At 42.1% G+C, this 57,671-nt stretch carries 44 protein-coding genes and 1 pseudogene (1 of these 45 running past the window's edge); 13 read left to right on the plus strand and 32 right to left on the minus strand.

What is annotated here, in order from left to right:
* Window positions 1–150 precede the first annotated feature (150 nt).
* From H6G32_RS17120 to H6G32_RS17130, 3 genes are all read right to left on the minus strand, one after another.
* Entirely contained in the window at window positions 151–1,938 is a 1,788-nt protein-coding gene (locus tag H6G32_RS17120) for an alpha/beta hydrolase (protein ID WP_190460435.1), read from the minus strand.
* Between the two features lie 337 nt (window positions 1,939–2,275).
* Window positions 2,276–3,196 (minus strand): DMT family transporter, encoded by a 921-nt coding sequence (locus H6G32_RS17125; protein ID WP_242046628.1) that lies wholly within the window; start codon window positions 3,194–3,196, stop codon window positions 2,276–2,278.
* 266 nt (window positions 3,197–3,462) lie between these two features.
* Window positions 3,463–4,032: a fasciclin domain-containing protein gene (locus tag H6G32_RS17130; RefSeq protein ID WP_190460437.1), complete on the minus strand. Its 570-nt coding sequence runs from the start codon at window positions 4,030–4,032 to the stop codon at window positions 3,463–3,465.
* A 482-nt stretch (window positions 4,033–4,514) separates the two neighbouring features.
* Between H6G32_RS17130 and H6G32_RS17135 the strand changes: the two genes are divergently transcribed.
* The 3 genes from H6G32_RS17135 (at window position 4,515) to H6G32_RS17145 (ending at window position 9,234) form a co-directional block, all read left to right on the plus strand.
* On the plus strand, window positions 4,515–7,550 hold the full coding sequence (locus tag H6G32_RS17135) for a PAS domain-containing hybrid sensor histidine kinase/response regulator (protein WP_206757972.1): 3,036 nt from the start codon (window positions 4,515–4,517) through the stop codon (window positions 7,548–7,550).
* Complete coding sequence (locus H6G32_RS17140; protein ID WP_190460441.1) at window positions 7,547–8,917, plus strand: sensor histidine kinase; 1,371 nt, start codon at window positions 7,547–7,549, stop codon at window positions 8,915–8,917. Before H6G32_RS17135 ends, H6G32_RS17140 begins: the two co-directional genes overlap by 4 nt.
* Window positions 8,918–9,039: 122 nt before the next feature.
* Window positions 9,040–9,234, plus strand: a complete 195-nt coding sequence (locus tag H6G32_RS17145) for a patatin-like phospholipase family protein (protein WP_190460443.1) — start codon at window positions 9,040–9,042, stop codon at window positions 9,232–9,234.
* Window positions 9,235–9,277: 43 nt separating this feature from the next.
* Here the strand turns inward: H6G32_RS17145 and H6G32_RS17150 are convergent, their stop codons facing one another.
* From H6G32_RS17150 to H6G32_RS27130, 7 genes are all read right to left on the minus strand, one after another.
* The gene (locus tag H6G32_RS17150) at window positions 9,278–10,525 is read right to left on the minus strand and encodes a nucleotidyltransferase domain-containing protein (RefSeq protein ID WP_190460444.1); all 1,248 of its coding nucleotides are present in this window, start codon (window positions 10,523–10,525) and stop codon (window positions 9,278–9,280) included.
* Between the two features lie 111 nt (window positions 10,526–10,636).
* A complete protein-coding gene (locus H6G32_RS17155) occupies window positions 10,637–12,454 on the minus strand; it encodes an ABC transporter ATP-binding protein (RefSeq protein WP_190460446.1) in 1,818 nt (605 codons plus the stop codon).
* Window positions 12,455–12,457: 3 nt separating this feature from the next.
* Window positions 12,458–12,991 (minus strand): lasso peptide biosynthesis B2 protein, encoded by a 534-nt coding sequence (locus H6G32_RS17160; protein ID WP_255502439.1) that lies wholly within the window; start codon window positions 12,989–12,991, stop codon window positions 12,458–12,460.
* Window positions 12,992–12,995: 4 nt separating this feature from the next.
* Window positions 12,996–13,886 (minus strand): glycosyltransferase family 2 protein, encoded by an 891-nt coding sequence (locus H6G32_RS17170; RefSeq protein WP_190460448.1) that lies wholly within the window; start codon window positions 13,884–13,886, stop codon window positions 12,996–12,998.
* 55 nt (window positions 13,887–13,941) lie between these two features.
* Window positions 13,942–14,955 carry a serine/threonine protein kinase gene (locus H6G32_RS17175; protein ID WP_190460450.1) on the minus strand — a complete coding sequence of 338 codons (1,014 nt, stop codon included), beginning with the start codon at window positions 14,953–14,955 and terminating at the stop codon, window positions 13,942–13,944.
* Between the two features lie 258 nt (window positions 14,956–15,213).
* Window positions 15,214–15,354 carry a hypothetical protein gene (locus H6G32_RS17180; protein ID WP_190460452.1) on the minus strand — a complete coding sequence of 47 codons (141 nt, stop codon included), beginning with the start codon at window positions 15,352–15,354 and terminating at the stop codon, window positions 15,214–15,216.
* Between the two features lie 186 nt (window positions 15,355–15,540).
* Window positions 15,541–15,672 carry a hypothetical protein gene (locus H6G32_RS27130; RefSeq protein WP_255502440.1) on the minus strand — a complete coding sequence of 44 codons (132 nt, stop codon included), beginning with the start codon at window positions 15,670–15,672 and terminating at the stop codon, window positions 15,541–15,543.
* 418 nt (window positions 15,673–16,090) lie between these two features.
* On the opposite strand from H6G32_RS27130, the gene H6G32_RS17185 reads away from it, so the two are divergent.
* Window positions 16,091–17,320 (plus strand): glycosyltransferase family 4 protein, encoded by a 1,230-nt coding sequence (locus H6G32_RS17185; protein ID WP_190460455.1) that lies wholly within the window; start codon window positions 16,091–16,093, stop codon window positions 17,318–17,320.
* 108 nt (window positions 17,321–17,428) lie between these two features.
* On the opposite strand, the gene H6G32_RS17190 is transcribed toward H6G32_RS17185, so the two are convergent.
* From H6G32_RS17190 to H6G32_RS17205, 4 genes are all read right to left on the minus strand, one after another.
* Complete coding sequence (locus H6G32_RS17190; protein ID WP_190460457.1) at window positions 17,429–18,610, minus strand: glycosyltransferase family 4 protein; 1,182 nt, start codon at window positions 18,608–18,610, stop codon at window positions 17,429–17,431.
* A gap of 27 nt (window positions 18,611–18,637) precedes the next feature.
* Window positions 18,638–18,928, minus strand: a complete 291-nt coding sequence (locus H6G32_RS17195; RefSeq protein WP_190460460.1) for a PqqD family protein — start codon at window positions 18,926–18,928, stop codon at window positions 18,638–18,640.
* Window positions 18,929–19,401: 473 nt separating this feature from the next.
* Window positions 19,402–21,438, minus strand: a complete 2,037-nt coding sequence (ligA, locus tag H6G32_RS17200) for an NAD-dependent DNA ligase LigA (protein ID WP_190460462.1) — start codon at window positions 21,436–21,438, stop codon at window positions 19,402–19,404.
* Between the two features lie 107 nt (window positions 21,439–21,545).
* Complete coding sequence (locus tag H6G32_RS17205) at window positions 21,546–22,610, minus strand: vWA domain-containing protein (RefSeq protein WP_190460464.1); 1,065 nt, start codon at window positions 22,608–22,610, stop codon at window positions 21,546–21,548.
* 438 nt (window positions 22,611–23,048) lie between these two features.
* Here H6G32_RS17205 and H6G32_RS17210 point away from each other — a divergent pair, with 438 nt between their 5' ends.
* Window positions 23,049–24,044 (plus strand): glycerophosphodiester phosphodiesterase, encoded by a 996-nt coding sequence (locus H6G32_RS17210; RefSeq protein WP_190460466.1) that lies wholly within the window; start codon window positions 23,049–23,051, stop codon window positions 24,042–24,044.
* 70 nt (window positions 24,045–24,114) lie between these two features.
* Here the strand turns inward: H6G32_RS17210 and H6G32_RS17215 are convergent, their stop codons facing one another.
* Window positions 24,115–24,876 carry a class II aldolase/adducin family protein gene (locus H6G32_RS17215; protein WP_190460468.1) on the minus strand — a complete coding sequence of 254 codons (762 nt, stop codon included), beginning with the start codon at window positions 24,874–24,876 and terminating at the stop codon, window positions 24,115–24,117.
* A 352-nt stretch (window positions 24,877–25,228) separates the two neighbouring features.
* On the opposite strand from H6G32_RS17215, the gene chrA reads away from it, so the two are divergent.
* Complete coding sequence (gene chrA / locus H6G32_RS17220) at window positions 25,229–26,428, plus strand: chromate efflux transporter (RefSeq protein ID WP_190460470.1); 1,200 nt, start codon at window positions 25,229–25,231, stop codon at window positions 26,426–26,428.
* Window positions 26,429–26,451: 23 nt separating this feature from the next.
* On the opposite strand, the gene H6G32_RS17225 is transcribed toward chrA, so the two are convergent.
* Together H6G32_RS17225 and H6G32_RS17230 are read right to left on the minus strand one after the other, a co-directional pair.
* Window positions 26,452–26,733 carry a hypothetical protein gene (locus tag H6G32_RS17225; protein WP_242046629.1) on the minus strand — a complete coding sequence of 94 codons (282 nt, stop codon included), beginning with the start codon at window positions 26,731–26,733 and terminating at the stop codon, window positions 26,452–26,454.
* A gap of 321 nt (window positions 26,734–27,054) precedes the next feature.
* Window positions 27,055–28,509, minus strand: coding sequence for an MFS transporter (locus tag H6G32_RS17230; RefSeq protein ID WP_190460474.1), 1,455 nt, complete (start codon window positions 28,507–28,509; stop codon window positions 27,055–27,057).
* Window positions 28,510–28,568: 59 nt separating this feature from the next.
* On the opposite strand from H6G32_RS17230, the gene H6G32_RS17235 reads away from it, so the two are divergent.
* Window positions 28,569–29,102 carry a phosphoribosyltransferase gene (locus tag H6G32_RS17235; RefSeq protein WP_190460476.1) on the plus strand — a complete coding sequence of 178 codons (534 nt, stop codon included), beginning with the start codon at window positions 28,569–28,571 and terminating at the stop codon, window positions 29,100–29,102.
* Between the two features lie 355 nt (window positions 29,103–29,457).
* Here H6G32_RS17235 and H6G32_RS17240 read toward each other — a convergent pair whose 3' ends face one another.
* Entirely contained in the window at window positions 29,458–30,375 is a 918-nt protein-coding gene (locus H6G32_RS17240; RefSeq protein ID WP_190460478.1) for an AEC family transporter, read from the minus strand.
* 101 nt (window positions 30,376–30,476) lie between these two features.
* Here H6G32_RS17240 and H6G32_RS17245 point away from each other — a divergent pair, with 101 nt between their 5' ends.
* Window positions 30,477–31,298, plus strand: a complete 822-nt coding sequence (locus tag H6G32_RS17245; protein ID WP_190460480.1) for a M15 family metallopeptidase — start codon at window positions 30,477–30,479, stop codon at window positions 31,296–31,298.
* A 463-nt stretch (window positions 31,299–31,761) separates the two neighbouring features.
* Here the strand turns inward: H6G32_RS17245 and mrdA are convergent, their stop codons facing one another.
* Window positions 31,762–33,564, minus strand: a complete 1,803-nt coding sequence (gene mrdA / locus H6G32_RS17250) for a penicillin-binding protein 2 (protein WP_190460482.1) — start codon at window positions 33,562–33,564, stop codon at window positions 31,762–31,764.
* Window positions 33,565–33,759: 195 nt separating this feature from the next.
* Window positions 33,760–34,476: pseudogene (locus tag H6G32_RS17255) on the minus strand (hypothetical protein); the annotation flags it as partial.
* 207 nt (window positions 34,477–34,683) lie between these two features.
* On the opposite strand from H6G32_RS17255, the gene H6G32_RS17260 reads away from it, so the two are divergent.
* The 3 genes from H6G32_RS17260 to H6G32_RS17270 all read left to right on the plus strand — a co-directional run bounded on the left by H6G32_RS17260 (window position 34,684) and on the right by H6G32_RS17270 (window position 37,941).
* A complete protein-coding gene (locus H6G32_RS17260; RefSeq protein WP_190460483.1) occupies window positions 34,684–35,832 on the plus strand; it encodes an ABC transporter ATP-binding protein in 1,149 nt (382 codons plus the stop codon).
* Between the two features lie 79 nt (window positions 35,833–35,911).
* Window positions 35,912–36,997, plus strand: coding sequence for an ABC transporter substrate-binding protein (locus H6G32_RS17265; protein ID WP_190460485.1), 1,086 nt, complete (start codon window positions 35,912–35,914; stop codon window positions 36,995–36,997).
* A 29-nt stretch (window positions 36,998–37,026) separates the two neighbouring features.
* Window positions 37,027–37,941, plus strand: a complete 915-nt coding sequence (locus H6G32_RS17270) for an ABC transporter permease (protein WP_190460486.1) — start codon at window positions 37,027–37,029, stop codon at window positions 37,939–37,941.
* Window positions 37,942–37,982: 41 nt separating this feature from the next.
* On the opposite strand, the gene H6G32_RS17275 is transcribed toward H6G32_RS17270, so the two are convergent.
* From H6G32_RS17275 to tnpA, 12 genes are all read right to left on the minus strand, one after another.
* Window positions 37,983–38,360 carry a response regulator transcription factor gene (locus H6G32_RS17275; RefSeq protein WP_190460488.1) on the minus strand — a complete coding sequence of 126 codons (378 nt, stop codon included), beginning with the start codon at window positions 38,358–38,360 and terminating at the stop codon, window positions 37,983–37,985.
* 285 nt (window positions 38,361–38,645) lie between these two features.
* Window positions 38,646–41,660, minus strand: coding sequence for a PAS domain S-box protein (locus tag H6G32_RS17280; RefSeq protein WP_190460490.1), 3,015 nt, complete (start codon window positions 41,658–41,660; stop codon window positions 38,646–38,648).
* Window positions 41,653–43,629 carry a sensor histidine kinase gene (locus H6G32_RS17285; RefSeq protein ID WP_190460492.1) on the minus strand — a complete coding sequence of 659 codons (1,977 nt, stop codon included), beginning with the start codon at window positions 43,627–43,629 and terminating at the stop codon, window positions 41,653–41,655. The genes H6G32_RS17280 and H6G32_RS17285 overlap by 8 nt, the downstream gene beginning before the upstream one ends.
* Complete coding sequence (locus tag H6G32_RS27135) at window positions 43,616–43,744, minus strand: hypothetical protein (RefSeq protein WP_255502444.1); 129 nt, start codon at window positions 43,742–43,744, stop codon at window positions 43,616–43,618. The genes H6G32_RS17285 and H6G32_RS27135 overlap by 14 nt, the downstream gene beginning before the upstream one ends.
* Before the next feature lie 208 nt (window positions 43,745–43,952).
* Window positions 43,953–47,582: a hybrid sensor histidine kinase/response regulator gene (locus H6G32_RS17290; RefSeq protein ID WP_190460494.1), complete on the minus strand. Its 3,630-nt coding sequence runs from the start codon at window positions 47,580–47,582 to the stop codon at window positions 43,953–43,955.
* Between the two features lie 164 nt (window positions 47,583–47,746).
* Complete coding sequence (locus H6G32_RS17295) at window positions 47,747–51,064, minus strand: GAF domain-containing protein (protein ID WP_190460497.1); 3,318 nt, start codon at window positions 51,062–51,064, stop codon at window positions 47,747–47,749.
* A 105-nt stretch (window positions 51,065–51,169) separates the two neighbouring features.
* Window positions 51,170–51,643: a chemotaxis protein CheW gene (locus H6G32_RS17300; protein WP_190460498.1), complete on the minus strand. Its 474-nt coding sequence runs from the start codon at window positions 51,641–51,643 to the stop codon at window positions 51,170–51,172.
* Window positions 51,644–51,744: 101 nt separating this feature from the next.
* Entirely contained in the window at window positions 51,745–52,107 is a 363-nt protein-coding gene (locus H6G32_RS17305) for a response regulator transcription factor (RefSeq protein ID WP_190460501.1), read from the minus strand.
* A 286-nt stretch (window positions 52,108–52,393) separates the two neighbouring features.
* Window positions 52,394–53,602, minus strand: coding sequence for a response regulator (locus H6G32_RS17310; RefSeq protein ID WP_190460503.1), 1,209 nt, complete (start codon window positions 53,600–53,602; stop codon window positions 52,394–52,396).
* Between the two features lie 928 nt (window positions 53,603–54,530).
* The gene (murQ, locus tag H6G32_RS17315) at window positions 54,531–55,457 is read right to left on the minus strand and encodes an N-acetylmuramic acid 6-phosphate etherase (RefSeq protein ID WP_190460505.1); all 927 of its coding nucleotides are present in this window, start codon (window positions 55,455–55,457) and stop codon (window positions 54,531–54,533) included.
* Between the two features lie 58 nt (window positions 55,458–55,515).
* The gene (locus tag H6G32_RS17320; RefSeq protein ID WP_190460532.1) at window positions 55,516–55,941 is read right to left on the minus strand and encodes a DUF3110 domain-containing protein; all 426 of its coding nucleotides are present in this window, start codon (window positions 55,939–55,941) and stop codon (window positions 55,516–55,518) included.
* Window positions 55,942–56,095: 154 nt separating this feature from the next.
* The gene (gene tnpA, locus H6G32_RS17325; RefSeq protein WP_190460507.1) at window positions 56,096–56,494 is read right to left on the minus strand and encodes an IS200/IS605 family transposase; all 399 of its coding nucleotides are present in this window, start codon (window positions 56,492–56,494) and stop codon (window positions 56,096–56,098) included.
* A gap of 51 nt (window positions 56,495–56,545) precedes the next feature.
* Between tnpA and H6G32_RS17330 the strand changes: the two genes are divergently transcribed.
* Window positions 56,546–57,481: an RNA-guided endonuclease InsQ/TnpB family protein gene (locus tag H6G32_RS17330; protein WP_242046630.1), complete on the plus strand. Its 936-nt coding sequence runs from the start codon at window positions 56,546–56,548 to the stop codon at window positions 57,479–57,481.
* On the plus strand, window positions 57,456–57,671 hold the 5' portion of the coding sequence (locus H6G32_RS26810) for a transposase (RefSeq protein ID WP_242046631.1). It continues 63 nt past the right edge of the window; 216 of the gene's 279 nt are visible here — the first part of the coding sequence; it begins with the start codon at window positions 57,456–57,458; its stop codon lies beyond the right edge, outside the window. The genes H6G32_RS17330 and H6G32_RS26810 overlap by 26 nt, the downstream gene beginning before the upstream one ends.

A 57,671-nucleotide genomic window follows, 5' to 3' on the forward strand; every position in this document is an offset into this window, starting at 1 on the left:
CGTGGGTATCCCGGAGGCTCTAAACGCCTGTGGAGAACTTGTAAGTCCTGAATTACTTCAGGCAGAGATCGTTGAAGCAGGAATCACGCGACTTTGAGTCGTGTGAGGTTCAATGATACTTTCCCGGTGAGAAAGCGGGAGATTCTACATTTACAAAAAAATTGTGCCTTGCAGCAGAGAAAGGCCGATATCTAATATCCAAAATCCGAATCTAACTATAGTGTCGGGGGATTTTGGCTTGACGGTGTTTGTTCCGTTAATATTATCACCCATTACTGCTGCTAATTCTTTGGTACTCAAGGACTGGACAAGACTCAAACCGAGAGATTTACTAGAAATGCTTTTGGCATAGGCGGCGTTAAGGTATGAAGTGTATTGTGATTTTCCCGCTACATAGGTTTGGAAAAAAGGCAAACTCAAAACTTTCATGTAACGACGTGCAAGAGATGCATCACCAACCATCTCCGCGGGTAAGGCTACTTGCTCACTTCCAGGGTTACTATTGCCAATGGTGGAGAAATGGGTTGCACCAATGAGGATGAGGAGATATTTGTGTGCATTAGCGAACCAGGAGAAGGGAAGGATTTGTTCAGATAATGCTGGGGCGACAGTATCTTCACTACTACCGACAAGTAACACAGGGGTTTTTATTTGGCTTAAGCCCAGTTTGCCAAAAATAGAGCTGGTCATGGGATTAACTGCGATCGCCGCTTTAACTCTCTCATCCCCCAAGTCATACTCTTTGCCAGACTGGTCTACACTCAATTCTAAAGCGCGACATTGCAGTAGTAAAGACATATTCCAGGTATCTTGTAGTGAATCTGGCTGACAGTCTTCCCTTAATTGCTCAAAGTTAATTTTTGCCCCTGCTAAAGCTAAAGCGGTGTAACCACCAAAAGATTGACCAAATACGCCCACTTGTTGCAGATTTAACCGACCCTGAAACCTGGAATCAGCTTGGTTACTCTTTTCCAGTTGGTCTAGGATGTATTTTACATCCCTTGGTCGGTCTTTAAATTCATCTGGTGCTGCTACTTCACCGGCGCTACCATTCAGCAGCGATTGTAATTGTTTAGCATCACTACCCGGATGATTGGGAACAACGACAGCAAAGCCGTGGGAAGCTAGGTGAGTGGCTAAATAGCGAAAGTTGCTGCTGTCTAAACCCAAACCATGAGAAATCACAATTACGGGTGCGGGACTGTGGACATTAGGAACATAAACATCTGTTAACAACAGCCGATTGCGCGTTAAGTCGAAAAACCTCAGCGGATACTTTTGCAGTTTAAACTGTCCCTCTGTCTGTAAATCTGGCAATGAGGATAAATTTGCAGCTGGGATGGTAGCAGCTTCTATGTTTGACTGTTTTGTAACTAAAGCGATCGCCCGGCTGGTTTCGCTGATCAGTTTTTCCAGTTCTCCAGCTATTCCCAGACTATGGACTAAATCAATATGAATGCTGTTGGTGGGATACTTACGCAACAGATTCAACAGCGTCAACCCTCCTGGTTCCGCAGTTGCTAAAATCAACGCTGATCGCAAAGTCTGAAGTTTCGATTCTGCTTGACGAGATGGGGTTTTAATTAATTTTGCCAATCGGCGCAGTAGAAATTCCCCTTGGGCTGTGTAGAGAAATTGCGAAACCACTGCTGGACTAACTTTTACAGGCTGAAGTAATACCTGCCGCAATTCCTGGAGTTGTGGCGCTTGCAGATACTGTTGATATTTTCTCAACTCGTCATTAATGGCACCAGTTTTTGCGTAGTTCTCTAAAATACTGACGCTCAAAGTTAGTTTTAGGGGTGAATAAGATGCATATATTCGCTCTGCTGCCATGACAGAATTACTGAAACCAAATATAGGCAACAGTATCGCAAGAGCCAGCGATAGCAAACTTTTTCTCAGGGTGCTGGCCCAATTACCAAACAGACTATTCATCGCTCAACTTTTTTCGGTGATGTTGTTTAGCGAGGCGTTAGTTTTGGTAGTTATTCAAGCACCCTGATTCGTTTACTTAATATTAAACGCCTCAGTTTTATGGAATTTTTTTCGAGCTTTGTTTCTGTAGAACAAAACTTCAAAACTTAAATGCTATAGAGCTACTCATGTAGGCAAAATATCCACCAGACAAGAGTTTGAGTCTACTTAGCTGCATTTACTTTAAAAGTATAACAAACAAAAAAATACGTCACCTCAGTATTTATAATGTAGCTTTAGATGTAAAATAAATTTTCCCCAGAGAATAATCACAGTACCATGGTGAAAATAATTTTTATTAATGAGATTTTCCTAAAGCAATTGTCCCTGAACCAGCAACAACTAGCAATGCTCCCAAAATTCCTATTGATTTCAGGTGTTCTGGGGGTATTAAAGTAGGTGCAATTCCTGACACTAGCCAAACTGAAATTAAGGTAATAATGGGGGTTAAAGCTAAGACAGCACTCACTCGTGACGCTTGCCAGTGTTCTAATGATTCGGCAAAAGCACCATAGGCAATCAGAGTATTTAAGGCGCAAAAAATTAACATTCCTAAATCTAAAGGGTCAAGGGTGAGCAGTGATTTTAATTTGGCGAAAGGAGTGAATAATAAAGCACATCCGCCGTAAATAATCAGCATGATGCTTGAGGAAGATAAAGATTGCAATAGCTGCTTTTGGGCCAAAGCATATATAGCCCATGCTGCGGCTGATAGTATAACCAAGCCACTACCAAGAAGATATTTACTAGGTGCTGTGATTAAATTCGTTAGCTGTGAGTGAAAAAATAAAGCCAACCCCAGAGTGCTCACAGTGACCCCTAGCCATTGACTCAGGGTGTAACGTTCTTTGAAAATCGCCAAACCGCCGAAACCCAATAAAACAGGTGCTAACTGAATCAAGACCTGGGCGTTAGCGGGGGCTGTGAGGGCTAAACCTTGGGTAAATAAAACGTAATTACTTGCCAAGAATATAGTAGTGATCGCTATTAATTTTCCAGAAGCAGAACCCAGCTGTTGTAAAGTGGGTAACTTTCCTGTCACCCCTAAATATGTAGCCAGCAAGGTAAACGCCACTAAAAAGCGAAACCAAACGACTGTGTAGACATCTAGCACTTGTAGCGTCACCGTCAGGGCAATAGGTAGAATTCCCCACAAAAAAACCGTTACCAGGGATAAAGCCAGCCCTAAACGCCAGCGACCGGAACTTTGATGCATCATTGAGTTAAGAGTTAAGGGTTAATGGTTAATAATACTTAATATTTCTGACTTTGGACTATAGCAGTTTGCACTGGAGTCTAAATATAGAACCTAACCGTTAATTAACCCCTAACCCTCCCTGCAAGGTGAGGGAAGCAGAAAAAATGGGTGTTAGTTGCAATGAAAATACTTTTCAAAGCCTCTCTCCACATTTTAAATTGGGGGATTTATTAGGGCTGAACATTACATAGTTTTTATGTGCAGCCCTGAATATTCTGGACGCAATATTACAGCAGTAAACCAGGTGGTATCAGCACTGTGTCAATAACGTGAATATAGCCATTCCTGGCTTTAACATTTAGCTTTTTAAATTTGGCCTTACCGATTTCTAAATGACCTTTCTTACTCTTAAATTCCACCAGTCCACCTGCATAAGTCTTAATTTTTCCAGGCTTGATTTTTTTATAATCAATTGAGCCATAAAGAACGTGATAAGTCAAAATCTGCTGTAACACCAGTTTGTTTTCTGGTCTGAGGAGTTTTGCTAAAGTAGCCGGTGGTAAAGCCGCGAATGCAGCATCAGAGGGGATAAAAACAGTTAATAATCTATTGCTAGAGAGGGTTTCTACTAGTCCAGCCCTTTCGATAGCCTTAACAAAGGTATTGCAGCCGCAGAGAGAGTTACTACTAGCAACTTCGACAATTGAACCTACCTGAATCACTGAAGTAACTGGTGCCGGGTGTACGGCTTCTTGATGATGTTTCTTTTTAGCCCAAGAAGGAGAACCGGCTAAAAGACTAGTTGCAGCGATCGCTATACCAGCTGTTGTAATAAGTAAGCGGTGAGATGCTTTCATGAATGTAAACCTGGTAAAATTTGCACTGGAGAATGGAGATTTTCGCTAATAAAAATCTCCTGTGATGGCTGAAAATGCCTGACAGGTAATTGCTTTTGAGAAAGCTAATATAGTATTCTAAGACACTGAGAGCTTACCGTGAGTATTGACCGAGTTTACAGATTGTAGGTTCCCCAACAAATTGACACCGGAGATTATTTATACCACTTAAATTTATTCAAACCCCCTCACGATGGGATTAAACAGAACTATTGGTTAACCTCTGTTACTTTTTCGTGTATACAGGGAATTATGTATTTATGTGTCTTAAATGCCCAAATATGGTTGATTCCCATAAACAACAAAGCCCAGATGTCAAGGGAATCTAACCATTGAGCGAGTAAAAGCCCTGAAATCCCCGCCCGAATTCAGGATTGATCATCAGCAAAAAATTCCCATTCGATAACCCCCAAGCAAATGAGCCACAGTCGAGTATGAGCGAAATGCCAGAGAGAGCAAACCCCCAGGAAGCTGTAGAGCAAAAGGAAGAACAGTCTAGCGGTGGAGTGAGTGAGTGGATGGGAGCAAACACTGACAAAGGAGAAATGGATCTGCATGAGAGTAAAGCATACTTACAGCAGGCAATTGAATATGCTCCTGTGGCGATCGCCATGTTTGATCGAGAAATGCGCTATCTGGCTGTAAGTAGCAAATGGCTGTCGGAGTATAATCTCACCGATGAGGTGATCGGACGCTCTCACTACGAGGTATTTCCTGACATTCCTCCAAAATGGAAGCAGATGCATCAGCGGTGTTTAGCAGGAGCTATCGAACAACGTGATGAAGATCCTTTTCCACGGGCAGACGGGTCTGTAGAGTGGGTGCGCTGGTCAATCCGCCCTTGGCATCAGGCCAGCGGTGAAATCGGCGGCATTATTTTGTTCAGCGAGAACATCACTCAGCGCAAAAAAGCGGAAGAAGCACTACGGGAAAATAACTTGCTGTTGCGCTCCATTTTGGAAAGTATACCAGAGTCAATTGTTGTTAAAGATTGTCAAGGGCGTCATGTCGCCCTCAATACCAATTTGGCAAATTTTTTTGGCAAGCCAATTGAGGAGATCATCGGCAAAGACGATACTGAACTTCTACCACCTGACGTTGCCTGTAAAATCATGGCAAAAGACCGCCAGATTCTCACAACAGGCATTAGCGAGACTTACGAAGAAGAGGTCTCTAATGAGGACTATAGGGGCACCTTTCTCACCACAAAGGCTCCTTGGCGGGATACTCATGGCAACATTCTCGGCATCATTGCCACAACACGAAATATTACCGAACAGCAAGCTGCGCTGCGCGAACGCAAACAAGCTGAAGCAGCCCTGCGGGAAAACAACTTGCTGTTACGCTCCATTTTGGAAAGTACACCAGACTTAATTGTTGTTAAAGATTGTGAGGGTCATTATGTCGCCCTCAATTCCAATGCGGCGAAATTTATTGGCAAGTCAGTAGAAGATTTCATTAACAAAGACGATTTTGAAATGTTCCCGGCTGACGTTGCCCGTGAAATGATCACAAAAGATTCCCAGATTCTCGCAACAGGCATTACCGAAAGTTATGAGGAATATCTTTCTAATGGTAATGAGAGCGGAATCTTTCTAACTACTAAGGGGCCTTGGCGGGATGCAGAGGGTAATAATCTTGGCATCATCGCCACCACCAGAAATATTACTGAACGCAAACAAGCCGAGATAGCACTTCAATATAGCGAAGGGCGATTTCGCTCACTGATTGAAGCAACTACCAATATTGTCTGGGTTGCTAATGCAGAAGGTGAGTTTGTCACTGAACAAATTCAATGGAGTACATTTACCGGACAGTCCTTTGAAGAATCTAGAGGATTTGGCTGGCTGAATCAGATTCATCCCGAAGATCGAGCTTACACCCTAGATGTTTGGTCAAAAGCCCTGAATAATCAGGCACTTTATGAAATTGAGTATCGCGTGCGCCGTGAAAATGGCGAGTACTGCTACATGAATGCACGAGCTGTGCCGATTTTCTACGATGATGGCAATATCCGAGAGTGGATTGGCATCAATACCGACATTACTGAGCGCAAGCAAGCAGAAATCGCCCTTGCCCAAGCCAAGGAGGCAGCGGAAGCAGCGAGTTACGCAAAAAGCGAATTTCTGGCTAACATGAGCCATGAATTGCGTACACCCCTCAATGGCATCTTGGGCTATGCTCAAGTTCTTCAGCGTTCCAAACACTTGCACGAAGAAGAGCGATCGCGCATTGATATAATTTACCAATGCGGTTCGCATTTATTGACCTTAATCAATGACATCCTGGATCTGTCTAAAATTGAAGCGCAAAAAGTGGAACTCATGGTAACAGATTTTCACTTCCCGGCGTTTCTGCAAGGTGTAGCTGAGATGTGCCGCATCAGAGCCGAACTCAAGAACATTCAGTTTTACTATCAATTAGCTTCAGAAGTACCCATTGGCATCCGTGCCGATGAAAAACGCCTGCGGCAAGTATTGATCAACCTTTTAAGCAATGCCATCAAATTTACCGATGCAGGCGGCGTCAACTTTACAATTAGTTATGCCGCTGAAGGCAAAATTCGCTTTGAAGTCCGCGACACGGGAATGGGCATCCCCCAGGGAAAACTCCAAGCTATTTTTCTACCCTTTGAGCAAGTGGGAGACAGCCGCAGACAGACTGAGGGCACCGGCTTGGGATTGGCAATTAGTCAAAAAATTGTTGAATTAATGGGCAGCACCATTCAGGTTCAGAGTGAGTTGGGCATTGGCAGTATTTTCTGGTTTGATGTCAACCTGCCCACAGCTGATGAGTGGGTCAAAACATCTCAAGCCGATGATTATGGACAAATTATCGGCATCAAAGGTTGTAGACCAAAGGTTCTCATCGTTGATGACAAATGGGAAAATCGCTCAGTCATCGATAATTTGCTCAGTCCCATCGGCTTTGATGTGACTGAAGCTAGCGATGGAGTAGAAGGCTGGCAGAAAGTTTCCGAAATTCAGCCAGATATTGTCATCACTGACATACTGATGCCAGAACTTGATGGATTCGCGCTCATCAAACGCATTCGCTCCTCAGAAGCCGTCAAAAACATCGCCATCATTGTTTCGTCAGCAAGTGTGTTTGAAACTGATCAACATCGCAGCTTAGAAGTAGGAGGAGATGATTTTCTGTCTAAGCCTGTAGAGGCAGTAGTTCTGTTCCAGAAATTGCGGAAACTTCTTCATCTGGAATGGATGTATGAAGAACAGAAGACTGTAAGCCACCTAGGGAGAGATAATGCTGGACTAGTCGCTCCACCTACACCAGAACTAGAAATCCTGTACAACTTAGTCAGGAAAGGCAACTTCAAAGGAATTATTAAACAAGCAGCATTGCTTGAACAAATGGATGAACAATATATCCCCTTTGCCAAAAAATTGCATAAACTAGCAAAAGGTTTTCAAGACCAAGAAATTCTAGCACTCATTCAATCTTATCAATCAGCATTATGAATCTAACACCTGATCAAATAGCAACAGTTCTCATTGTTGATGATAATCCTGCAAATTTAAGTGTTTTATCTGATGCCCTGGATCTAGCTGGGTTAGAAGTATGGGTAGCAAAATCTGGAAAAGTAGCTCTGGAACGGGTCGAATATGCGCTACCAAATTTAATTTTGTTGGATGTGATGATGCCAGAGATGGATGGATTTGAAACCTGTCGTCAATTAAAGATAAATCCAGCAACTAAAGATATTCCTGTTATCTTTATGACGGCACTTTCCGACACTGCTAATAAGGTCAAAGGATTTCAGACGGGCGCGGTGGACTATATTACTAAGCCCTTCCAGCAAGAGGAAGTGCTATCACGGGTTAAATTGCACTTAAAGCTGCATGATTTATCTGAAAAATTAGAGCAGAAAAATCTACTTTTAGCGCAAAAAATTGCAGAGGTAAGCCTTGCATATCATGACTTGAAACTGACGCAAATCAAACTAATTCAAAGTGAAAAACTTTCTAGTTTAGGACAAATAGTTACTGGAATTGCCCATGAGATTAATAATCCTGTAAATTTCATTTATGGGAATCTAATTCATGCTAGTCTACATAACCAAGAAGTGTTGAAACTCCTGCAAGTCTATCAGGAAGAATACCCAAATCCTACCCCACGAATTCAAGCAGAACTTGAAAATATTGATTTAGATTTTATCCAAGGTGACTTGTTAAAGCTGTTGAACTCAATGGATGTTGGTGTACAACGCATTCGCGAAATCCTCAAATCTATGCGGATTTTCTCCCGTGTCTACGAAGCTGAAATGAAAGCAGTTAACATCCATGAAGCTATTAATAGCACACTCACTCTTTTGAATTACCGCCTCAAACCAAAACCAGAGCATCCGGGAATCGAAGTGATTAAAGAGTATTGTCAGATGCCATTAGTTGAATGCTATGCAGGACAACTAAATCAAGTGTTTATGAATATTCTTTCTAATGCCATTGATGCACTGGATAAATATAACCTACAGCGTTCATTTGCCGATATTCAGAAGCAACCAAGTCGAATTCACATTCGCACTAAAATGATAGGAGATGAATGGGTTGCCATCCACATCGCTGATAATGGTTCCGGTATCAGTGAAGAAGTAAAAGAAAAGTTGTTTAATCCCTTCTTTACAACTAAAGCTATCGGCAAAGGAGCCGGATTGGGTTTGTCTATCAGTCACCAGATTGTTGTAGAAAAGCATGGTGGCAGTCTCTACTACCAATCAACACCAGAAAAAGAAACAGAATTTGTGATTAAAATTCCCATTCGTCAGCAAGTTTCCCAAGTTTCTTCTACTGCTGCACCTAGGGATTATCATTTAACTCCTGGTGCTTGAGTTATCTGCATAGAGGGTGTTAGGGAAATGCAGTAATGCACCGCCATTATGGGAATAAAGATGGTGCGCTACACTTCGTTAATGCCCGCATAAATATTTAATAGTATTGTATATGTTGTTGATTGTCTGAAGTTTATAAAAATTACTTAAAATCTATCCTAAATATTGAGCTTTGGAAAATATGCACCGCCTCAGCCTCAGCACCAACATTTTTCCCTCCTGACGAACTCCCCTACAACTCTGAGGAATATCTTCCCCAGATTGATGGTGGGGTAGTGGCTAATAACCCAGATTTGGCTGCGATCGCCATTGACTAATGAAGCGATCGCCCCCATCAAAAGAGTTGACAAATTATTAATACTATGATTTGGTTTGTCCTAACAATCTTTTCCCATACTTGCTAACTAACCGGATTGGTCGAATAAGATAGTAGAGGAAAGACAGAGAACGGGGCAGCTGCAGAAAACTCCAATCTCTAGCGTTGGGGACTGTTGATAAAAGAAAGTATTTGACTCTATCTTGAATGCGTTCTCTGGCCTGGATATAGAAAAAAGAGTTACCCGATATACTGGATGAATTAACAGTTTCGCAAAACAGTCCTTCGCGCACCTGCTTTGCAAGCGATGTTACCATTGGATCTGCCAGCACTCTTTGCGAAATGGCACTTGGTAGCGCTGTTCCCAAAAGATCATGTGCCAGGAAAAGACCTAGAAGCAGTATTCGCTCACTACCAAGTGTCCTAGACTTGGACAGCACAGAGTTCCAATCACTCTCTTGATAAAGGGTTACAAGTTGAGCAATATCACAAATCCATCCTAGTCTTTCCCAGCCGTGATGAGTTCCATGCACACAGAGAAAAAGAAGCAAATCTTCAAAATTAAGATTGGGTACTACAATGCCTGTCAAGGATAATGGCTCAAGACGCTCCCATAAGCTCTGTGAATCGAGGGGAAAACACAGGTGTCTTCGTGTCAATCTCCAGTGTAGGTCAACAGCGACCATGCAATCTTTGCGATTAAAGAGATGCTCACCCTCAGTTTGAAGATGTCGTATTTCGTCAGCCTCTTTGACAGACCATGAACTGTATCCCCTAGAAACGAGCAGGTTCTTGACTTTTAAAACATCATGCTCGTGAACTAAAATATCTAGATCGCCAAACTGCCGTAGAGCAAGGTTTCCGTAAGCTGTAGCTGCTAAAACTGGTCCTTTGAAGGGGATGGCAGGAATTTCATGCTCTTGGAACAGTTCTAGGAGTTTAAGCAGTTCTTGGGTGAGGAAGAGATTACGTACAGCGTTGGAGTGGAAAAAATTCTTCAGTTGAGCTATATTATCGGTTACTCTATCTGAGCAGGTGGTATTGAGGCTCTGGTAGAGGAGTGGGATAACGCCATGACGGCTTGCTGTCTCAATCAGGTAATTCCAGTTAATGTTTTGTTGGACTAGGGTTTTGATGCTTTCAGCGGTTTCGGTGGTTATGTGGGTGCGGGCACAGCACAGAAGTAGCTCGATTTCTGGGTTAGTCGCGGCTGGTGTTTTGGTAGGTGGTTGAATAAAGGTTGTCATAGATTCATCGGTAGTTTTTGGCTTGGGTTTCAAATAAGTTTGCATAGGTACCGTCCAACTGCATCAGTTCGTCAGGGAGCAGTGTGATTTTGTGAGGTGCTTAAAATTAAGGCACCAAATCACTTTTGTTGGCAATTGAGTAATAGGCTTGTTTAATCACTTATAGTGTTGGGCTTGGGTTTTAAACAAGTGTGCATAGCTACCACTCAGATTTATAAGTTCCTCATGGGTGCCGCTTTCAATAATTGAACCGTTTGCCATAACGTAGATACAGTCAGCCATTCTGACGGTTGATAAGCGATGGCTGATGAGAATAGCAGCTTGATTTTTAATGAGTTCGCGGAAATTTTGAAACACCTCTTCTTCGGCTTTAGGGTCTAGAGCGCTAGTTGGTTCATCCAACACAATTAACTGTGAATCTCGCAAAAATGCCCTTGCCAAAGCGATTTTTTGCCACTGACCGATGCTCAATTCTTCTCCTTGTTCAAACAATTTGCCCAGTATGGTATCGTAACCTTGAGGTAGCTTGCTGATGAAATCATCAGCACCGGAACGACGGGCAGCATCGGTGATTTTTTCGTGGGTCAATGGCAGATTGATATTTGCCATCCAAATATTTTCTTTAGCAGTCAGATGATATTTCGTATAGTCTTGAAAAATCACGCTAATTTGACGACGGAGGGCAGCAATTTCAAATTGGCATAAATCTACGCCATCAATGGTAATGCTACCAAAAGTGGGATCATATAAGCGACACAAAAGCTTAATTAAAGTAGTCTTACCAGAGCCGTTTTCTCCTACCAACGCCACCACTTCACCTGGGCGAATAGTCAGATTAATATCTTGAAGTGCCTGACGCTTCGTAGTCGCATATTGAAAGCTGACATTATTCAACACAATGCCATGTTGCATTGGTATAGGAAAAGGTTTTGGATATAACGGTTCTACAACCTTTGGTTTCAGGTCTAGGAATTCATATAAATTAGCGAGAAATAGATTGTCTTCATATAGACCAGAAAGACCACCCAAGAGACTTTTCAGGTCGTTTTGTCCCCGTTGCAATGCCTGGTAATAGAGTACTAAGTCACCAAAGCGGATAGTGCCTTGTATAGTTTGATAAATAATGAAACCATAGGCAGTAAAAACTAAAATTGCCGCTACTGCTTGAGCAAAAAGATTAGCGATAGACTGTCTAGTGGTAATGGCGAGGTTTTCCTGGTATAGCTGCCGCCGCAAGCGCAGATACCACTGACTAAAAAAAGAACCTAAATCAAACAAGCGAATTTCTTTAGCGTGTTGCTCTGTAGTAAGTATCCGACTCAAGTAGCCTGCTTGGCGTTCCTGGGCTGTCTTTTGACGCTGCCAATGATACATAATGCCGGAGTATTTCACCCGCACTACCATCGCCGGAATCGTGGCAACAAATAAGATAACTCCTATTCCCCAATGCAATGACAGTAGCAACCCCAGCATCGCCACCAAGGATATACTACTCAAGCATAGCCATGCCAAACGATGTAGTATTTGCCCAGGTCGAGAAGGAGCTTCTTTTTGCGCTCGCTGCAAGGCATCATAATATTCGGCGTTTTCGTAATACTCCAAGTCAACCTCAATTGATTTAGCATGGAGAATGCCTTGCATATAGTCGGTGAGTCGCTGAGATTGAGCGCTATACACCAGTTCAGTCAGGGAAGAACACAGGGTAGTTACTAGGGTGATAGCACCAAAGAAGCCAAGTAAAAGTAATACTCGACTAAAGGCGGCTCCTTTGTCGGCAACATTAACGCTGGCGGCTATTGTATCTACGATGAGTTTGGTGAGGTAGAGAGAGAGTAGAGGCAATAAACCTTGAATAATCAAAAGTGCAAGCAAAGCAATAGTCAAATGAGGACTACTTTGCCAGACTAGGCGCAAGGCAGGCAGAATGCGTAAGCTTTGTTGGATTTTATATCTTAAAGTTTTGCCTGCTTTCATATTTTAAATATGCTCTTTAGCAAAAGATGCCAGTTGGCTAAAATTAGAAAAATCTGTGACATTGCCAATCACAACCTGTCCTCGACTTTCTAACCATGCATGAGCCTTCAACTCTCCTGCTTCACCTTTGGCAACACCGATGCAGAGATTGGATGCATAACCGTAGTGATTCATGAAAACTTGGCAAGTCAAGGCACGCGCCAAACACTTGACACCAGGTGTGTAATGACTGCTCAGTTCAACAGCCCAGACAATTTTATCAATAGAGTGTTTCTCTTGGCATTGAGGTTTGGTTTTACTGATGCTTGATAGAAGTTGCTGCAAGGTTTTAAATGAGAGCAAAAATAAACCTAATCTGATTAATACTAGTAAAACAAAAGTGCTAATTAAAAGTTGTCTTTTTTGAGAATCTAGTCCAAGAAATTTAGATAATTTATTCATTGATACTTCAACAGTGACGCGATGTCCTTCTAATAACAACTCTTCTGTAAAATGAGAGCCAATAAATCCGGCTCCGCCAGTGACAATAAAATGCATGATCTTAAATTTGCTCAGTAGATATAGATAATCGCAACTCCTCATAACTAGCGGTTTCACCCCGCATTTCTCGATAGTGTTGTAAAACTCCACGGACTTTATCAATTTGATTATTTTGAATATAGAGATGGGCAAGTGTAAGGTAGAAATTATAAAAGTAGGAATCGAGAAAATTCATAGGAAATTTTAGGAATTCTGGATTGCGCTCAATGACTTTTTCCTTAACTCGCAGGCAGCTAACAAGCATCTGCTCTTCATTCCCAGAAATATTATTTGGCGATTGCCGATAACGCGCTAAGGGTTGATTTAAAAAGTAAATCGGAAATTTTTCAATCACACGCAGCCATAAATCGTAATCTTCACAACATCTCAGAGTTTCATCAAACAAACCCACTTTATCTAAACAGTCTCGACGCACAATAACCGTTAGGACTGGAATGTAGTTGTATCTAAAGAGAGTCCATAATACCTGAAGATTAGGGGTAGGAAAGGCTGTATTGTACGAACCTGGAAACAAACCCCGTTTATCAGAAAAAAAGAGTGAATCTGAATAGATCAAACCAATGCCTGGATTGGCTTCCAAAACGGAAATCTGTTTTTCTAACTTCTGAGGTTCCCAGAGATCATCATCATCTAAAAAGGCGATATACTTCCCTTTAGCAGAGCGAATTCCAGCATTGCGAGCCGCAGATAATCCTTGATTGGCTTGATGAATAGCGGTAATTCGATGATGATCGCTAAATTGAGCCAGCACTTGCGAAGTGTTATCCTGAGAACCATCGTTGATGACGATAATTTCGTAATCGCTGTAGGTTTGTGCCAGAACGCTGTTAATTGCCTGACTGACAATGTGGCCACGCTGGTAAGTAGGAATAATAACACTGACAGTTGGCATAAAAAATTGCAGATTAAAAAATAGATATAGGCAGATATTCAAATTACTGGCGTTACTAAACCAAAGTATGAATCAGGTGTAAATCCTCTAAAATAACATCGGAAATTTGTCCCAAGCTCCCTAAATCATCAGGACGTAATAACTCCCGCACAGTAACAGTCTTTGCCAATTGACCTAATTCTTGAAACTCCTTTCTACACTGTTGAGAAGTGAGGAAAGCACGCCCATAAGCATTGAACATCAGATGCTTCATTGCGTCAGGTAGAGAGAGGTAATTAATTATAGGTGCTGTGAGGTTTTGGTCACGTTCTCCTAATATGTACACAGCAAATAGTGGCAAAGCTTGGGATTGAAACTGCCACTGTTCTCTATCCTTTCCTTTCAAATCTATAAAGCGTTTATCTAGATTTGTTGATACTAGTGATAACTCTTCTATTGAGCCGTGAATGGCATTTACAGAATTAGGCCACAGGCGTAGACGAGGATAAGCAGACTGTACCCAAAACCTTTTATCATCAGGAATAAGTGCGGCAATATCATCTGCCAATACGGAGAATCCACGGCTAGCTAACGCTGCTGCTGTGGTTGATTTACCTGCGCCTGATTGTCCCAAAATGGCGATCGCGCTACCATCAACCGCAACCACGCTGGCATGAAGACAAGTCACTCCCCGCAGCCGTAACAGATGACCGAGTACACAACCCAGCAACAAAGATACCGCATCCGTAAATAGTTCATCTCTAGACCAAAAACCCCAAACTTGACTGCCGTCAGGATTCAAGATGAATTCCAAGCAATCAACCCCATCAAAAGACCTTATCCTCCAGTAAGTGCCATCATCCCGGTGCGTTGTCCACAGGTGGAAGCCTGTTTTTTGATACCACTCAAGGGGCACATTCCAAAAAGATTGGTCGAGTAATAGCGGTTGACTCTGCTGTTCACCAACTAGGTGGATAACAACATCTATGGGGGCAGAACTATTAACAGTAGCTAACCCTGGCAACAGTCGATTAATAGCTAGGTTTAGTCCATAAAATTGATAGCAATAATGATCATTGTTAATCGACATTTGCATTTATATTTATTTTTATCTGCAAACTCAGGAGTTTCAGAATCCCGACTTTTTGAAAAAGTCGGGGTTCTTTTGGAAAGGACAAAGCTACACACTTTATTTTTCACAAAATGTTAAGGAAAAAGGTAGGTAAAAAATCCCTTTTAGTCTAGATTTCTAGACACTTTTTTCTACCTAATAAACTAGCTTTACCTTCCCATTATTTATATGACAGGAATTAAAATTTACTGTCATTATGTTTTTTATACTGCTTGCTTAAGGAAGACCAGTAATGGGGGCGGAAGTAGTAGCAAAACCACCACTACCACCGACTTGTTGTGTTAAACCAGATATTTTACCGTGAGCTTTCAATTCTGGTTCAGAATAGTTTTTTTTCGCGTTTTCAGATTGAGACATTTGATGAATCCTTATGAGTGTACAGAATAGGCTTGTAGGAAGGGAAGTAGAAAGGTGTATTTAGGCTAGATTTATTAGGCAATTTTATTGACCTAATAAATCCTTCCTACTTGTTAACTCTACCCTGCCATCATTTATATGACAGCGAGTGAAGTTGAGCTTTTGGTGTTTTTTTCTACTTAACTACTAAGGAGCAGACACAGTGGTAGTACCAAAACCACCGCTACCACCGACTTGTTGTGTCAAACCAGATATTTTACCGTGAGCTTTCAATTCTGGTTCAGAATAGTTTTTTTTCGTGTTTTCATATTGAGACATTTGAGAAACCCTTATTTTTTGTGTTTTACTTATTTGGAGTTATCAGACTATAAAATAGTACCATAACCAAATTTAACTTACACAAAGATTGTTAAACTTATTAGTACTCTGTAGCGTAAATTATTTAGGGTGCAAATGACAAGATTAACTTGACTACTCATGCCCTGTGGAAGATGAAACAACCTTGCAGCTTGCTAAAGGGTTCTTCTTGTAAAAATTGATAAATCACTGATAGGGTTTTATTAGGATATTGGGTTGGTAAGTAAGACGGCGGGAATAAATCTAACTATATTAGAAAACGTAAATAGGCTTAAAACTTTTACCAATGAACAATGACAAAGAACAAATGACAGCCCACACTAGTTAGCTTTAATTGTACCGACCGACTTAAGTTATAGTCCACCAAAAGTAAAGACGCATGAAAATTGCTTTTATTAGCTACGAATATCCACCCGATACAGCATATGGAGGTATTGCTACATATGTATATCAGGCAGCTAGAGTTCTACAACAAAGAGGTCATCAAGTTGAGGTATTTGCAGGTAGTACGTACCGTACTAGAACCGAAACTGAAAACGAGATACTAGTCCATCGAATTAATGAAAGTGATCTAACAAACTTTGTAAAGCGAGTTGGTCAACTTTTTGTCAAAAGGCACTCATTAGTCAAGTTTGATGTAGTCGAAGGCACTGATTATAATGCTGATGCACGAGAAGCTGTTCGCCTTGTTCCAGAAATCCCACTTGTAGTTAAGTTACATACGCCATGTTTCTTGGCAAGTAAGATAAGTGAAGAAAAGCCGTCATTGTTACGTGAAGCACATAAATATATGGAAGCCTTACGTGGTAAAAGTATTAAACCCAGATGGAAATATAATTTTAAAGATGATATTGAATATATCCATGCTCTAAATGCAGATGAAATTGTCGCCCCTTCTCAAGCAATAGCTGATGAGTTGATCGAGGCTTGGAAATTAAATCGTAACAAGATATCTCTTGTACCCTACCCATATGTTCCATCAAGGGAGCTTTTAGAGATTCCTGTTGAGAATCAGACTAATGTAGTAACTTTTATTGGCAGACTTGAAAACCGAAAAGGTATTCTTGATCTTGCTCAAGCAATACCGATTGTATTGAAGCAGCACCCCGAAGTAAGCTTTCGATTCATTGGCAGAACATGTGCTTCACCTAACCCTAATTTACATATGCGGCAGTATCTTGAAGGTATGTTGCAACCTTATAGAAATTCACTTGAGTTCATAGGTTTCGTACCATTTGACAAAATCCCATCTTATTTAAGAAGCACTGAACTGTGCGTGTTTCCTAGTTTATGGGACAACTTTCCGTTCGTCTGTCTGGAGGCTATGGCTGCTGCGCGTGGAATAGTTGGAAGTAGTTCTGGAGGAATGGCCGAGCAACTCAATCATGGTGAATGTGGAAGGCTCGTTCCCCCTTATAACCCTAATCAAATTGCTAAAGCAGTGGTTAAATTACTACGCAACCCATCTTTGCGAATGGAGTTAGGTGAGGCTGCACGTAAACGAGTACTGAACGAGTACAACATAGAGCGGATTGGTCTACTACAAGAAAATAGCTACGCTCGCGCAATTAAGAGAAGAGAAGCTATGGGATCTCGTTTTTATAACTGAACAATAGAGTGATTTTAATACAAATTCACTTCATTTATGGGGCGCCTAACTCATGACCGGAAGTTACGAGTGTGCGGCTTGCAGAAATCAAATTGAGTGATGGAAAATTTAGGCAGAGACTACCTTAGTAGTAGATGCCAAATCTTCATATATTTGGAACATCCGCTTTTGTAAAATTGCTTCATCATATTCCTTGACAATAACTTGCCGTGCTTGTGCAAGATGTGCTTCTCGTTCTTGGGGAGGTTGATTGACAACTTTAATCATTGCCTCTGCTAGAGCATCTGGGTTTTCCGGTTCTACCAAAGTACAAAATTCTTCAATAAAAGTGCCTCGATAAGCTGACAAATCACAGGTAATAACTGGGCGTTCACAGGCAACTGCTTCAATTAGTGTCGAAGGAAAGGCATCAGTGACGGGATAATTGATAATCACATCTGCTAAGTTGTAGCCTGTAGGCATGAAATTATAAGGTAGGCCGGGCATCCAGCGCAGATTTTCTAATAACCCAAGTTCTTCTGCTTTGTTGCGGATGCTTTCGTAAATAGCTACTGCTTCTTCCCCCCCGGCACGCCCTAGCTTTGAAAAGACGAGTACCGTCGGTTTTATGAATTGGGGATAAGCCTGTGCATAAGCTGTAAATATCTGCTCATGGTTGTACACTTTAGACCAACCACGTGGCGAAAGCAGAATTGTGGCTTCTTCATCAATCTTCAATATTTCCCGTCGCCATTTTGGTAAATCTTTTGTGACTCCAGAGCGAAAATGTTTAGGGTTTGTCCCTAGAGGGATTAATTCTACCCTTTGTTCAGGGTTCAGCAGTGCTTTGGATTTTTCTATCAAACTAGGTGTCTCTACAATCAGCACACCAGTGTTATTAAACACTTGGCTAACCCTATCGTTATGCTTGCTTAGTTCCCTTTCTGGTTGTAGCAAATGATTTAAAAAGCCCCAAGCAGAGACGACAAGAGGGCTTAGATTCGCCAGGACACAACACTGGGCGTGCCAACCAATGGCGTGGACATGGATAATATCAGGCTGGAATTCGTCTGCAAGTTTACGTAACGGCTCCGCCATTTCCTCGGCCATCTGATCTTCATAAGGGTAGGTGTTGGTAAACTCCTCTAGATACTTTCGCCAAACAGTGGGGAAATAGCGATAATTTTTGGGAGCTTCAGTTTCATAGGGGTCTACATCTCCTAGTAGCCAAACTTCATAACCTGCTTTGACTACCCAATCTAAAGGTCGTGTCAAAGCAACGCCCCCAGCACCAATCATCAGTACACGCATGATTTGATTTTTACTTCAAGTTAAGAGTTAAGAATCAGTCATTTCAACTAGTCCAGCCTTAACCAATTTATCAATAAACTTGAGCAAGTCTTGTTTTAACTTCTCTGGCTCGACATCATACTCTTTTAGCAAGGTGTCGTAAGCTGTCTGGATAGAATCTGACTCAGTTAGCACAAAGAATATTTTTGTACCAACTTCGTTTTGACTAAAATACTCTTCGCTTTGCAGATTCAGTAAAACTGATTCCCCTGCTAAGTCTTGAGTCAGAACATTTGCAGATAAGGACACTTTTTGATTTAAGGCTATTTGTAGTGTCATTTTTTACAGGATATATTGAGTCTGGTTAATTAGTGTTCATTAAGCTGTTAGTTCGGACTACCAATTGCCTTACAATTACGTCAAGCTTACGTGAGGTTGAATCGTCACAAGTTGAAAGGTTGGTATTCACAACTACTAAATAATATACACTTTAAGTAGCGTATGACAATAAATTACCTTTGAGGCAGGAAATAACTCTTCAATTAAGGGCAATTTTCTATACCACAAACGATTCGATTAGTGTCAAAGATGACTTCTTTATCCCCTTGGGACTGGTCAACCCCTTCCCTACGGGACGCCAAAGGCGAACGGGGAATTCAAAAAAGGTCAATTTTGAGGAAATTATCGACATATAGCAGAAGGCAAGAGGGAAAAGGCACTCGTGCAAAAGTAAAACCCTTGTCATTACTGAGTTTGATCTGTTAAGAATGTCCTAACTGCCTTATCTACTGCTATAAATAAAATGTCAAAATTTAGTCTTGCAATAACTCCAATAACTGCGCTTCAGTTAATTGAGTAATCCCCAGGGCTTGCGCTTTCTCTAACTTGGAACCGGCATCTTCTCCCACAACCAGAAAATCTGTTTTTTTGCTCACAGAATCAGTCACCTTGCCACCAGCTTTTTGAATTAACGCTTTTGCTTCATCTCGCTTTAAGGTTGGTAATGTACCTGTAACTACAAAGGTTTTACCGGCTAATTTTTGATTTTCATCACCTACAGCTTTGGCTTCTTCGGTGGTGGCTAATTGCAACCCTGTCTCTTGGAGACGAGAAATCAAAGTTTGATTGGCACTGATGCGGAACCATTGATATACAGATTGGGCAATTTCTGCACCGATACCGTAAACACCCTCAATATCTGATTGTTTGGCGCGTTCTAACTGCTCAACTGTGGTAAATTTTTCGGTTAATAATTGGGCATTGACACTGCCAACGTGACGGATTCCTAATCCATATAATACCCTTGACCAGGGTTGATTTTTTGATTGGGCGATCGCATTCACCAATTTCTCCGCCGACTTTTGCCCCATCCTTTCTAATACACAAAATTTCTCTGTTGTCAAGCTATATAAATCTGCCACAGAATGCACCAAACCTTTATCTACGAGTTGATGCACCAGCTTTTCACCCACGCCTTTAATATCCAAAGCGTCACGACTTACCCAATGTTCAATTTCTCCCTTCAAAATCGCGGCACAGGAAGCATTAACGCAACGTGTCACCGCTTCACCTGATTCTCTCACCACCGGTTGACTGCAGACTGGGCAATGGGTAGGCATAATAAAGGGTTGGGCATCAGGGGGACGGAGTTCTTTAATTACCCTGACGACTTCGGGGATAATTTCCCCAGCTTTACGGACAATTACAGTATCGCCAATGCGGATATCTAATTGGGAAATGCGATCGCTATTATGTAAAGTAGCGCGAGAAACCGTAGTCCCCGCCAGTTGCACCGGGCGCATTTCTGCCAAAGGTGTCAACGCCCCCGTTCTCCCCACATTCACCGCAATATTTTCCACGCGGGTAGGTGCCTCTTCTGCTGCATATTTCAGCGCCACAGCCCACCGGGGGAACTTCTGGGTAAACCCCAGCTGTTCTTGCAGCTTAAAGGAATTCAGCTTCACCACCACCCCATCAGTCATGTAGGGTAAATTCAGCCGTTCTGTATCCCAGTATTGATAATATTCAGCAACTTCTGCTAAAGAACTGCACAACTTGTGGTTAGGGTTGACATGAAAACCCATCTTTTCCAACAATTCCAGCCCTTCCCATTGGCTATTAGCAATACTGGCGTCATCCCTACCAGGAATATGCAGCGTATAGCCAAAAAAATCTAACCGCCGTTTAGCAACAACGCGAGAATCTAGTTGTCTGAGTGTACCAGCAGCAGCATTCCGGGGATTAGCAAATAACTGCTCACCTGCTTTTTGCCTTTCTTCATTGATTTGTTTAAACACATCCAACCGCAAAAATGCCTCTCCCCGCACTTCCACCTTTTCTAAAGGTTCCAAGCCATCAAAATTCAAGCGCAAGGGAATTGAGCGAATTGTCCGCACATTTTGGGTAATATCTTCACCCATTACCCCATCACCCCTAGTTGCACCTCTCACCAGAATGCCATTTTGGTAAGTAAGCGCCAAAGCAGAACCATCAATTTTCAATTCAGAGACATACTCTACCGTATCTATTTTTGGTACTTGACGCCGCCAACGTTGCTCCCACCCTTGCAATTCATCAATATTAAAGGCATTCTCCAGACTGTACAGGGGGATGTTGTGCCGCACCGAAGTAAAATGTGTTGCCGGTCTCTCACCCACTCGCTGAGTTGGACTATCGGGAGACACCAATTCTGGATACTGAATTTCTAGTTGTTGCAATTCTCGATATAACTGGTCATAGACTGCATCCTCCATAGTGGGTGCATCTAGGACGTAATAAGCATAGCTTGCTTGTTGCAACAACAGCCGCAGTTCTTCTACGCGCTTTAATTCAGGCTGAATCTGTATCATGAGACTTATTGCAAAATACGATTAAAGATCATAAAACCTGCTGAGTGCAGGCTAAATCGAGATCCCTAACTTCTTAGAGAAGTCGGGGATCTGATCTTAAACGTTAATCAACGATCCCAATCTTCAACTTCATATAAAAATCGGGTTTTGCCAATCAATTTACGATTAGCAGAAGTACTTTGGACAAAAACCACATACTTTTCTAGGTTACTCGGTTTGATCCGGATTGACGCATCCATCGGTAGACCTAACATTTCTCTAGCGGCGCTGCCGGCAAATAAATCACCTGTTGCCCGTTCCATCAAGATAATTTCTTTAGCAGCTTGGATAGTTTCGGTTTTTGTAAATTCGTAAAAACCGCGTCCCACTTTAAAGCTTAACCCATTTTCTAACACAAAAGCTTTAATTGAAATATCATTATCCACCTCTAAAACCTGGAAGCGTTGAGGAGAAACTGCCCGTAAGTCAGCCGATTCATAATATGAGACGGCTTCTCGCTTCATCATCGAGTTAAATATTTTATTTAACCCCCGACTCATGCGCCCTTCGTCAATCACTTCTTTTTCATAAGCTTGTAGCTGATCATTTGATGATTGCTGATAGCAAACAGCTAAAAACAAATCGGTAATATAAGAAAATTGGTCAAGATTGATATGAAAACCCCCTGACTTTTCAGCGATTTCTCGATAAAAAGGAGTAGCGTGAGAGCGATTGAGTGCTTGAACTCCATAAACCGTGATTTCTGCCTCAGCTAATTTATCTAACTCTTTGCGCCAATTTAGCTTTTGAGGATTGTGTGCTGGTGGGTGGGGAATATCATCACCAATCAAAACCAGTGATTTAGACGCAGAGTTTGACCAAGCCAGAGATTGAGATTCATGTAATACTAATTCATAACATTCTGGTGCATCTCCGCCGCCAGTAGCTTCGACATTTTGGACAAAATCACAAATTTTATCAACATCACCAGAGAGATTAAAAGTTTTAGTGACATAAGTTGAGCTTGCATCACAGTAATCACCATGAGCAATAATCCCAATGCGGATTAGAGGAAGTTCATCAATTAATCTGGTAACTGTTTCTTTGATTTTCCGTCGTACTTGAGTAAGGCAAGGATACATACTTCCGGTAGTATCAAAACTAAAAACAACTTCGATATTGTTGTTGGTCATAGCTTTACCAGCACCCAGTTTTTACTTGATACTTATATTTTAACTCTTATGCAGCTAATTTGATTAAACTTATTTTAAAGATTTGACTAAAAAGTTAAAAACTTACCTGATTTACAGAGGTTAAATATAACTATTAATTTACCCTGACTTTACAAAATATTCAACTATTTTAAGATACAGGTACAGATTATCGTAAGGGCACAACATTGTTGTGCCCCTACCCGTGTACTTCAGTTACCTGAAAAATGCTGTATTCCAAACAATGGTTAAAACCTTTCTTCTTTTCCTTCTTGACTTTGCGTTCTACAGCCCTTTGGGCAAGAGCCTACGGCACGCTTCGCGAACGCTGCGCGCGTGCGTTCTTTGCGGTTTGTTCAAAAAAATATTTTCATAAATTAGCTAAAATGACTATAACAAAATCCCCAATAATAGAAATTCATGACTCATACATTTACAAGAAAACCACCCATTATCATCGCTCATAGAGGAGCAAGCGGCTACCGCCCAGAACATACTTTAGCAGCTTATGAATTAGCGATTAATTTAGGTGCTGACTATATTGAACCAGACTTAGTTTCCACCAAAGATGGCATTTTAATTGCGCGGCATGAAAATGAAATTTCCGAAACCAGCGATATTGCTAACCATGCCGAATTTGCTCACCGTCAAACCACCAAGATAATTGATGGTGAATCCAAAACTGGCTGGTTTACAGAAGACTTTACCCTGATGGAACTGAAAACTTTAAGAGCAACCGAGCGAATTCCCGAAATGCGATCGCAAAATACCCCATACAACGGACTATGGGAAATCCCCACCCTGCAAGAAATCATTGATTTAGCCAAAGATAAAAGTGCCCAAATTGGTCGCACCATTGGCATTTACCCAGAAACCAAACACCCAACTTACTTTAAATCTCTTGGTTTAGCCCTAGAAGCCCCCCTACTGGCAACTTTAGCAGCCAATGGTTATCAAGGAGCCAACGCACCTGTTTTCATTCAGTCCTTTGAAGTTAGCAATCTCCAAGATTTGGCTAAACAAACCGATTTACCTTTGGTGCAACTGCTGAACGATAAGGGTAAGCCCTATGATTTTGTAGTCAGTGATGATCACCGCACCTATGCAGATTTAGCTACTGTATCAGGATTAAAGGACATTGCTAAATATGCACAAGCAGTTGGCGTCAATAAAAACCTGGTTATTCCCAGAGATAGAACTGGGAAATTGCTGTCACCGACATCTTTAGTTAGGAATGCCCATGCAGCTGGTTTGCAGGTTCACCTCTGGACTTTCCGCAATGAAGATTACTTTTTACCCCTAGATTTTCTAGGGAATCCCCAAGGGGAATATAAATTATTTTTGAATTTAGGCATTGATGGCGTATTTAGTGATTACCCCGATACGGCTGTTGCTGTGGGCGAATGTATGAACTAGGTTAAGATGGGGAAACCTCGGCGCTACAAATATCGGGGCTAAAACTTTTTCTAGTGCGAAAAACATCATCCTAATCAAGCAAATCAGGTTCTTCCCGCAACATCCTGTCAAAAAGCGGTTGAAAGCTGAACCACCCGGCGAAATGTGACCCCACTTGGCTGTGTGCTAAAGTAGCAGTTTCGTGCTTAATGATATGGGGTTTCCCTGCGGCTTCTGCTAACAACTGTGCTTGGCACGATCGCTCTAAAGTTATGTACCACCAAGCAGCTTCGTCCACTGTGTGTCCCACAGTCAAAATGCCGTGGTTACGTAGGATGATGGATTTTTTCTTGCCCAAGGCTTCCGCCAGACGCTTACCTTCATTTATGTCTAGTACTACTCCGTTGTAGTCATTAAACAACCCCTGATCTTGATAAAATGCACAAGCATCTTGAGTCAGGGGATCAAGTATACGACCCAAGCTAGACCAGGCTTTACCATAAAGTGAATGGGCGTGCGCTGCGGCTATGACATCAGGACGAGCTTCATGAATTTGAGAATGGATGGCAAAAGCAGCTTGATTTACAGAACGCGAACCTTTAACAACTTCGCCTTCGCTGTTCACCAATAATAGGTCAGAGACGCGGATATGACCGAAGTATACCCCTAGGGGATTCACCCAGAAATGATCTGTCAACTCAGGATCACGAGCTGTAATATGGCCTGCTATTCCTTCACTAAAGCCGAACTTGCCAAATAGGCGAAAAGCTGCGGCTAGGCGCTGCTTACGGTGTAGGCGTTCTTCTTCAACGCGCTCAAATACGGGGGGTTGGGGTCTATCAAATATGGGCACGTTCTTGTTCCTATTCCTGTTCGGGAGCGTTGGTGTATCCAGAACTAGAGTTAAGGATACATAACTAATTTAAACAAAAGTATCAACAATCCATAGCAATTCTAAGTTGATTTGCTCTCCACCGAGAGGCTCAGATCCCCGGATCTTTTTGTTCGGAACTGATTTAGGATTGCTATAGACAAATAAGACAGACACTATTTCTCGTAGAAAAATATATTGCCACATAGACAGAGTGATGTTTGGCAATCACCAATCTTACATTTTGTGCAACAAATAACCCAGCCTTAATTTCTCAGAAATATCCTAGAAGTGGTGACTACACTTGTAGATTGCAATAATTTGCCTAGCAAAAATGAATAACTTACCACTAAGTCGTTTGGGCGAGCTCGCCAAACTCTTTTTCAAACTGGGCGTTATTGGCTTTGGGGGACCAGTTGCCCATATTGCCATGATGGAATTGGAGGTAGTTAAGCGGCGTCAGTGGCTGACACAGGAGCATTTTCTAGATTTGTTGGGGGCAACTAACTTGATTCCTGGGCCAAATTCCACTGAAATGGCGATTCATCTGGGATATATCTATGGGGGATGGCTGGGGCTGATTGTCTCAGGTGTCTGTTTTATCTTGCCGGCGGTTTTGATTACTGCTGGCTTTGCCTGGTTTTATGTCGCTTATGGGGCTTTGCCACAAGTCGCGCCGTTACTCTATGGCATTAAACCGGCTGTTTTAGCTATTATTTTCAATGCTCTTTGGGGCTTGGCAAAAAAGGCAGTAAAAACACGGAAGTTGCTGGTGATTGCTGTGGCTGTTACGGTGCTAACTTTATTTTGGCAGGTAAATGAAGTGATTGCCCTATTAATTGGGGGGTTACTGGGGATGCTTTGGTTGCATGGTGGTGATACACCAAAAGATCAGGCTAATTTGCTGATTGCTGGCTTAAGCACAGGTGCGACTTTGAAGGCTACAGCTGCAGTTGCGACAACGGTAACTAATGTATCTGTTCCTTTGTGGCAGTTGGGTTGGTTTTTTCTGAAAGTTGGTAGTGTGTTGTTTGGTAGTGGCTATTTGCTGGTGGCGTTTCTTCAAGGGGGATTAGTTCAAGAATATGGTTGGCTAACGCAACAGCAGTTACTAGATGCGATCGCCATTGGTCAATTTACCCCTGGACCAGTACTCTCCACTGCTACCTTTATTGGCTATATCCTAGCTGGCATACCCGGTGCAATTGTGGCAACTTTGGGAATTTTCCTACCCTCGTTTTTCTTTGTCGCTGCCTTGAATCCCTTCATCCCCCGCTTACGTGCTTCTTCTTGGACTAGGGCTTTTCTTGATGCTGTGAATGTCAGTGCTGTGGCGCTGATGGTAGTTACCACCCTGCAACTAGGAAAAGCCATTTTAACGTTACCACAAGCACCTTATGTAGATTTTCTCGCCGTGGCGATCGCCATTATCTCCGCAGTTTTCGCCCTGCGCTTGGGCATCAATGCTGCTTGGTTGGTTTTAGGTGGTGCTGTAATTGGCTGGGTTGCTTTCTTATTCGGTTATATTCGATAATCCCTTTCTTGCGATCAGTTGCTTTAACCTGCCAACTTTGATAAATCTACTTGCTTCTTGTTGGACGATTCAAAGTAGTCCCAACTTGCTACTGATATTAGATTAATATTTTGTTCACTATTAATTGAGTCGATAAATTCTTTAGTTTCATCAATAGCAAATTCTTCTCTGAACCAACATCGCAGAGAAATTTTTGAGTAGTCTATTTGGTGACCACTGGGACTGTAGCATATAACTTCAAATCTTTTTTTGGCAAACCACTGATATATCTCAATCTTCCAATCTTGATAAGATATTGTCTTCATTAAATATTTGTTCATGAAATTTCTACCTTCTTAAAAATTAAATTTTTACGTAGTAGTAGACCCTAAACAAAAATGGCATTTTTGCATACATACATTAGGTTAGTTTTTTAACCCACCTAAAATTAATGCCAAACAACATAAATGAGTAGTATTAACGTTTGTTATACTTGTTATAATAAAATCTTTTTTAGTTTTACATTAGAAAAGTTTATGATTCTTAACCAAATTATTATATTTAGTTACACTATAAGGAAAGTAAGTCCTAAAATTTTCAGGGTAACGGCTATCATCTCCGCACCCTGTTATAGATCCACTATTTAGTTATTGCGCCATATTCTCCCGCCGTTCTTTGAGTTTCAGCAGCATTTCTGCGTGCATCTCGCGGGTAATGGGATAAAAATAGGTTAAAACTAAACCACAAATTAAACAAACTGTTGGTATCGGCCCAACAGCAATGCGGATAGCTTGCAGTGCTGACTCAGGTTGTATGGGGAGGGTACTTTGCCCAACTACAGCCTCTTTAAAACCAGATACTTGCAAAGAATTGCCGACTACAAATAGCCCGAAAGCTAAACCAAATTTTTGCAGCAAAACCATGAAACCATAAAAAATGCCTTCCCGGCGTTGTCCGGTTTGGAGTTCATCTAATTCAATGACATCAGGAATCATTGACCAGGGCACAAGATAAGCTGTGGAAACACCAAAGCCTGCCATGATAGCCAGCAGATACATCAAACCTATTTGACCTGGTTGCAAGAAAAACAGTCCGGCTGCGGCGATGATCCATAAAATCATTCCCAGAAAATAAACAACTTTCTTTCCGACCTTTTTACTCAAATAACTCCAAACAAATAGCATACCAAGGGCAGTTCCTTGCACCGCAATCATCACTGTAGGCACATCTGAATCCTTGAGGCGCATACAGTTGACCACAAAGTAGGGAATAATGCTGGCTGTTATCTGTACACCTAACCAAGAAAAGAGATATATCCCAATAACAAAGAGAAAAGGTCGATTAGTAAAGACAATTTTTAGCTGTTCACCGATGGGAATAGATGGGGGTTGTTCAACTTGAGCGCGTTTAGCTTCAAAAGCCAAAATGCGATCGCGCGTGCCATAAACGCACCAATATAAGGACAAGACCGAAATCACAGTACAGACTGCCGCTAAAACTACAAACTGTTGCTGGCGATCGCTAACATTGTCAAAAATAATCTTCGATAAAATTAAAGATAGAATGCTGCCACCAATAGAGAATGTAAAGCGAAAGCTGTTGAGGCTAGTGCGTTCGTCATAATCCTGAGTTAGTTCTGGAGTCATCGCCGTGTAAGGCAAATTCACAACGGTGTAAAACACCTGAGATATCACCCCAATTGCTACATAGTACCAGAACAAAGGCCAAATATTGCTACTCTGATCGGCACTAAATTGCGGTACAATCCACTGCAAGAAAAAGAAAAACCCAAAAGGAATTGCGCCATACAAAATCCAGGGGAGACGACGCCCCCAGCGCCGGGATTCGGTTCTGTCAGTCAGTACCCCCACAAACGGATCATTTACCGCATCCCAGATTTTGCCAATCATCAAAATGCTGCCAGCCAAACCTGCCGGGATACCAGCCACATTTGTAAAAAACACTAGCAGATAAAATATGGCAATATTGGCAGTAATCGCCGGGCCTAAATCTCCTGCACCATAAGCCAGTTTGGTTTTAAAGTCCAATTTTTCGCTTTCAGGAGTTCTTTGGGCATCGCCATCAGCAACAGAATCGTTCATAATATCTTGCTCTCATATTAAGACAGAAGATTTGCGTTTTCCTTCAGTACTATAGCCCTATGTCAGACCTTTACATTTCTTGGTCAGATTATCACCACAAGATTGAACAATTAGCAGTTCAAATTTATCAATCCGGTTGGCAATTCGACCAGATTGTTTGTATCGCTAGAGGGGGACTGCGAGTAGGGGATATTCTCTCACGTATATACAATCAACCGCTGGCAATCTTAGCCACCTCATCTTACGGTGGCAGTGGCAAGCAAGAAAGAGGCAGTTTAATTGTTTCTTGCCACTTGACTATGACTACTGAAAAATTAGGTTCGCGGATTCTTTTAGTAGATGACTTGGTAGATTCTGGAATCACCCTCCAACAGACTCTCCCTTGGCTAAAGCAAAAGAGCGATTTCCCCATTGAGGAAATTCGCACCGCCGTACTTTGGTATAAAGCCTGTTCAGTTATCGTCCCGGATTTCTATGTCGATTACCTACCCGATAACCCTTGGATTCACCAACCCTTTGAACACTACGAAAGTATGACTCCGGCTGAACTGGTATCAAAGGTAAATCAACCTCTTTGGGAAATTAAAAATTAAGAATTAAAAATTAAAAATCTAGGACTTAACGGACACAATATAGTAGGCGTTGCTGAATTAGAATATGAAATTGGGAAATTTAACCTTTTTAAGCTTGATTCTTTGCGCCTTTGCGCCTTTCCGTGACACATATTCATATTTTTAATCAGCAACGCCAAATAGTAAATATGGGCTACGGTTTGTGTCATTAAAAATCATGATTCGTGCTGGGCAGCACCCTACAGGTAGGATTGCTGCCCAGCATCAAAAAAGCCTAAACAGAGGGTAAATTCCTACGGTGCGTAAGCCCTAAAATCCTGTAAACCATGATTAATTCACCATTTAAAATCCAAAATCCAAAATCCAAAATCCAAAATCAAAATAGCCACAGCAATACTGGGATGGTAACTAGCAATACGATAACCCCCATTGCTAAGGCAGTAACTGCAAGGTCACGGTCAAGATTAAAGGTTTCAGCTATTACTAATGTGGCAAATGCTGGAGGCATAGCCATCTGTAGGACAATTACCTTGGCTGGGTCGCCAGTTACACCAAAAAATGGTAATAAACTGCCTAACATCACGGGAACTAACAACATTTTAATTACCAAGCTGATTCCCGCTTGGGGTATTTTATCCCAAGAATTTAGCCGGGAGAGTCGCATTCCAATTAACATTAGAGATAAAGCCACCATAGTCCAACCCAATACTTCTAGGCAGGATTCGACTAAGCTAGGAATTGCTACTTGGCGAAATATTAACCCAAATCCAAAACTCCACAAAGCAGGATTAATTAAGATGGCTCTAGCTGTCTGCCCATAATTACTAACGCTGCTGCTAAAATTGGCGGCTAGGGCGACACCTAAGCCATAAGATCCGATCAGTGACCCCAGTAAATCATAAAATAGCGCCCAGGCAAAGTATTCCTTGCCTACCATTGCTAGGGTGATGGGAAAGCCTAAATAACCTGTGTTACCCACCATTGCTGCTAGGATCAAACTACCCTGAGTTGCTGGTTGGGGGGTGGTGTTGGTGAAATAAACTTGACCTTTAATTCCTACCCAAGCGAGAAAGGCTCCTAGTAAAATGGCTAAATAGGCGATCGCAGGTGCTATCCAAATCTGCCCCGATAAATCGGCTTGGCGTAAAAAAGATACGATGCTGATAGGCCCTCCCACCCAAAAGAGAAACTGACCTAAACGGGTAGGCACTGTGTGAGGTAGTTTGCGTCCCAGCATAAATCCTACTAGGACTAATCCCCCCAGCTTGACGTATAGTTCTAGCAGGTTTATCAAAATTAAGCCTAGGAATGCAGATTTGAGATATTACCTGTTAAGTTCACTTTTGTCTAGTTCATAATCTGTTATGGTAATTCAACAAATACAGGAGTTAATTTTTGAATAAGGCTGGGGTTCCTGGAAACCCGCAAAACTCATCGGCTTCATCTGGCGATGATATTCCAGCGGCTTTACGCGATAATCCAGATGCAGCAACCAAGGTGTACTTGCAACCCCAGGTTTTACTGATTGGGGGAGTAGTGGGATTTTTGCTGCTGGCGGTAATTAGTGGGTTTTTGTTTTCCGTGACTGCACCCAAAAAAACGGACAATTCTCAACCAACGCCTGCTAACACAGCATCTGCACCAAATACACAATCTGATAATTCTGTCAATATTAATGGAAATAATAACGATACTATATTAGGGCATTTCGTATATCCAGAAGCAGTTGAGTCAGAACTAGCTGCAATTTCCGCAGATGGACGCATTAGAATGCGAAAAGCTGCTGCCGAAAAGTTTCAGGCGATGTCACAAGCAGCGCGGAGTGCAGGTGTGATTTTGGTGCCAATTTCTGGCTTTCGCTCAATTAAAGAGCAAGAACAGTTGTTTTTTGCTGTTGGTGCCCAGCGCAATCAAACCCCAGCCCAAAGAGCCGCTCTCAGCGCTCCTCCTGGTCATAGTGAACATCATACAGGTTACGCAGCGGATATTGGCGATGGCGCAGTACCTGCAACTAATCTCCAAGCTAATTTTGACAATACTAAAGCTTATCAGTGGCTACAAGCAAATGCAGCCCGTTTCGGTTTTGAGTTGTCTTTTCCCAAAGATAATCCCCAAGGTGTGAGTTATGAACCTTGGCACTGGCGTTTTGTTGGCGATCGCGATAGTTTGGAAACATTCTACAAAGCCAGAAATCTCAAACCCACTCAGCCCCAATAATTCAATCTTAGATTTTAGATTTTTGGATGATTTTTTTGATGCGTCTCTTTACGCATCCTACCCGTAGCGTGCGTTCCCTAACGCACGAATTAAAACTTTTAATCACACAAACCACACCCCATATTTGCCATTTCCTGTCCGTTAAGTCCTAAATTTTTGGGTTTCACTTCGTTTAACCGTGGCCATAACTGAGGCGCTGGGGCTTGATAACGTTTCCATCCCCGTTAGGGAGAAGTGGTTATGTAAAGAGTTCACCTTTGGAAACCTTGCTGAGAAAGGGTTTCAGACCCCCTAATCGACACCACTTTTAAAATTGTCAATAATGACGAAAATATTCTCAATAAGTGACTATCAACACAATGTATAAATAGTAAAATATGCTACTTAAAATGTTCAGATCCTTCAGATCCCCGACTTCTTAGAGAAGTCGGGGATCTAAACTTGGGGATCTTGTTGCTAAAAGTTATTTCTTATATTTCCCTGGATACTTCCGCGAAAAATATCCTTCCATCACATCTAAAATCATTGGTGCAGCTACGCTACCACCGCCACCTCCAGAATGTTCAGCAAAAGCGACAATCAAAATTTCTGGTTTATCAGCGGGAGCATAAGCACCAAACCAAGCGTGATTTTCTTTCACACCACGCCTCCAAGCTTCCGCCGTGCCACTTTTACCAGCAACTGGAGGAAGGGTTGGCTGTTTCAAAGTCTTACCCGTACCATCAGACACCACCTTCCGCAACCCCTGTTGGAGAACTTTGATAGTTTCTGGCTTCATATTTAGCGATTCCCGCCAGCTTCTTGCGTCTTCATTATCTTTGAGCAAATGGGGCTTAACGCGATAACCACCATTAGCAGGTACAGCGAACATCACAGCTACTTGCAGAGGAGTAGTTTGTAAAGCACCTTGACCAATTGACATATTAATGCTATCACCTACAGTCCAAGGCATTTTAAAAACTTTCTGCTTCCAAGTCTCATCAGGAACTAAACCTTTCGCTTCTTCTGAGGCGAACTCAAAGCCGGTTTTTTGACCAAATCCATATTTGCGAGTCCATTCAATCAAACTAGGCCCGCCAACCGCTCGACCAATTTGATAAAAGAAAGTATCACTACTCATAGCCATCGCCCCTGTAAAACCTAAGGGGCCAAATCCGGCATGATTCCACTCACCAAAACGGGTACCACCAATAGTTAAAGAACCGTAGGTTTGCAACACGGTGTTAGGAGAAAATTTACCTGATTCCAGCCCCGCTGTGGTGGTGACAATTTTAAAAGTACTAGCGGGGGGAAAGGCACTGAGGGCGCGATTGACCAAAGGATGCTCGTCACCTTGGACAGTTTTCCAATCTTTTTGGGAGAGTTTTTGCTTAGAGAAAATATTGGGGTCGAAGGTGGGGTAAGACACCATTGCTAAGACAGCACCATTTTTGGGGTCAAGGGCAACGATCGCACCGTTGCGATTCCCTAAAGCTTTTTGAGCAGCCTTTTGCATCTCCAAATCTATCGTCAAGTGCAAATCTTTACCAGCTTTTGCCTGTTTCTCTCCCAACACCCGGAGTGGTCTACCAGCACCATCCACTTCTACCTGCTGACCACCCCATTCTCCCCGCAGGGTTTGCTCATAAGCCTTTTCCACCCCCATCTGACCAATTACATCTCCCAGACGGTAGCCGAAGGGCTTCTTTTCTTCTAACTGTTCAGCAGTCAGTTCACGAGTGTAGCCGAGTATATGGGCCAATTCCTTACCGTGGGGATAATAACGAACAGCTTCCGTATGAATTTCCACATCAGGCAGTTCGTTTGTATACTCCTTCAAAGCCGTGATTTCGGCTTCATTCAGGTCGCGAGCAATGCGGATGAGAGAAGAAGAGTTAGCACCAGCCTTTTCTAGTTTCTCTTCCATTTCATCTTGGGGGATATCGAGAATTTTCGCCAGACGCGGGCCGACAACTGACCATGAAGGCTTAGTATGTGCCATTGGCCATAAATATACAGACCGGGGATAGCGAGTGCTAGCTAAAAGTTTGCCATTGCGGTCAAAAACGTTTCCCCGTTCCGGTTGTTTGGGAATCATCCGAATCCGGTTCGCCTCTGCCCGCTTTCGGTGGTGTGCTCCTTCAATAATTTGTAAATATGCCAAACGAACCCCTATTCCCGATGTCATCAATAAGGTAAATATGATTAAAAATAGCGGCTGTAAATTCCGGCCAACTGTACGTGTATTTTTTTGGCTGCTCAGTGGGGATGGTTGCAACAAGGTCATAAGATTAAACAGAATTTCAAAATTAGGATTACCTATATACAATAGTGCTAGAATTGTGCTGCGTTTTAAGCAGACAATCAACCGAAAGAGCCTAGCTTTTGTGAAATATTTCCAATACAAAGAATAGACAAAAATCTAAGATTTCGTCTACTCAACATATTCTACTAGTTAGCCATAGTACTTACAAGCAGGGCATTTTCCTGATAATTCTAGCTCTAGGGGGGATGCTGAATTAGCGAGGGAGGAGGAAGCATCAAAGCCCAACTTACAGCGATTTTCAGGTAAATGATCTTTACCTTGGACGCTTTTCCAGTCTTTTTCGGAGAGTTTTTGCTTGGAAAAGATATATGGGTCAAAGGTGGGGTGAGATGCCATTGCTAAGACAGCGCCGTTATTTGGATCGATGGCGACGATCGCACTTTGGTATTTTCCTAAAGCTTTGCCTGCTGCCTTTTGCAAATCCAAATCTATAGTTAAGTGTAAATCATTTCCAGCCTTTGCCTGTTTGTCTCCCAAAACCCGGATGGGGCGGCCTGCACCATCTACTTCCATCTCTTCTTGGGGGATGTCGAGAATTTTTCCTAGACCTGGGCCGACAACTGACCATGAGGGCTTAGTATGTGCCATCGGCCAGAGATATACAGACCGAGGATAGCGAGTACTAGCTAAAAGTTTGCCTTTACGGTCAAAAATATTGCCCCGTTCCGGCTGTTTGAGAATCATCCGAATCCGATTAGCCTCTGCACGCTGCCGGAGTTTTGGCCCTTCAGCAATTTGCAAATATGCTAAACGAGTACCGAGTGCCGAAGTCATCACTAGGGTAAATATAATTAAAAATATTGACTGGAAACCACGCCCGACGGTACGGGTATCTTTTTTGCTAGTAAGTAAGGATGTTGGTAATATAGCCATAAGACAAAGAAAGATTCGGAAATTGGCATTAACTGTATAAAATTATTCGCAGATGCTACCCGGTATTGAAAATTAAACAATGGGGGTGTATATTCCTAATCTATTGTTTTTGGCAGATACAATAAACCAAAGAGTCACCTGTAGTCTGCTTAATAGACTACATTAATAGACTAAGTCTCGTAAGATCACGGCATTCTACTGAGGATTATGGCTCAAACTGTGATGCAAAATCAGAGGGGGATAACAAGTTTTCAGCCGCTAGATGTTGAACTGCGTAACGTATTCAAGTTTTTCAACCAAGAACCAGCAGTACATGGTGTAGATTTGGATGTCAGACAGGGAGAATTTTTTAGTATCCTGGGTCCCTCCGGTTGTGGTAAGACAACCACACTGCGCTTAATTGCTGGATTTGAAACGGCTGACGCTGGCAAGTTATTGATTCGGGGTCAGTCCATGACTAATGTGCCCCCTTACCGCCGACCTGTCAATACTGTATTTCAAAGCTATGCGCTGTTCAATCACCTGAATGTGTGGGATAACATCGCTTTTGGGCTGCGGTTAAAAAAATTACGCAAATCAGAAATTGACAGCCGAGTTACAGAAGCTTTAAAGCTGGTGAAAATGGAAACTTTGCGATCGCGCGTTCCCAATCAACTTTCTGGTGGTCAACAGCAACGAGTAGCTTTGGCAAGGGCCTTGGTCAACCGTCCCGCCGTTTTGCTACTGGATGAACCCCTGGGGGCGTTAGATTTAAAACTCCGCAAGGAAATGCAGGTTGAGTTATCAAATTTACACAAAGACTTGGGATTGACTTTTATCATGGTGACACACGACCAAGAGGAAGCACTGTCCTTGAGCGATCGCATTGCTGTGATGAATCAAGGCAAAATCGAGCAAGTCGGCACTCCCAGCCAAATATACGAACAGCCCCAAACATCCTTTGTCGCTGATTTTATTGGCGATACTAACTTATTCAGCGGTGAAATCGCGGCGATAGACTCCACTTACGTGAAAATTGTCACAAAAACCGGACTCACAATTGTTGTCAGCCGCTCTGAAGATACACCAACTGAATTATCGCAAGTAGTCGTAGTCAGCGTCCGTCCAGAAAAAATTCAGCTCTCGCTTTATCAACCCAATATACCAACAAACTGCTTTGAAGGACGGCTTGTCAATGTCATGTATTTAGGTACTCATGTTAATTATGTTGTTGAGTTGACTAACGGCATCAGCATCAGTGTTTTGCAACCAAATACCTTTGGTACTTTGCCAAACCGTGACACAACCATCTACGCTTGGTGGACAGAAACTGACTGTTTAGCTATTAGTCAAGAGTCAAAAATCCATAGTCTATAGATGTCTAGCTAGTATTCCAAAATTACGGGTTGATAAATTGGCAGAAAACTAATCACAAATGATAAATGGCCAGTGACTAATGACTAACAGACGGCAATTTTTAAAAGAGATGGCAGCACTTGGTAGTTTGTCGTTAGCTGGTTGTGGCTGGAGGCTTGCTAATATACGAACTAATTCTCCTACTGCTGGTCAACGTGAGCAACTGTATATCTTTACCTGGTCACAATATACTGATAAAGAATTACTAGCAGCATTTAGCGCCCAAACTGGCATGAAAGTTTTGGCAGATGTGTACGATTCCAACGATGTCATGCTGACGAAGCTGCAAGTCGGGGGAGGTGGTACTTACAGCATCATCTATCCATCTGACATCGCAGTGCAGAAGATGTTGGATCAAGATTTATTAACAGAAATAAATCACGATCGCTTAGTCGGATTAGATAATTTATACCCCCAGTTTCAGAACCCTAGTTATGATCCTCATAACAGATACAGCGTTCCCTTTAATTGGGGTACAACAGGGTTAATTTATAATTCTGAAAAACTCGAAACCGCACCAGAAGATTGGGATTATCTTTGGCAAAACAAAGAAAAACTTAATAAGCGGATGACTTTACTCAATGATCTCCGGGAGGTAATAGGGGCAACACTGCGGATGCTGGGATACTCTTATAATTCGCAAAATGAAACAGAAATCAAACAAGCTTATGAAAAGTTGAAAGCCCTGAAACCAGCAGTTTCTGCCTTTGACACCGATGCTTGGCAAAACCAACTTTTGGCAGGAGATTTACTCCTGGCAATGTGTTACTCAGGAGATGCGGTGAAAATGTCCAGAGAAAACCCCAAACTAAAATTTGTGATTCCTCGCAGTGGTTCAACATTATGGACTGACAATCTGATAATTCCCAAAGATGCTCCTAATTTAGCTGGCGCTTATGCTTGGATTAACTGGATTTTACAACCAGAAGTATCAGCCCAATTCACTGAACGTTTGAACATTGCTACACCGAATAGAGCCGCATTTGAGTTATTACCAACGAGAATACAAGAAGATACATATTTATTTCCTCCCGCGTCAAGTTTAGAAAAATGTGAACGGGTTATTCCTTTAGGCAAATATGAAGAAGTTTACCAGCGTTATTGGACTCAATTAACCAGCAGCTAACTTAAATTACAAATCTAGAAATCAGGCTTGTGTCTACACAAATTCATAATTCTCCCCTAGATTCCCCTGGCAAAATTGCCAAAATCCAAAAATTACGCCCACAAATAGACTGGCTCTCACCCTTGGCATTACTTGCACCAGCCGGCATTTGGTTATTCCTTTTGCTAGTGCTGCCAACATTGATTATTTTTGAGTTGAGTTTAGTCCCAGACATTCGACCGGGAGATATAGTCAATCCCAGTGGATTTAGCAACTACATCCAGATACTTGATCCCATTTATTTACAAGTAATCTTACGCTCACTGTTTTTGGCAGTCAGTACTACAATCATTTGTTTAATCTTGGGTTTTCCCGTGTCTTATTGGATTGCTCAAATGGCACCAAAGCGCTGGCGAAATTTGCTGCTATTAGGCTTTGTCTTGCCTTTATGGACTTCCTCCTTATTGCGCTCCTATGCTTGGATTACTATTCTGCGTCCGACTGGTTTATTAAACAGTATACTAACGAATTTAGGCTTACCTGCTTTAGAATTACTTAACCGAAATCCATCTGTATTAATTGGTATGAGTTACAGCTTACTACCCTACATGGTTTTGGTTTTATATGCTTCTTTAGAAAAGCTAGACAAACAGTTGCTAGAAGCAGCCGCTGATTTAGGTGCAAATCCAGTGCAAACTTTTTGGCAAGTGACCGTACCCCAAACTTTGCCAGGAATTACTGCTGGTTCTATGCTTGTATTCATCACCGCATTAGGTGATTTTGTTGATCCCGAATTACTCGGTGGTGCTTCGAGTATGACAGCAGCGCGGTTAGTGTATAACCAGTTTCTCGGAGCTACTCAAAACTGGGGATTTGGTTCAGCTTTGAGTATGACATTAATTATGCTTGTGAGTATGGCGATCGCACTTTTGATTAAGTTTGGCGAGGAACTACCGAAGCGATAGAACCTGTTGGACAAAAACCACTTTTTGTCGTGGACATTGCCTCAAAATCCCAACACCTGCTTTGATTTTTCAAGGACTTCTTTGGGGCGGAATGGTTTAGTTAGATATAAATCTGCACCAACCTCAATTCCTTTTTGTTTATCAAATTCCTGTCCTTTAGCTGTCAAGATCACGATGTAGATGTCAGTCATTTGCCAGTCGTGTTTAACGATTTGGCAGACTTTCAGACCATTCATTTTAGGCATCATCACATCAAGAAAAACCAAATCTGGTTTTTCAATTTTAATCATTTCGAGAGCTTCTTCTCCATTTTTAGCAGTTAGAAGCTCAACCCCCTCGTCTTCTAATGCTTCTAGGGCTTGTTCCATCAAAATCAAGATATTAGGTTCATCGTCAACAATCAGAATTTTTTGGGTCATACGATTTTGGATTTTGGATTTTGGATAGGACTTACTTCCTTTGGAAATTCATCCTAATTTTGGGCTTTTTTAATGGTGTTTTGATGGGTCTCTTGACGCATCCTACTCGTAGCGTGCGTTCCCTAACGCACGGATTAAGATTTTCAATGAATAAAGCCAGCCTACATATTTAGCATTTTTTGTCAATGCGTAAGTCCTAAGGGATTAGGTTTAGGGATTGAGAAATAGGGATTATGGTTTAGGAGAATTTTCCAGTCCCCAGTCCCCAATCCCCAGTTGATGCAATTAGTGATCAGACAAAATAATGAAGAATACATTCTCCAACTCCTTTTCAAACCGTAGGGCTTTGACTAGGTCTGTTTCTTGAGAGAAGATAGAATCGATGATGATCATGTCAGGTTTAGCTGACAAGGCTTTATGGATGCATTCTTGTGGGTTGGAGGCTTCAATCACACTGTATCCCTGAGTTTGCAGCACATCTGATATGGTTTTTAAGGTTGAAGCATTTTTATCGACAACCAAGACCTTTTTGCTGGAAGTACCTTGGGAAAGCAGTGAGCCAATTTCGTTGAGGAGTTTCTCTGTGTTGATCGGCTTGGTAAGATAGCGATCAATGCCAATGTGATAGCCCCGTTCCTTGTTTTCAATAATTGACAGAATGATGATCGGAATATCTGCGGTCTGGGGATCATTTTTAAGGACGGCTGCCACATCAAAGCCGTTGATTTGAGGCATCATTACGTCCAGAAGAATCAAATCGGGACGGACTGTTTTGATTTGATGAATCGCATCCACACCGTCTTTTGCTTCCCGAACATTGTAACCTTCGTTTTCCAGTTGTTGACGGAGCAGTTCCCGAATGTTGACATCATCATCTACCACCAAAATGGTTTTGCGGTTTTCATTCTGCACAGCGTTTGTGGTGATGACGTGTTCTTTGAGTTGTTTGACCAGGGCATTTAGATTTAGACTGGTACTGGTTTTGCGATAGCTTTGGTCGCCAGAGTAGGCATCGCTGACGTAGGTGGGAACGATAAACGAGAAGGTACTGCCCTTGCCTGGTTCACTCTCCACCCAGATTCTACCACCGTGATGATCGATGATTTGTTTGCAGATAGGCAGTCCTAACCCTGTACCCTTGGGTTTGTCGGTGAGGGTGTCACCAACTTGGCGGAATTTCTCAAACACTTTTGGCTGGTCTTCAGGTACAATGCCAACGCCTGTGTCAATAATGCTGATGCATACACCGTCGTTTTCTTGTTTGACGCGGCAGATGACAGAACCAGATTCAGTGAATTTAACGGCATTGGAAATCAGGTTGATGAGGACTTGCAGCAGCCGATTGCGATCGCCTATTATCTGAGGCAGTCCGAGTTCAATCTCTCTCACCAACTGCAAGCCATTGGTTTCAAACAACCCGGCTGTAGACTTGGTTGCCCAATCTAATAACTCGCTTGGGTCGAGGGGCTGCATCTGCCATTCCACTTTACCTGCTTCCATCTTGGCGATATCTAAAACATCGTTAATTAAAGACGTGAGCCGTTCTGCTTCCAACACAATAATGTTGAGATTGTCACCCACCCGCTTGATCGTTTTCTGAAGCTTGCGGTCTTCGGTAGAAAGTATTGGGAAGACATCAGTTTCCAGCTTTTCTTTAATGATGGACGCAAAACCGAGGACAGAAGTTAATGGTGTCCTTAACTCGTGGGAAACCGTGGAGATGAAGTCTGTCTTCATTTTGTCAATCTCCTTTTCTGCCGTCACATCCCGAATCAGCAACGCAGAACCGAAGCAGACAGTGGGTTCATTGGCTGCCGTCTTTTTAAAGATGGCTGTTGCCACTGCATGACCAATGCGTTCCTTTGCCAGTGCAACTTCAGCAGCGAACACCTCTCCGGGATGAGATTTCGTTCGTTCAATCAGGTCTGCTAAACCGGATATCGGCAGTTCCCGGTAGTGACCTTTGAGGGCGGTGGCTGTCAATCCATGCATGGCTAAAAAGGCAGGATTGAAGTGAGTGATCAGTCCTGCGATGTCTGCCACCAACAAACCATCCGCTAAGTTATCTAAAATGGCATTTAACCCCTGGGCTTCTGCTAAGGTATTTTGCAGGGCAGATGTTCGTTCGGCAACTCTGGCTTCCAGTTCCTGATTTAGTTGCCGCAGAGCGATTTCTGCTTGTTTGCGAGCAGTAATATCAGTATTAATTTCTAGCATGGCACAGGGTTGACCGGATAAATCGCGTTGCAAAGTCCAGCGGCTCTGAACCGTTATGGTTCTGCCGTTGCGGGTGATGTGTTCCACTTCTCCTTCCCAACTGCCCTGCTGTAAAAACTCCGCCATAACGGCTTCTTTTGGTTTTGGAAAGGTTTTTTTGAGAAATGTGTGAATGTATTGGTCTTTCACGAACTCTCGAGTCCAGCCGTAGAGTGTCTCTGCACCTTGATTCCAGTATGAGATTTTGTTGCTCATGTCGCGGACAATAATCGCATCGCTAGAATGATTTAACATCTCCATGAGACGCTGATTTTCGGCTTCTGCTAGCTTGCGTTCGTGAATATCGGTGCAGGTGCCAACCCATTCACGGATGCTGCCGTCTGCTGCTAGGACGGGGGCACCACAAACAAAAAAGTGGCGGTAAGAGCCGTCTTGGCCACGAATCCGGTATTCTACTTCATAGAGGCTGCGGTTGGCCACAGCTTCACCCCAAACAAGGGCTGTGCGATCGCGATCGTCAGGATGAACGGCATCAATCCAGCCTCCGTTTTCAGCTTCAGCTAAACTTTGACCCGTATAAGCTATCCAGCTGGCCAGTTCAAAGCAAATTCCTGCTGGTGTAGATACCCAGACAATTTGTGTAGTTGCAGTTACCAGAGAGCGATATCGTGCTTCACTCTGTTTCAGGATTTGTTCGGTATGTAGACGTTCATGCTGGGCGCGTCGGAGGTCGCTGATATCCTCTACACTCGACCAGATCAAGCACTCTCCATCCTTTTCAATCAGCTGCCCAGACAGCCTAATGGGAACTAGATGCCCGTCTTTGTGGATATACTCTTTCTCATAGGGCCCATAACGACCAGTCTGGATCAGGGTCTCTACTAAAGCTTGATCGGCTCTGGCATACTTTTCAGGGGTAAGCTGCTGGTGGCTCAGGCTTAGGGTTTCCGGAATAGTACGCCCCAAAATGGCAGCATAGGCGGGATTGATGTCAATCAGGGTTCCATCCATTCGGCACAGTACCAGCCCAACGGGACATTGTTCAAATAGCTGACGGCTGTATTCATCAAGTTGGCTAGACATGATTTTGGTTTCCTTCTTGGTCGATGTGGGTAGGGTTAGGACAACAGAACCAAGACAACAAGGTGGCGTAGAGCTTTAACGAAATTGGGTGACGTTGGAATATCTGGTAAATTTGCTCAGGTGATGCAGCGCCAATCTTTGGACTCTGCTCTGAAAGTCGCTGAATCAGTTGATTATGGCGTATTAGTAGATCAGTTGGTTTGAGCATTGGAGTTGTTGAGGAAATGAAACCGTCTGCATCGGCAGTGGGGGATAATTCGATTGTGTTCGTAGCGATCGCCAAATTGTGATTTTCAACAGCGTTCACCACTGAACAATTCACCGGAATCTGAATCCAGAATTCTGTCCCTTCACCTGATTGGGAACGACACTTGATAAATCCCTGGTGTCTGTGCACAACAATTTGGTAACTGATGGCCATGCCCAATCCGGTTCCCTTGCCAACCTCTTTTGTGGTGAAGAAGGGATCGTAAATGTGTTGGATGACATCCTCCTTCATTCCTGGGCCGTTATCGGCAATGCGAATCACCACAAACTGATTGTCGAGGACTTCAGTACGAATGGTGATTTGGGCAGTAGAGGGGGATATTTCCTGATTGTCCATTCCCTCCTCTAGAGCATCAATGGCATTTGCCAGGACGTTCATGAATACCTGATTCAACTGTCCGGGGTAGCATTCAATTAGGGGAAGTTTGCCATAGTCTTTAACAATTTCAATTTTCGGTCGGCGAATAGATGCTTTCAGGCGATGGTGAAGAATCATCAGCGTCCCATCGATGCCATCGTGGATGTTGACGGCTTTCATTTCTGCTTCGTCATGGCGAGAGAAGTTTTTCAGGGATTGTACAATTTCCACAATCCGATCAGTGCCCAACTTCATCGAATCCAGCAGTTTGGGGAGATCCTGGATGATAAATTCCAGATCGATAGTCTCTAACTCTAGTTCTATCTCTGGGGGCACAATAGGTAAGTATTTCTGATATTCTTGCAGCAGGTGCAACAAGCCTTGAGCGTACTCGGCAACATACCTCAAATTACCGCAAATAAAGTTAACCGGGTTGTTGATTTCGTGGGCTACTCCGGCAATAAGTTGCCCCAAACTCGACATTTTCTCGCTTTGGATTAATTGGGCTTGTGCCAATTGCAACTCATGGAGAGCTTGCTGAAGCCTTTCTGTTTGGGCTTTTGCCTCGACAGCGGCATGAGTGCTTTGCTCGTAAAGCACAGCTTTTTCAATGGCGATCGCAGTTTGTGAGGCAAAGATACTCACGAGTTTGAGGTGTTCAGCCTTGTAGGCGTCGGTTTTGGGCATCCCAATGGCGATCGCACCCAATACCCGCTCCTTGGCTCTCAACGGTACACAAATCAAAGCTTTCACGTTTTTCTGCCCCTCTAATCGAGGATCGGCTTGCACATCATTGATCAGTTCTGCCCGACCAGATTGCACAATGCTGCCAATGATTCCCTTGCCCGGTTCTGGCTGATTGTGGTCAAAAAACAGTCCAAATTCCGCAATGATTTCAAACTCAGTTGCCTCTGGACTCAGGAGTAAGATCATCCCCGCAGAGGATTCAATCAATTGACTCATTTCCTGAAGCACAAGTTGGGCAATCTGTCGCTTATCCAAACTCGTTGTCAGTTGAGTTGAGATATCCTCAAATAAATCAATTTCCTGGTATCTTTCCAGCAATTCTTTAGCGAGTTCTTTCTTCTCAGCCTCCTGTTTTGCCAGAAACGAGAGCAAAGCCGCCACTATGGTTGCTTGTTTTCCCCCAACAACCCAACCGATGATGTCTCCTGCTACCTCAATTGGATATCTATTTTCCTCAGTTTGTTCTCCAATCCTCATCAGTTTTGTACCGTCTATCAACTCAACATCAATCGTGATCTTCAGCTGATAGACTAATTCATGAAACAGAGATACCAAATCTTTTTTATTAAAAATCTTTTTAAGGCTAACTACGGACATGAAACACCTCAATGAGATCATCAAGAATCTCAACGGTTGCCTCAGTGTATCTACCCGTACTGCTTTGGGTAAACAAGCTACGGCTATCATCTCCGTAAAAAAGAGAAGTTTTCATAACAATCTAGGAATAGATTAATTTATTCAGTAAGATTATTCTTCCCAGAAAGTATTTTAGGATAACAGCAAATTTGATCTCTATCCATTAGTCACATATTTCGTAACAAAAGGAGAAAAGATTACAGATAGAAGAGTAGTAAAGTATTTGAGCGATTAAATCCAATAAAGAGGGGTTAGAAAGATGCGAGGCAATTCGCACAAGTTAATTAAGGATTGATCATTGCAGTATTTAATTGCTCCATATATCTGTTACTTAAACCATTGACAATAGAGATAAATTCATGCTCTAAATAAGGCTTGGTTAAGTAAGCAGTTGCACCCAATTCTTGAGCCAACTGACGATGTTTTTCTGCACTGCGAGAAGTGAGAATTACTACAGGCATTTTGGCTAAATTTTGGCTTTGGCGGATACTGCTTAACAACTCAAAACCATTCATGCGCGGCATCTCCAAATCTGAGATCACAACTTCAATCTCAGGATGCAACTGCAACTGTTCTAGAGCTTCCACACCATTTTGCGCTTGTATTACTTGATAGCCAGATTTTTGTAAAGTGAGAGAAAGGGTTTGCCGCAGACTAATGGCATCATCTACCACCAAAACCACTTTTGGTGATTTGTGAGTTGCCTCTACATAATGACCTGGCTGAATTTCTCTAGTATCTGTGGCAGCGGATGCAGCAAGTAAGGGTGTGGATGAAGTGAGATAACCCGATATTGATAAGGCTGATTTCTTTGACGAACGAGGTTCAAGAGTAGCCTGCATCTCCCTAGATTCCACCAGCAGAGTGCCATCGATGATTAAAATCAGGTTGCCATTGGCCAAGCTACTACAACCATAAACATATTTTGGCGGTGCGATCGCATTTCCTAAAGGTCTGATTACCAGTTCTTGTTCACCAATAATTTGGTCAACTTCTAAACCCATAATTCCTAAATTTCGCCGTAGTAAAAGCACAGGATTTTTCATGGCTGCTGTGTCAGCCTTAGTTGGGATATTATCTAGAGTAGTCGTGTTGAGCAGTGAACCATTGTAGTACATTAAATCCGCAAGTTTTCGGAGGCTAACTATCTGTTCATCCTGATCTGTATTCCAATGCAAAACTTTTTTGCCTTCAAATTCCCTAATTTGTTGAGCAGAGGGAATTAATATTTTTTCAATGCTGTCTAACAGCATGGCATAAACAACACCCCCAGCTTGGACTAGCATTAATTTATCTGTGGTCATAGAAAAAGGAATTTTGAGTAAGAATGTTGTTCCTTGGTTAGGCAATGATTGAACTGATATCGAACCGTTAAGTCCTTGCAACTGAGTCCGCACAATATCTAACCCCATACCGCGTCCCGAAATTTCACTTACCTTACCAGCGGTGGAAAATCCCGGTGAAAACATCAGTTCTAAAAGTTCAGCTTCAGTTGGGTTATGAACATAGCCTCCAGCTTCATCATCAGATGGTATGAGACGAAGTTCAATAGCTCTCTTGCGAACACTCTCTAAATTCAACCCCTGTCCATCATCCCGGACTTCAATAACAGTTTGACTCCCTTGATTATAGGCGCGTATTTCAATTAAACCTTGTTCTGGTTTGCCAAGGTCACGGCGCATTTGTGGTGGTTCAATACCGTGGTCAAAAGCATTTCTGACCAAGTGTAACAAGGGATCATACAGCTTTTCGGCGATCGCCTTATCTACTAGTACTTGTGTACCACCTAGTTTCAACTCTACAAGTTTCCTATAAACCTTACCCAGCTTAGTTACCATCTGGGAGAAGCGATTGAGGATATTTCCTAAAGGCAACATCCGCGCTTCTACTAAATTATCTATAATACCAAGAGTTAAACTATGTGTTTTGTCACTAATTTGAGAAGCTTGGCTCACGAGTAAGTCAAGAGACTCTGTAGTTTCTTGTAGTTGTAGGGTTTCCTCAATTGCTTCATGTAACGTCAGTTGAAATTCTGTATATGCATCCATTTCCAGAGAGTCAAAATTGACAGCAGCAACATTTTGTGTATTTTGCAATGCCACATTTTGCCTCTGTAATGGCAAATCCCGTAGTTGATTTAAAATTGTTTGATGTCGGGTAAGTTGCTGAGTTAACCGCTCAATGAGTTCTTGGATTTGTTCATTTTGTAAAGACCGCCGTTTTTGATAAATCAGCAATTCCCCTGTCAAGTAATTGAGGCGTTGTAGTCCCTCTACATCCACCCGCACAAATGAAGGTTGCCGAGATCTTTTATTTAGAGAAGGTAAGGATTTATCTTCTATTTGCTGGTTGATTTGTGTGGTATAATCAGGAATAATTTCAATTGCTGTTTCCGAAATATTTGTAACTATCTGCTCACTAATAACTGATGAAGTAACGCTTTCTAAATAATCATCATTTCTCACATCTTCTACAGTCTGAGTTATGGCTACTTCATCATCGGTCATATCTAGGCTAGATTCCTCTCCCCATATTGACTCTAAGAGAGAATCGTTAGTTTCCGCAGATATCGGATTAGATACTTCTTTGAAAACGAGCAATTTTTGCAACTTAGGACTGCCGAGCCAATTTTTTTCTTCAGCTGTCACTGGTGGGGAATTTTTATATTTTTTTGCCGATTGACGGATGTGCTTTCGTAGTGTTTTGATTACTGGAATAGCACTGTTAGCTTGCTCAACTGAGTACTGAAATTTAGCAACGGCAAGGAGGATGATTAAAATCACACCTTGGCGATAAAGACGAAGACTCTGGCTATCTTCTTGATCTTGGACAAAAGCCAGAAATTTTTTCAGCCAATTTTCTACATAATTTACCGGATTTTCCAACTCTGCTTGAGGAATCAACAATGTTAAAGATAGTTGTGACTCCGGTATTTCCATATAGTGGTTAAACCAGCCGAAAATGTAGCGAATAACTTTTAAATAAAACTTAGCATTTGCAGGTTTTATCGGCTCATTTTTAATTTTTCCAGGTATAGTTAAAAATTTATAAAAGTCTGCTGTGTTGCTCAGAAAAGTGGTGGCAAAAGATTTTGTGCTTACAGGTGTAATAGATAACTCATTTATTGCAGATGTTGTCAGTGTTTGCCAACTTGCAGAAGGTGTGCCACCATTGGTGCGATCGCCTGCTAGCACTGCTGTATGTGCCTGTTGTAAATCAGCCAGGGTAATTTCTGCAATCTGTAATACCTGACTGGGGTTGGCTGCCAATGCTGCCATCAGGGTTTGGGCAATTTCTCCTAATCCAGGCAAACCTAAAGATTGTGCCAAGCCAAGAAACACTTCAGCTTGAGAGCGCAAAAAATTCACAAATTCGGCGTTATCTGGTGGATTATTAATAGTTTCAGCGATACTTTCTAGGCGTTGCTGTACTCCTACTTCAAAGATAGACTGGACAATATCAAATCCCAATTCTTCGGAAGTAGGAATATGAGCATCTGCACCAAAAGCATCACCTAATTTTTCTTGCAACTGTGCAAATACTGTTGTTGATCTCTGAAGCAGTTCTTCACTATTAATAGTATTTGCTGTTAGTTCTGCGGTTAGTGCCAGACTAAGACACTCATAAGCTTGCAGTAGGAGGGTTTGCAATTCGGCATCTATTACCACATCTGGGCTATATAGAGCCTTAAACACATCTTCTAAAGAATGGGCGATCATTTTAATGACATCTAGCCCAACATTAGCGGCTCCACCTTTAATTGTATGAGTTGCTCGCATGAGGTTATGCACTTTGGCGGTGCTATAACCTTCTGATAAGCTAAATAATTCTTGTTCAATTATTTGTAATAATTCTGGTGCTTCGGCCAGGAAATAGCCGTAGCCTTGTTCGCGAATTGAAATATCTGTAATCATATTTTTGGATTATGTGGTGTTAAAAGATATTTTTGATATCAATGTTTTTATTTGGTTCACGCAGAGTCGCAGAGTCGCAGAGGGAGTTTAAGAGGAGGAGTTTTGGCGGGTGTGTTAGTGATAGGGTAACCCACCCTCCAAAAGTTGCAAATTAATTTGATGGTTTAATTGACTTTGAATTTGCTGGCTGTGGCTAATAAGTCTTGCGCCATCCCTGATAAATCTTGGAAGACAACAGCGATTTCGTGAGATTCGGCAAAGGTTTTATTGGCAATTTCCGCTACATCTTTCATTGAGGTTGTGACTGTGACAGATTGGGCCATTTGTTTTTGGGTTGCTTCGGTAATTCGCTCAATCAGCTGACTAATTTCGGCAGTGGCGGAAACGATAGCATTTAAGTTTTGGCGGGTTTCACTGACAAGATTTGTACCTTCTACTACTTGCTGAATGCCTGTTTCCATTGCTACTGCCACTTCCCCGGTTTCTGCTTGAATCTCCTGGACTAATTTTTCTATTTCGATAGTTGCTGCTGCTGACTGACGAGATAAAGAACGAACTTCGTCAGCTACAACGGCAAAGCCTTTGCCATATTCACCGGCGCGGGTGGCTTCAATGGCTGCATTCAGAGCTAGGACGTTTGTCTGTGTAGCAAAATTGCTGATCAAATTTACTACTTTGGAGATTTTTTGTGAGGATTCACTGAGGCGTTTAATCTTTTTACTGGTTTGGGCAACGGTTTCGCGAATTGCTTGGATGGCTTTGACAGTCAAGTTCATGGCGATGTCGCCAGAATCTACAGTTTTATTGGCTTGTTGCACCGCTATTTGCACTAATTGGGCGTTAGCTACCACAGCTTGGGTGGAGTCTAGCATTTGTTGAATGTCACCTAAGGCTGTAGTAATTTCTGCTGACTGTTGTTCTGCTAAATTAGTTAGTCCCGCTAGTGAAGTATTACTGGTGCTAGAGGTTTGGGCAACTTGTTGGGCGGCTCCCTGCACCTGTATGACAATTTGCCGCATCGCTTGCACGGTACTATTGTAGGCGTCGGCGATGGTGCCTAGCTCGTCTTCTGTAATTGGCGCTCGTACTGTTAAGTCGCCTTTGAGGGCGGGTCTGAGGGCTGTTAGAAGTTGAATAGATCGTTGTTGGAGTAATTCTTTGGCTGCCTTTTCTCGTGCTGCGGCCATCTCGAGTTTTGCTGATTGTGCTTGTAGTTGTTGCAAATATTCGGTCTGTTGCAATCCCAGTCCTAACTGATCACCAATCCGTGCTAACAAGGTGACTTGGTTTTCTTCCCAATTCCGAGTGCTGGAATTTTGATAAGCTGCCAGTAAGCCCCACAATTTTTCCCCAGAGAATACAGGAACTATGACATAAGCTTTGACTTCAAATTGCTCTAAAATTTCAATGTGGCAAGAAGCATGGCCTGCTTGGTAGATGTCGTTAACTGCGAAGCTTTCGCCTTTGGCATATCGACCTCCTTGGGTTTCTTGTAAGTGGATATCTTCCCAAACTGTTTTGATATCTGGTCCTACTAGTTTCACCCAACCTTGAGCTACTGACTCAGCTATAAATTCGCCAGTCCAGTCAGGGTTGAAGCGAAAGACACCGACGCGATCGCATCGCAGTAATTGGCGTACTTCTTGGGTAGCTGTTTTGAAGATTTCGTCTACATCTAAGGCTTGGCGGATGCGGTTGACTATTTTGGTGACAGCTTTCTCTTGTTCGGCTATCTGAGTGAGTTTCTCAGTTTTTAACCGCACTTGTTCTAGATAATCAACTTGTGATTTAGCTAGGCTAAATTGTAAGCCAATCTGAACTAAAAAGTTGACTTCCCAAGATTGCCATTCACGAGGCCCGGAATTTTGATAGGCTGCCAGTAAGCCCCACAACTTTTCCCCTAAGAATATGGGCACAATGATGTAAGCTTTGGCTTCAAACTGTTCTAAGATTTCAATGTGGCAGGGAGCAAGACCTACTTTATAGGTATCATTTACGGTAAAGGTTTCGCCTTTGGCATAGCGACCGCCTTGGGTGTCTTGCAAGTAGGTATCATCCAAAACCGTTTTGATGCCGGGGCCTACTAGTTTTGTCCAATTATTCCCCACTGATTCAGCGACAAATTCCCCACCCCAGTCGGGGTTGAAGCGATAAACGGCGACGCGATCGCATCTTAGTGATTGGCGTACTTCTTGAGTAGTTGTTTTGAAGATGCTTTCCATATCTGAGGCTTGACGGATGCGATTGACTATCTTGGTGACAGCTTTTTCTTGTTCGACGATCTGAGTTAGTTGTTCAGATTGCGATCGCACCTGTTCCAAATATTCTCCTTGTGAAATAGCTACACCAAATTGCAAGCCAATTTGCGCCAAAAAGTTTTCTTCCCAAGGTTGCCATTCACGAGGCCCAGAATTTTGGTAAGCTGCCAGTAAGCCCCATAATTGTTCCCCAGAGAATATGGGCACAATGATATAAGCTTTCATTTCAAACTGCTCTAAAATATCAATGTGACATTGAGCATGACCCATTTGATAAATGTCATTGACGATAAAGCTTTCACCCTTGGCATAACGTCCTCCCTGGGTTTCTTGCAAGTGAGAATCTTCCCAGACCATCTTAAAGTCAGGTGTTACCATTTTCACCCAGCCATTACCCACGGACTCGGCGACAAACTCCCCACTCCAGTCAGGTTTGAAGCGATAGACGCCGGCGCGATCGCATTTCAGTAATTGGCGTACTTCTTGGGTAGTTGTTTGAAATATCTGATCAACATCTGGTAGCTGCAAAATCTTGCTGATAACTCTGCCTACTGATTTTTTCGCCAGTGTCCGCTGTGCCAATTCTTTGGCAGATTCAAAGCTTTGTAATCTATAGAGCAGTTCGGTTGTAATTTGAGATAACAGGGTGATTTCTATTTCTTGCCACTGGCGTGCTAAGGCACAACTGTTTACTACCAATAAGCCCCACACTTTACCCTCTATGACAATTGGTAGACTTAGGCTAGATTTGACTTGAAATTTCTCCAGCAGTTGCCTTTGATAGGGGGTGAGTTGGATCAGATTGATATCATCAATTGCTACAGGTTCTATATAATCTTGACTATTATATAAACCAAAAAGAATGCCTGGAAGCTTTTCACCTAGAGTCGGTGTCCAAGCTAATGATCTAGATTCTGCTAAAACACTACCAGAGTCAGAAGAAGTAAAGTGATAGATCAATACGCGATCGCAGGCAATCTTCTCCCTAATTTGTGCTACAATTACTTTAAGCAGCGTCTCCTTGTCTGAAGTTTGGCGCATTTGAGCAGCGACACTCTGGAATTGCTGACGCAAAATTTTAAATTTCTGAGAAATTGCATTTAATGTAGATAATTCATCGCTAGCAACACTTGCTATATTAACGCCGCTCTTCTGATTTTCCAGGGATTCTGTGTCAGCAACTAGATTTCCGCTTTCTGAACTGTTGCTATATAAAATTGTCATTTTCCAAACCTCAGCAATTGTTATTAGTAATAATTTGATACTTTCAATCTAAAAATGCATGGTAATTCAAAAAATAACCATGCTCTATTACCCATTAGCAAAATCTCAACTATGAGCTACCCAGAGGGGAGATTGGATAATCGCTAAGGCATCCAAACTAAAAATCATGTCCTCAGAAATATTAATATAGTATCCTTGCAAAAAAGGTGCCATTCCTGGATAAAATAATTCAGCATCTGGTAGCTTCATCTGCTGGGTATCCAGCCACTCAATATCCATTAACTGCCGTACCAAAATTCCTAAATATTTCCCCTCACTTTCTAACACAATTGTCATCATTCTTGAGAGAAAATTTGATCCTTGCAAAAGTGGTGGATAACCTAGCATTTCCTCTAAATCAACCAACCAAAGCATTTCGCCACGCCAGCTGTAGATACCCAAGACACAATTAGGCATCTGAGGTACACCACAGACTTCTGACAATGATACTTGCAAAATTTCTGTGATATGCTGTAGTGAAATTACCGCTGTATCTCTTACTCCCAAATTAAAACTTAAAAATTTTTGTTTGGTGTCCAAAGTCCTTTGTCCTTTGTCCTGAATTATTCATTTTAGTCACTATTCGCAGCAGCTACTATCTAAAAAATAATAGTGACCATTTTGGTGATTTTCTCTGCTATTTAGTTGAGCAAGCGTTTGAGAGTAACTTCTAATTCTGCCCGATCAATTGGTTTTGATAGATAAGCTTCCGCACCCAACATATTACCCCAAATCTTATCTACTTCACTACTTTTTGTAGAGCAGAAAACTACAGGAATTTTGCTAGTGTTGGGGTTATTCTTTAGTTCTCGGCAAATTTCAAAGCCGCTTTTACCAGGTAAAAGTACGTCAAGAAATATTACATCCGGTCTAGCAATATCTATTTTGTCCTGTGCCTCTTCGCTACTTGTTGCACCAATCACAGAATAACCTGCTTGTTGCAAGTAACGTTTGAGAATTTCCATATCAGTCAAGCCATCTTCAACAACTAAAACAGTATTCATGGTAATTACCTATTAAATTATTCACTTTCAAACAAAAACGGAAATATGTAATCATAATTAGACTAATCCTCATCTTCCCTTTGATCTAATTGTGATACATTATTTATCTCTTCGCCTCAGAAAAATTACTTGCTCAACATAACTTCACATAGATATTCTCAATTTAAATAGTATTAACAACCCATGAAATTAGTTTCAACTCAGACTAAATATCTTTGTTGTCAAACCCCAGCCTAAATATTTAGGGGTGATGGGAGTTAATTTGACTAGCTAACGACAAATCAACCTATTTACAAGCCTCTAAATTAGCTACACTCTTGACTGTTGATGGAGCCTGAACAGGTAAGTACTTACGCACTATACCCATGACCCGATCAGCCACTACTGGTTTAGTGAGAAAATCTGTAGAGCCGACTACCTTAGCACGAACTCTATCTAAAAGACCATCACTACCAGTTAAGATAATCACTGGTGTGTGAGCAAAAGCAGAAATTCGTCGCAACTGAGTGCAGATTTCGTACCCACTGGCCACCGGCATAACTAAATCCAAGAAAATCAGGTCTGGTTTATCCTGAATCAGGGTTGGTAGAGCTTGTACAGCATCTTGAATCTTCATAAACCTCAGTCCATTGGCAGTGAGGATATCCTCTAGCATTTTACAGACTAGAGGGCTATCATCTACGCAGGCCACCAGCGGAGCCATTGGTTTAATTGCTCTTGCGGTGGTTGAGTTGTTCTCAACTTCAGTCACGGCTAAAGGCAAGTCAGGTACTTCTACCAGTTCGATGATTCCTTTGAGGATGTAAGGCAGTAATGAACGAGCAACAGGCAACACATTCTGCTTCATTTTCACCGCTAAATCCCGCAGAGTGTATTTGCCATTGATGTGATTCACAAAATTTTTGTATACTGATGGACTTACCAATTGTTGGAGTTGTTCTGGTCTCCGCAAAACTGGTGCTAAGTCAGGAGAAAAACTGGCTAAACCAGATTCTGACCAGGTTTTCCATGAGTCCAGCATGAGCTTGATTGACAAGTCTGAACTTGTGTAACTCATTGGTGTGTCTAAGATAACTATCGGGCTACGATAGCAAGTTATAGAGGCAAAATGCGCCTTTTGCGCTAGGTCAAATAACAATTCTGCTATTGTTTGTTCCACAATAGCGTTAATTTGTTCCCGCTGAATTTTCTGCCGTTTATACAAAATTCCCAGGAGGTGATAATCCCAGTAATCAAGTGATATGTCTTCAGCGCGAAACCGCATTTTATCTAAATCCAACTGGGGGCAATTTCGAGAGATTAATCTCCGCCAACGCCGGAAGGGATGAGTCCCTCCAGTAGCCCAAACTATCCGTCCAAGACGATAGTAAAAATTCCATTCGTATCCCTTGGAACTCTTAATATTTAAATTGCCATTGTATTGCAGTTGAGTACAGGTTTTAAACTCGTTTAGCAAATTAAAATCATTAGATTCTATCATTTCCTGGTGGGTCATACTTTGTACCTTTAATTAACAAGTCAGCTCTTAGAATACCCACGCTAGCTATACAGTGATTAGTAAGCATCTCAAAAGAGTGAAAATACATCTAGCAGACCACTTTGAATGGCCGCCATTTATTTTATTTTCATCGGTATATAACAATCCCTCTATCTTGACTGAGAAGAGCGGGGGATAGTTTAGTAGAGGAGTAATCTCAGAGTCTACACGTCTGCGAATATTACTTCGCTCAATTGGGATTGCTATATTCTCAAATCAAGATGCATTTATTGCTGATAAATTATCATAGTCATTTTTGTGGCTGAAATATATCCGTGTAAATCCTGAATTTTTTATAAAGAATTCAAGATTCTACATAAATTTCACTGGAGAGATTCCGGTTGACGGAAAACCGTTAAATAACAATACAAAGCTTTACGTAGCTTCATGAAGTTCAGCTATGGAGGATGGTTTTTATTATAAGGACACTGTATACTTTCTATGGCAGTAAAGAAATTATAAGTGATTAAGCTGAGGGAGAACTATTAAGCTGACAATCCTATAATGTGCATACCATCATTCAATCTAACTCTTGTGGGGTGGGCAGGAAAGCCCGCCCTTGATGTTCAAATTAAAAGCCCAACAGCTTAATCATTGATAGAAATCTTTAATTAGGTTTATTAAACCCAATTATTAGGATGTTAGGGTCTAATAACCCTACCCTCAATTTTGGATTTTAGATTTTACATTAACCCCAGCAATCAAGTCAGGGATTGTCATTTAATTTTAGATTTGGGATTTTAGATTTGTTTCATGTAGCTTGCTTATAGCGGAGCGAGTATAAATTCGGGGGCTTGTAACCCTTTTTAAATTTTAGATTTTGAATCTTCAATCCAAAATCCAAAATTTAAAATCTAAAATTCGGTCAAAAACCTATGAACAGTAATCAGGGTTGTTTGTCGTTGTTATAGTTGGCAACAGCTGCCCGGAGATTGTTTTGGTGTTCTGACAGGAGCTTTTCGCCAGCTTCTTTTTCCAAATTAGTCCAGTGCATCAAGAGTGCTAGCTTCACCCATTTGCCACTACGTTCTAATAAAAAGCCAGCAGCTTCCCGACTTAAACCGGTGATATCTTGTAAAATTCGTAGAGCGCGATCGCGTAATTTTTGATTTGTTACCGCTACATCTACCATGCGATTGCCGTAAACTTTGCCCAGCTTGACCATCACCCCAGTAGAGAGGATATTTAAAGCTAGCTTAGTGACTGTACCAGCTTTCAGGCGAGTTGAACCGGCTAGGATTTCTGGGCCAGTTAACAAGCGAATGTCAATATCAGCATCGCGGCTAACTTGTTCAGCAGGAACACAGGCAATAAAAATAGTCATTGCACCCCGTTGACGGGCGGCGTTGAGGGCACCGTGGACATAAGGCGTTGTGCCACCAGCGGTAATACCTACTACTACATCTAATTGGGTAATATGTCGTTGAGCGATCGCAGCTTCTCCGTCTTCAGCGCGGTCTTCTAAATCCTCAGAACTGCGTACCAGTGCGCCAGCACCACCCGCAATAATCCCCTGTACCAACTCTGGGGGCGTACAAAAAGTAGGTGGACACTCAGCAGCGTCTAATACCCCTAATCTACCACTTGTTCCCGCACCGACATAAAATAGATGTCCTCCCTGACGCAAACGGTCTGCGGTGCGATCAATTGCTTCAGCTAACTTGATTTTCGCCGCCGCCACCGCCGCCACGGCCTTTTGGTCTTCAGCATTAAACAGTTCTACCAATTCCAGAGAACTGATCTGGTCTAAGTTAAGACTATGAGGATTTACTTGCTCCGTGAGGAGATGTCCGCGTTCCTGCAAGTTTGTCATTTTTCCTTTATTTATTCTCTGTCATTTGTTCAGTTACCAGAGACTGACGACTAATGTATTACAATAAACCCTCAAGTTGACGACGAATATTGTCTAGCTCAGAATTAGATAATTCAGGTTCATCTGGGGCTACTGGGTTGGGGCGTCCGGTAGCCTTACCAGTATCCCCCTTTTCGTCACCAGCTTGCCAGTCAGTTTCCTCAACATTAATTTCTGGAGGAACGACTAAATCGCCCCCTGCTGGGACAATTTCCCAGTTATAGCCGGCACCTTCGCAAAATTCCTTAATATCCTCAGCATCCATAGCTTCTACCGTAGGTGCAGCGAAATCTTGAGCTTCTAGCATGAGAGAAAAGCGCGTGGCGTCGTCTTCTGACTCGAACATCAGAATTTTATTGCGCTCACCTACCTGAATCGAGTGAATGCCCTCATTATCAGTACCGGCATTGAAAATTAACACAAAAACACGCATGGGTGTAATCATTTGTCCTATTTTTCTGATGTCTATTAATAATATTAAAGTTCTACATTGCACCTTAGAGAAAGTCAAAACCACAATTTTCTCTTGTTTGCCATTACCCATTACTCATTACCCAATCCCCATTGACCGAAAATAATGGGATACAAGCCCCGTCCTTCTAGGACGGCTTTTCTTGATTCTTAATATACTCCTTTAAAATTTCTAGCGGCGCACCTCCCACAGATATAGAAAAATAACTAGGACTCCATAGAGCTTCTTTATGGGGTTTTTTATATCCTGCTTGCCCATAACGACGACTAGAAACACCTTTTAACGCATTAACCATTTGAGAAACAGATAACTTAGGTGGATACTCAATCAGTGCGTGAACGTGATTCCCTTCACCATTAAACTCAAGCACCTTAAAATCCATTATTTGGGCGACTTCCCGAAATGATTTTTCAACCAAATCAATACTTTCACTTGTGAACACAGACCGATGATACTTTGTAACACAGACCAAATGAATCTTTAGGTCTGTAACGCTATGCCTTTCTCTTCTAAACTGACTTGTCATTATATGCAGACCAATGTATAATTAATTTACAGACCAATTATAGCATCAAAAATGAAAGCCAGGTATCAATATCGTTTCTACCCTACAGACCAACAGCAACAGAGTTTAGCTCGGTTATTTGGTTGTGTCCGCGTGGTTTGGAATGATGCCCTTGCTATCTGTAAAAAATCTGATCAACTCCCAAGCAATAACGACTTGCAAAAGTCAGTGATTACTCAAGCAAAGAAAACTGATGCACGGGTGTGGTTGTCTGAGGTTTCTAATATCCCATTGCAACAGTCAGTTGCAGATTTAGGTGTGGCCTACAAGAATTTTTTCGATTCACTCAAGGGGAAAAGAAAAGGTATAAAGTTGGGTAGTCCTAAATTTAAAAAGAAAACTAATCGACAATCAGCACGGTTCAGAATTGGCGGTTTTTCTATCAAAGGGAAAGAGGTTTATTTAGCAAAGATTGGCAATATAAAACCAATTTGGTCTAGAGATTTACCGTCAAATCCTAGCTCAGTCACAGTAGTTAAAGACTGCGCTAACCGCTATTTTCTCAGTTTTGTAGGAGAAATTGAATCTGTTAATATTGATGCGAAAAACCCAAGTATTGGGATTGATTTAGGAATTAAAACTTTTGCGGTAATGAGCAATGGTGAAAAAGCCGAAAGTCCAGATTATTCAAAACTAAATCAGAAAATTCGCCAGCTTCAGAAAAAGCTATCGCGCCAAGCCAAAGACTCAAAACGCAGTAATAGAACTCGGATTCAAATTGCCAAGCTGCATAACAAAATTGCGGATACTCGTAAAGACTTCTTGCACAAGTTATCTACCAAAGTCGTTAGTGAAAACCAAGCTATTGTCCTGGAAGATTTAAATGTGTCAGGTATGGTCAAAAATCGTAAACTTGCTAGGTCAATTAGTCTACAAGGTTGGAGAGAGTTTAGAAGGTTGTGCGAGGCCAAATCACAGAAATTTGGTAGAGTTTTTCTTTTTTATTAGTCGATGGGAACCAACAAGCCAAGTTTGTTCTGAGTGTGGATACAAATGGGGAAAACTTGATTTAAAAGTCCGGTCGGTTCGATGCTTGAATTGTGGAACTGAACACGACCGAGATGAAAACGCCGCAAAAAATATAAACAAAGTCGGGATAGGGCATTGCCACGACTCTAAATGGACGCAGAGACAGAGT

The sequence above is a fragment of the Cylindrospermum sp. FACHB-282 genome, from assembly GCF_014697195.1.
Classification (GTDB): Bacteria; Cyanobacteriota; Cyanobacteriia; order Cyanobacteriales; family Nostocaceae; genus Cylindrospermum.

What these genes read in the sequence shown, in the direction of transcription:
- H6G32_RS17120 (WP_190460435.1), bottom strand. Translation starts at nt 1,938, where the DNA reads ATGAATAGTCTGTTTGGTAATTGGGCCAGCACCCTGAGAAAAAGTTTG.
- H6G32_RS17125 (WP_242046628.1), bottom strand. Translation starts at nt 3,196, where the DNA reads ATGATGCATCAAAGTTCCGGTCGCTGGCGTTTAGGGCTGGCTTTATCC.
- H6G32_RS17130 (WP_190460437.1), bottom strand. Translation starts at nt 4,032, where the DNA reads ATGAAAGCATCTCACCGCTTACTTATTACAACAGCTGGTATAGCGATC.
- H6G32_RS17135 (WP_206757972.1), top strand. Translation starts at nt 4,515, where the DNA reads ATGCCAGAGAGAGCAAACCCCCAGGAAGCTGTAGAGCAAAAGGAAGAA.
- H6G32_RS17140 (WP_190460441.1), top strand. Translation starts at nt 7,547, where the DNA reads ATGAATCTAACACCTGATCAAATAGCAACAGTTCTCATTGTTGATGAT.
- H6G32_RS17150 (WP_190460444.1), bottom strand. Translation starts at nt 10,525, where the DNA reads ATGCAAACTTATTTGAAACCCAAGCCAAAAACTACCGATGAATCTATG.
- H6G32_RS17155 (WP_190460446.1), bottom strand. Translation starts at nt 12,454, where the DNA reads ATGAAAGCAGGCAAAACTTTAAGATATAAAATCCAACAAAGCTTACGC.
- H6G32_RS17160 (WP_255502439.1), bottom strand. Translation starts at nt 12,991, where the DNA reads ATGCATTTTATTGTCACTGGCGGAGCCGGATTTATTGGCTCTCATTTT.
- H6G32_RS17170 (WP_190460448.1), bottom strand. Translation starts at nt 13,886, where the DNA reads ATGCCAACTGTCAGTGTTATTATTCCTACTTACCAGCGTGGCCACATT.
- H6G32_RS17175 (WP_190460450.1), bottom strand. Translation starts at nt 14,955, where the DNA reads ATGTCGATTAACAATGATCATTATTGCTATCAATTTTATGGACTAAAC.
- H6G32_RS17180 (WP_190460452.1), bottom strand. Translation starts at nt 15,354, where the DNA reads ATGTCTCAATCTGAAAACGCGAAAAAAAACTATTCTGAACCAGAATTG.
- H6G32_RS27130 (WP_255502440.1), bottom strand. Translation starts at nt 15,672, where the DNA reads ATGTCTCAATATGAAAACACGAAAAAAAACTATTCTGAACCAGAATTG.
- H6G32_RS17185 (WP_190460455.1), top strand. Translation starts at nt 16,091, where the DNA reads ATGAAAATTGCTTTTATTAGCTACGAATATCCACCCGATACAGCATAT.
- H6G32_RS17190 (WP_190460457.1), bottom strand. Translation starts at nt 18,610, where the DNA reads ATGCGTGTACTGATGATTGGTGCTGGGGGCGTTGCTTTGACACGACCT.
- H6G32_RS17195 (WP_190460460.1), bottom strand. Translation starts at nt 18,928, where the DNA reads ATGACACTACAAATAGCCTTAAATCAAAAAGTGTCCTTATCTGCAAAT.
- ligA (WP_190460462.1), bottom strand. Translation starts at nt 21,438, where the DNA reads ATGATACAGATTCAGCCTGAATTAAAGCGCGTAGAAGAACTGCGGCTG.
- H6G32_RS17205 (WP_190460464.1), bottom strand. Translation starts at nt 22,610, where the DNA reads ATGACCAACAACAATATCGAAGTTGTTTTTAGTTTTGATACTACCGGA.
- H6G32_RS17210 (WP_190460466.1), top strand. Translation starts at nt 23,049, where the DNA reads ATGACTCATACATTTACAAGAAAACCACCCATTATCATCGCTCATAGA.
- chrA (WP_190460470.1), top strand. Translation starts at nt 25,229, where the DNA reads ATGAATAACTTACCACTAAGTCGTTTGGGCGAGCTCGCCAAACTCTTT.
- H6G32_RS17225 (WP_242046629.1), bottom strand. Translation starts at nt 26,733, where the DNA reads ATGAAGACAATATCTTATCAAGATTGGAAGATTGAGATATATCAGTGG.
- H6G32_RS17230 (WP_190460474.1), bottom strand. Translation starts at nt 28,509, where the DNA reads ATGAACGATTCTGTTGCTGATGGCGATGCCCAAAGAACTCCTGAAAGC.
- H6G32_RS17235 (WP_190460476.1), top strand. Translation starts at nt 28,569, where the DNA reads ATGTCAGACCTTTACATTTCTTGGTCAGATTATCACCACAAGATTGAA.
- mrdA (WP_190460482.1), bottom strand. Translation starts at nt 33,564, where the DNA reads ATGACCTTGTTGCAACCATCCCCACTGAGCAGCCAAAAAAATACACGT.
- H6G32_RS17260 (WP_190460483.1), top strand. Translation starts at nt 34,684, where the DNA reads ATGGCTCAAACTGTGATGCAAAATCAGAGGGGGATAACAAGTTTTCAG.
- H6G32_RS17265 (WP_190460485.1), top strand. Translation starts at nt 35,912, where the DNA reads ATGACTAACAGACGGCAATTTTTAAAAGAGATGGCAGCACTTGGTAGT.
- H6G32_RS17275 (WP_190460488.1), bottom strand. Translation starts at nt 38,360, where the DNA reads ATGACCCAAAAAATTCTGATTGTTGACGATGAACCTAATATCTTGATT.
- H6G32_RS17280 (WP_190460490.1), bottom strand. Translation starts at nt 41,660, where the DNA reads ATGTCTAGCCAACTTGATGAATACAGCCGTCAGCTATTTGAACAATGT.
- H6G32_RS17285 (WP_190460492.1), bottom strand. Translation starts at nt 43,629, where the DNA reads ATGTCCGTAGTTAGCCTTAAAAAGATTTTTAATAAAAAAGATTTGGTA.
- H6G32_RS27135 (WP_255502444.1), bottom strand. Translation starts at nt 43,744, where the DNA reads ATGAAAACTTCTCTTTTTTACGGAGATGATAGCCGTAGCTTGTTTACC.
- H6G32_RS17290 (WP_190460494.1), bottom strand. Translation starts at nt 47,582, where the DNA reads ATGATTACAGATATTTCAATTCGCGAACAAGGCTACGGCTATTTCCTG.
- H6G32_RS17295 (WP_190460497.1), bottom strand. Translation starts at nt 51,064, where the DNA reads ATGACAATTTTATATAGCAACAGTTCAGAAAGCGGAAATCTAGTTGCT.
- H6G32_RS17305 (WP_190460501.1), bottom strand. Translation starts at nt 52,107, where the DNA reads ATGAATACTGTTTTAGTTGTTGAAGATGGCTTGACTGATATGGAAATT.
- H6G32_RS17310 (WP_190460503.1), bottom strand. Translation starts at nt 53,602, where the DNA reads ATGACCCACCAGGAAATGATAGAATCTAATGATTTTAATTTGCTAAAC.
- murQ (WP_190460505.1), bottom strand. Translation starts at nt 55,457, where the DNA reads ATGACAAACTTGCAGGAACGCGGACATCTCCTCACGGAGCAAGTAAAT.
- H6G32_RS17320 (WP_190460532.1), bottom strand. Translation starts at nt 55,941, where the DNA reads ATGATTACACCCATGCGTGTTTTTGTGTTAATTTTCAATGCCGGTACT.
- tnpA (WP_190460507.1), bottom strand. Translation starts at nt 56,494, where the DNA reads ATGACAAGTCAGTTTAGAAGAGAAAGGCATAGCGTTACAGACCTAAAG.
- H6G32_RS17330 (WP_242046630.1), top strand. Translation starts at nt 56,546, where the DNA reads ATGAAAGCCAGGTATCAATATCGTTTCTACCCTACAGACCAACAGCAA.